Below are 57,671 nucleotides of genomic sequence, written 5' to 3' on the forward strand. Positions count from 1 at the left end.
CCGAGACCGAACCGCGAACCACGGCCGTACCGGACTCCAGCGCTCCGGCCGAGACGGGACCGCGAACCCCGGCCGAGAGGACCGCAGCGCCCGGTTGAGGCGGGGCCGATGCCCAGGGCGAGGCAGGACCTGGGCGTCTGAACACACATCCGCGTCGGTCCCACCACGCGCCCTCGGAGCCCTTCCCGGCCCAGCCGCGCAGCGTCTAGTGGGCCGCCGACTCCCAGTCCGGCCCCGCGCCCACCGAGACGCCCAGCGGGACGCGGAGCTGGACGGCGTTCGCCATCTGGCGGCGGACCAGTTCCTCGGCGGCGGCCCGCTCTCCGGGGGCGATCTCCAGCACGATTTCGTCGTGGACCTGGAGGAGCATGCGGGAGGCGAGGCCGGCTTCCCTCAGGGCATCGTCCACCTTGAGCATGGCGATCTTGACGATGTCGGCCGCCGTGCCCTGGATCGGGGCGTTGAGGGCCATCCGCTCGGCGGCCTCGCGGCGCTGGCGGTTGTCGCTGTTGAGGTCGGGGAGGTAGCGGCGGCGCCCGAAGAGCGTCGCCGTGTATCCCGTGGCCCGGGCCTCGTCGACCGCCCGGCGAAGGTAGTCCCGTACGCCGCCGAACCGCTCGAAGTACGCGTCCATCAGGGCGCGGGCCTCGGCCGCCTCGATGTTCAGCTGCTGGGAGAGGCCGAAGGCGGACAGTCCGTAGGCCAGGCCGTACGACATGGCCTTGATCTTGCGGCGCATCTCGGCGTCGACCGCGGTCGGCTCGACCGCGAAGACCTGGGAGGCGGCCGTGGTGTGCAGGTCCTCGCCCGAGGTGAACGCCTCGATCAGGCCGGCGTCCTCGGAGAGGTGCGCCATCACACGCAGCTCGATCTGGCTGTAGTCGGCCGTCATCAGCGACTCGAATCCGTCGCCGACGACGAAGCCGCGGCGGATCGCGCGGCCCTCGTCGGTGCGGACCGGGATGTTCTGCAGGTTCGGGTCGGTCGAGGACAGACGGCCGGTGGCGGCGACGGTCTGGTTGAACGTGGTGTGGATCCGGCCGTCCGCGGCGATGCTCTTGATCAGACCCTCGACGGTCACGCGGAGCTTGGCCTGCTCGCGGTGGCGGAGCATGATCACCGGAAGCTCGTTGTCCGTCTGGCCGGCGAGCCAGGCGAGGGCGTCGGCGTCCGTGGTGTAGCCGGTCTTGGTCCGCTTGGTCTTGGGCAGGGCCAGCTCGCCGAACAGGACCTCCTGGAGCTGCTTGGGCGAGCCCAGGTTGAACTCGTGCCCGGCTGCCGCGTGGGCCTCCTTGACCGCCTGCTGGACGGCGCCGGCGAACATCTGCTCCATGGCCTCCAGGTGGGGCCGGTCGGCCGCGATGCCGTGCCGCTCCATGCGGGCGAGCAGCGCGGAGGTGGGCAGCTCCATGTCGCGCAGCAGGTCGGCGGCGCCGACGTCCTCCAGGCGGCTCTCGAAGGCCTGGCCCAGGTCGAGAACGGTCCGGGCCTGGATCATCAGGGCCTCGGCCTCGGCGGCGTCGTCCGCGCCGAAGGCGAGCTGCCCGTCGGCGGCGGCGGCGGGGGTCAGCTCGCGGTGCAGGTACTCCAGGGACAGCGCGTCCAGGTCGAAGGAGCGGCGGCCCGGCTTGACCAGGTAGGCGGCGAGCGCGGTGTCCATGCGCACGCCCTCGACGCTCCAGCCGTGCTCGGCGAAGACCCGCATGGCGCTCTTGGCGTTGTGGAAGACCTTGGGCCGGCCGGCGTCTGCGAGCCAGGCCGCGAAGGCCCTCTCGTCGGCCTCGTCCAGCTGGGAGGGGTCGAACCAGGCGGCGGGGCCGCCGGCCGCGGCGAGGGCGACCTCGGCGACCGAGCCGGTACCGAGGGCCCAGGTGTCGACCGTGGCGACGGCGAGGGGCTGCGTGCCGTGCTCGGTGAGCCAGGCGGGCAGCTCGCCGGTGCCGAGCACCGTGCCGTCCAGCCGCACGCCCTCGGTGCTGATCGGGGTGGTCTCGGCCTCCTCGGCGCCGGGGTCGACGGCGAAGAGCCGCTCGCGCAGCGACGGGTTGCGGATCTCCAGGGTGTCCAGGATCATCGCGACGGCCTTGCGGTCGTAGGCCGTGCGCTCCAGGTCGGTGACGCCCTTGGGGAGTTCCACCCGGCGCTCCAGCTCGGTGAGCCGGCGGTTGAGCTTGACGGATTCCAGGTGGTCGCGGAGGTTCTGCCCGGCCTTGCCCTTGACCTCGTCGACACGCTCGACGAGGTCGGCGAAGGAGCCGAACTGGTTGATCCACTTCGCGGCGGTCTTCTCGCCGACGCCGGGAATCCCGGGGAGGTTGTCGGAGGGGTCGCCGCGCAGGGCCGCGAAGTCGGGGTACTGCGCGGGCGTCAACCCGTACTTCTCGAACACCTTCTCCGGGGTGAAGCGGGTCAGCTCGGAGACGCCCTTGGTCGGATACAGCACGGTGGTGTGCTCGCTGACCAGCTGGAACGAATCCCGGTCGCCGGTGACGATCAGCACCTCGAAGCCCTCGGCCTCGGCCTGGGTGGCGAGTGTGGCGATGACGTCGTCCGCCTCGAACCCGTCGACCGCGAAGCGGACGGCGCCCATCGCGTCCAGGAGCTCGCCGATCAGCTCGACCTGGCCCTTGAACTCGTCCGGTGTCTTGGAGCGGTTCGCCTTGTACTCCGTGAACTCCTGGGAGCGCCAGGTCTTGCGGGAGACGTCGAAGGCGACCGCGAAGTGCGTGGGCGCCTCGTCGCGCAGCGTGTTGGCCAGCATCGACGCGAAGCCGTAGATCGCGTTGGTCGGCTGGCCCGTCGCGGTGGTGAAGTTCTCCGCGGGCAGCGCGAAGAACGCACGGTAGGCCAGCGAGTGCCCGTCCATGAGCATCAGTCGCGGCCGGCTGCCGCCGGAGGTCTGGTCGGTCGTCTTCGATGCTGTCTCTGCCACGCCCCCGATCCTGCCACGCCCCACTGACACTCGGCCCCGGCCCCGCGGGTGCCGGGATCGGGCGCGCCCGGCCGGGGACACCGGGCACCGCCTTTCCGCCCGGGCCTCCCCCGCCCGGCGTCACCGCCCCGTGCGAGGATCGGAGACGTACCTCACAGCGCAGTCGAAGAGGAGCGTGTGATGGCGTCGAAGCCTCCGAAGAGTGATCCGGTTCAGGACGCGCCGCAGGTCACCGGGCCGAAGCACGCGGCCGCGGGGCTCCCGGCGATCGGGCACACGCTGCGGGTCGCCCAGCGGCAGATGGGTGTGAAGCGCACCGCGCTGACGCTGCTGAGCGTGAACCAGAAGGACGGCTTCGACTGCCCGGGCTGCGCCTGGCCGGAGCCGGAGCACCGGCACAGGGCGGAGTTCTGCGAGAACGGCGCGAAGGCGGTGGCCGAGGAAGCCACCCTGCGCCGGGTCACGCCCGAGTTCTTCGCCGCGCACCCGGTCGCCGACCTGGCCGGCCGCAGCGGCTACTGGCTGGGGCAGCAGGGGCGGCTGACCCACCCCGTGTACCTCCCGGAGGGGGGCACGCACTACGAGCCGGTCACCTGGGAGCGCGCCTTCGACATCATCGGCGAGGAGATCGCCGCGCTCGGCTCCCCGGACGAGGCGGTCTTCTACACCTCCGGCCGCACCAGCAACGAGGCCGCGTTCCTCTTCCAGCTGTTCGCCCGCGAGTTCGGCACGAACAACCTGCCCGACTGCTCGAACATGTGCCACGAGTCGTCCGGCTCGGCCCTGTCGGAGACGATCGGCATCGGCAAGGGCAGCGTCCTGCTGGAGGACCTCCACAAGGCCGACCTGATCATCGTCGCCGGGCAGAACCCGGGGACGAACCACCCGCGCATGCTGTCCGCGCTGGAGAACGCCAAGGACAACGGCGCGAAGATCATCAGCGTCAACCCGCTGCCCGAGGCGGGCCTGGAGCGCTTCAAGAATCCGCAGACCCCGCAGGGCATGGTCAGGGGCGCCGCGCTCACCGACCTGTTCCTGCAGATCCGTCTCGGCGGCGACCAGGCCCTGTTCCGCCTCCTGAACAAGCTGATCCTCCAGACGGACGGCGCGGTCGCCGAGGCGTTCGTGCGGGAGCACACGCACGGCTTCGAGGAGTTCGCCGAGGCCGCCCGCGCCGCCGACTGGGACGAGACGCTCACGGCGACCGGTCTGGCCCGCGAGGACATCGAGAAGGCCCTCCGCATGGTCCTCGCCTCCCGGCGCACCATCGTGTGCTGGGCGATGGGCCTCACGCAGCACAAACACTCCGTCCCCACGATCAGGGAAGTCGTCAACTTCCTTCTGCTGCGCGGCAACATCGGCCGCCCGGGCGCCGGCGTGTGCCCGGTGCGCGGGCATTCGAACGTGCAGGGCGACCGCACGATGGGCATCTTCGAACGCCCCGCCCCGGCGTTCCTGGACGCCCTGGAGCGGGAGTTCGGCTTCGCGCCGCCCCGCGAGCACGGCTACGACGTCGTACGGGCCATCCGCGCGCTGCGCGACGGCGAGGCGAAGGTCTTCTTCGCCATGGGCGGCAACTTCGTCTCGGCGTCGCCCGACACGGAGGTCACCGAGGCGGCCATGCGGCGGGCGAGACTGACCGTGCACGTGTCGACGAAGCTGAACCGCTCGCACGCGGTCACGGGCGCGCGGGCCCTGATCCTGCCGACGCTGGGCCGCACCGAGCGCGATCTGCAGGGCGGCGGTGAGCAGTTCGTGACGGTCGAGGACTCGATGGGCATGGTGCACGCCTCCCGGGGGCGGCTGGAGCCGGCGAGCCCGCACCTGCTGTCGGAACCGGCCATCGTCAGCCGCCTGGCCCGCCGCGTGCTGGGTGAGAACAGCCGTACGCCGTGGGAGGAGTTCGAGAAGGACTACGCGACGATCCGGGATCGTATCGCGCGCGTGATCCCGGGCTTCGAGGACTTCAACGCGCGGGTGGCACGCCCCGGCGGCTTCGCGCTCCCCCACGCCCCGCGCGACGAGCGCCGCTTCCCCACGGCCACCGGCAAGGCCAACTTCACCGCCGCACCCGTGGAGTACCCACGAGTGCCCGAGGGCCGTCTGCTGCTGCAGACGCTGCGCTCGCACGACCAGTACAACACCACGATCTACGGCCTCGACGACCGTTACCGGGGCATCCGCAACGGCCGCCGGGTGGTGCTGGTCAACCCCGAGGACGCGCGGGCCCTGAAGCTGGCCGACGGCGTCTACGTCGACCTGGTCGGCGAGTGGCGGGACGGGGTGGAGCGCCGGGCGCCCGGTTTCCGCGTCGTGCACTACCCGACGGCCCGGGGCTGCGCCGCCGCCTATTACCCGGAGACCAACGTGCTGGTGCCGCTGGATGCCACGGCGGACACCAGTAACACCCCGGCCAGCAAGTCCGTGGTGGTGCGTCTGGAACAATCGGCGACCGACTGAGCGTTCGCTCAGTGACACAGGCAACCGAGTGACGAGGACGAACGGAGCCGGGCCCGATGGGTGAGCAGCAGCATGTGAAGTTCCCGCAAGAGGTCATCGACGAGTACGCCGCGCTCGGCGTGGACCTCCTGGCCCTGTTCTCCGCGGGCCACCTGGGGAACCGGATGGGTGTCCAGATCTCCGAGGCGTCGGCGGACCGGGTCGTCGGGACGATGCCGGTGGAGGGCAACACCCAGCCCTACGGACTGCTGCACGGAGGGGCCTCCGCGGTGCTGGCCGAGACGCTCGGCTCCATCGGATCGATGCTCCACGGCGGCAGCTCCAAGATCGCCGTCGGTGTCGACCTGAACTGCACCCATCACCGCGGGGTGCGCTCCGGGCTCGTCACCGGTGTGGCCACGCCCGTGCACCGGGGGCGGTCGACCGCCACCTACGACATCGTCATCACAGACGAAAGCGACAAAAGGGTGTGCACGGCCCGGCTGACCTGCCTCCTGCGCGACGTGAAACCGGCCGACGAGGAGCTCATCCGCGCCGCGAACTGAGCCCCGCGATCCGGCCGACGTAGGGAAAACCCTGGAGGGACGGGCGCGCTCTTGTCGCGGCCCCCTCCGGGCGCTTCACTGGCGCTCCCCCCCCACAGGAGAAGACCCGTCCCACCCCCAGAAGGGTTTCTCTTGACCTCCGTACGCGCCTTCGCCGTCACCACCGCGGCCTGTGCCACCGTGCTCGCCACCGCGCTGCCGTCCTCCGCCATCAACTCCTACAACGCCGCGCCCGCTCCCGAACGCACCGAGGTGGGCGCGCTCGTGGCCACCTGGGACGACGACGGCGACCCCGCGACCCCTGACCGGGCCGACTGGGTCTGCTCCGGCACCATGATCGACGCGGACACCTTCCTGACCGCCGCCCACTGCACCTCGGACTGGCCCGAGAACGTGCGGTTCTACGTCTCCCTCGACCAGGACGTGCAGTCCGGGCTCGACGCGGCGGCGAAGAAGTACCCGGGCGACCCGGCCGCGCAGGCAGCCGCCGTCGCCGTGCGGGGCACCGCCCACTCGCACCCCGGCTACCCGGGGCCCGCCACCGACACCCACGACATCGCGGTGATCCAGCTGCCCGCCGCCGGGGTCAAGGCCCGCTGGAGCTTCACTCCGGCGACCCTGCCCACCGCGAACCAGCTCGGCAAGCTCGGCCCGCAGGGCCTGAACGCCACCGACTGGCTCGTCGCCGGGTACGGCACACAGGAGGCCGTCAACGGCCCCGGCGGCCAGACCCACCCCGGCGGCGGTGTCCGGATGAAGGCGCCCGTCACCTTCAACGCCCTCAACGACTCCTGGGCCCGGCTCGCGATGACAGCGCCCCAGGGCAACGGGGGCGCCTGCTACGGCGACTCCGGCGGCCCCAACTTCGCCGTGCTCGGCGGCAAGAGGGTCCTCGCCGCCACCACCATCACCGGCGACACCCCCTGCTACGCGACCAACGTGACGTACCGCCTGGACACGCCCGGCGCCCGCGCCTTCCTCTCGCCGTTCGTGAAACTGCCGTAACCCCCGGCGGCCTCACCCGCCCGACCCCCGCCGGCGGCCAGCGGTCGCACGGAAGGCCGACAGCCCCGCCGCACGCACCGGGCGGCGGGGCACCGTCCGACCTGCGGCCCGGGTCCCCGCGACCGCCGACTCGGCCCACGAGCGACGAAGTCGCCATGTCACCGGCACCGTCCGCACCGCGCCCGAGCTGCCGATCCGCGAACCGCGGAACCGGCCGCCCCGTCACCCGCCCGTCGCCCTCACTCCCCAACTCCCCGAAGGGCCGGCCTCGTTCGGTCCACCGTGACGGCCGTCGTGCACGCCGCCGCCTGCCGGCGATACGGCCCACCACCCTCCGGGCCACCGGCGCCCTCCACGACCGGGAGCCCCACCGCCACTCCCCGGGTCACCGGCGCCTCCACGACCGCGGTCCCGCCATCACCCTCCGGATCACCGGCACCCCCACCGCCGGGCTCACCGCCCGCGCCGGCCGGCACCCCCCCCCCGGCCGACACCGCGGAAATCTCCGTTTCCCCGCGCCCGAAACCGCCCCCGGCCGCCGGGCGCCCCTTTTCTCGGCATAACGCTCCGTAACACACGAGCAATACAACGCCACGGTTTCCTCTTCGCCCGCGCCCGCGCCCGGGACCTTTTCGATCTCTTTCGGGCCACGCGCGACCCGACCAGCGCATGATCTCGGCCATGGCCAACCGGAAGTGCGGGTTCTCAGAATGCGGACCTCGGCGAAAATCGGCCAAACCCGCCGAGAGGGCCCCGGTCCGGTACCCGACATCCACGGCGTCATAACAAGAAAGTCACAAGCCAGCCCACGCCGCTGTCCCCGCCCTGACCCCGGGCTTAGAGTCACGGCCAGTCACCGCTCCATCGGGAGTTCGGTACCAGCGCGGCACTCACCCCCCGACCAGGGCGGGGCCTGCCTGTGAAAGGACTGATTGTGCGACAGCGTTCCTTGGTGATTCTTACCTCCGTTCTCACGACCGGAGCTCTGACTCTCACCGCCTGCGGTTCCCGAGACGACAGCGGTGACAAGGGCGGAGACAACGGGAGCGGTACCACGCTGACCATCGGCGTCGACGCCCCGCTCTCCGGTGAGAACTCGACCACCGGCCTCGGCATCCAGTACGGCGCCCAGATAGCCGTCGACGACGCCAACAAGAACAACTGGGTCCCGGGCGTGAAGTTCAAGCTCAGGCCGCTGGACGACAAGGCGCAGCCCGCCACCGGCCAGTCCAACGCCACCGCCCTGACCGGCGACAAAACGGTCGTCGGCGCCGTCGGCCCGCTGAACTCCGGCGTCGCCCAGACGATGCAGCAGGTGTTCGCCTCGGCCAACATGGTCCAGATCTCCCCCGCGAACACCGCCCCCGAGCTCACCCAGGGCAAGAACTGGCAGACGGACAAGAAGCGTCCCTTCAAGACGTACTTCCGTACCGCCACCACCGACGAACTCCAGGGCAGCTTCGCCGCCGGCTACGCGTACAACGGCCTCAAGAAGAAGAAGGCCTTCGTCGTCGACGACAAGCAGACCTACGGCGCCGGCCTCGCGAAGATCTTCAACGAGCAGTACAAGAAGCTCGGCGGCAAGGTCGTCGGCACCGACCACGTCAACACCGGCGACAAGGACTTCGGCTCCCTCGTCACCAAGATCAAGAACTCCGGTGCCGACCTGCTCTACTACGGCGGCCAGTACGACGAGTCCGCGCTGATCACCAAGCAGCTCAAGGACGCCGGCGTCAAGATCCCGCTGTTCGGCGGCGACGGCATGTTCGCCTCCACCTACATCGAGGCCGCCGGCAAGTCCTCCGAAGGCGACCTCGCCACCGCCATCGGCGTCCCCGCCGACACCCTGCCCGCCGCCAAGACGTTCATCCAGACGTACAAGGACAAGGGTTACAAGGGCGACTACGGCGCGTACGGCGCCTACGCCTACGACGCCACCACCGCCATCATCAAGGCCGTCAAGGCCGCGGCCGACGCCAACGGCGGCAAGGTTCCCACCGACATCAACGACCTGCGCTCCAAGGTCGTCGACGGTGTCCAGAAGTCCGACTTCGAAGGCCTCACCGGCAAGATCTCCTTCGACGAGTACGGCGACACCACCAACAAGCAGCTGACGGTCTACCAGGTCGAGAAGGGTGCCTGGAAGGACGTGGAGACCGGCACCGCCGACCTGCAGTAGCCCGGCCCGCCACAACGCCCCACGGGCCGCGCGGAAGGGGACCCCGACCGCGCGGCCCGTTTCCACACCCCCACACAGCACACGACCACGCACACATCCAGTGCACACGACCACCAGCGACATGGAGGCCATGCGGTGAACACCCTGCCGCAGCAGCTGGCCAACGGGCTGCTTCTCGGCTCGATGTACGGGCTGATCGCCATCGGCTACACGATGGTGTACGGCATCGTCCAGCTCATCAACTTCGCGCACGGCGAGATCTTCATGACCGGCGCCTTCGGCGCCCTCACGGTCTACTTCTACATCCTGCCCAACGGCACCTCGATGGCCATCGCCGTACCCCTCATGCTCCTCGGCGGAGCACTCGTGGCCATCCTCATCGCCGTCGGAGCGGAACGGTTCGCCTACCGACCACTGCGCGGAGCACCACGCCTGGCACCGCTCATCACGGCCATCGGCCTCTCCCTGGCCCTCCAGGAGGTCGTGCGCAACTTCTACCCCGGCGCCGACCGCGCCCGCGCCTTCCCGGGCCTCGACGCCACCCACGAAATCGGCTCCGTCACCATCAAGGACGCCGACATCTTCCTCATCCTCGCCGCCATCGGCTGCATGGCCGCCCTCGCCTTCTTCGTGCGCCGCAGCCGCACCGGCCGCGCCATGCAGGCCACCGCGCAGGACCCCGACACCGCACAGCTCATGGGCATCGACACCAACCGCATCATCGTCATCGCCTTCGCCATCGGCGGCTTCTTCGCCGCCGTCGCCGCCGTCGCCTACGGACTCAAGTACGGCAACGTCGACTACCGCATGGGCTTCCTCATGGGCCTCAAGGCCTTCACCGCGGCCGTCCTCGGCGGCATCGGCAACATCTACGGCGCCATGCTCGGCGGCGTCGTCCTCGGCATCGCCGAAACCCTCGCCTCCGCCTACATCGACGAGATCCCCGGCATGCAGCAGCTCGGCGGCCAGAGCTGGGCGAACGTCTGGGCCTTCTGCCTCCTCATCCTCGTGCTCCTCTTCAGGCCACAGGGCCTGCTCGGCGAGCGCGTCGCGGACAGGGCGTGATCACATGACCGAGACGACCCAGAAGACCCCAGCGCCGGACGCCGCCCCCACCCCGACGCCCGCCCCGCGCGGTCTCATACCCCTGCCCGTCGCGGCCGCCCGCGCCCTGCTGCTCGCCGGCGGCATCGCCACCGCCGCCTCCACGTTCCTCGCCTGGACCTGGACCGCCCAGTTCCCCGGCGACCTCACCTACAACGGCTACCCCGGCGGCCTGCAGTGGCTGACCTTCACCGCCGGCGTCCTCACCGCACTGTTCGCCCTCGCCGGCTACGGCGTCCGCGGCCTCGGCTGGCTCCTGCCCGCCCGCAACAACGCGCCGCTCGTCCTCACCGCCCTCGGCGGCTTCAGCGTCACCTGGTTCACCGTCATCGCCATCAGCGTCGAACTCGGCGGAGTCGTCAACCTCGAACCCGGCGGCTGGATCGCGGCCATCGCCTCCCTCCTGCCCGTCCTCGGCGCCTTCGCCCTCCCGCAGGAGCGGCCCGACACCGACGGCACCAAGGCAGCCCTCAAGGCCTACGTCGCCAAACCCGACCGCATCGCCGCCCCCCAGGCCATCGCGCCCTGGATCCAGCGAGCCGTCATCACCGTGGCCACCATCATCGGCCTCGGCATCTTCACCTACGGCATCGACACCGAGTACGGCCAGCTCTTCATCGGCTACCTCTTCGTCGTCACCTTCGCGATGTGGGCCGTCCACACCGCCGGCCTCCTCGACCGCTTCTCGGCACTGGTCGCCGCCAACCGCAGCTTCACCCTCGCCATGGGCTTCGCCGCGGCCATCGCCTTCCCCTTCACCCAGACCGACGACCACTACGCCAACATCGGCGTCAACATCCTGATCTTCGGGACGGTCGCCCTCGGCCTCAACATCGTCGTCGGCCTCGCCGGACTCCTCGACCTCGGATACGTCGCCTTCCTCGGCGTCGGCGCCTACACCGCCGCCCTCGTCTCCGGCTCCGAGTTCTCCACCATCTCCGGCTTCCACCTGCCCTTCTGGGCCTCCGCCCTGGCCGGCGCCGCCGCCTCCCTCGTCTTCGGCGTCCTCATCGGCGCCCCGACCCTGCGGCTGCGCGGCGACTACCTCGCCATCGTCACCCTCGGCTTCGGCGAGATCTTCCGCATCGCCGTCAACAACATGGACGGCGACTCCGGACCCGACGTCACCAACGGCCCCAACGGCATCTCCAACATCCCCGACCTGAACCTCCTCGGCTTCAACTTCGGCCAGGCCCACGACATCGGCGGATTCACCCTCGGCCGCTTCGCCAACTACTACCTGCTGATGGTCCTCATCATGGCCATCGTCGTCCTCGTCTACACCCGCGCCGCCGACTCCCGCATCGGCCGCTCCTGGATCGCCATCCGCGAGGACGAGACCGCCGCCACCGCCATGGGCATCAACGGCTTCCGCGTCAAACTCGTCGCCTTCGCCCTCGGCGCCGCCCTCGCCGGCCTCGCCGGCACCGTCAGCGCCCACGTCACCTACAGCGTCGTCCCCACCCCCTACCAGTTCGCCGGCTCCACCCCGCCCAACTCCGCGTTCCTCCTGGCCGCGGTCGTCCTCGGCGGCATGGGCACGGTCGCCGGACCGCTCCTCGGCGCGGCCCTGCTCTACCTGCTCCCCGAGAAGCTCGTCTTCCTCCAGGACAAGTCGCTCCTCGCCTTCGGCATCGCACTCGTCCTGCTGATGCGCTTCCGCCCCGAAGGCATCATCGCCAACCGCCGGCGCCAGCTCGAATTCCACGAGACCGGCCAACTCGACGTACCCAAACAGACCACGCTGACCGACGAACCGGCCGTCACCAAGGCGGGGGCGTAACCACCATGACGACACCTGTACTCGAAGCCCGCGGCGTCACGATGCGCTTCGGCGGCCTCACCGCCGTCCGCTCCGTCGACTTCACGGTCAACGCCGGCGAGATCGTCGGCCTCATCGGCCCCAACGGCGCCGGCAAGACCACCTTCTTCAACTGCCTGACCGGCCTCTACGTCCCCACCGAGGGCACCGTCTCCTACAAGGGCACCGTGCTCCCGCCCAAGCCCCACCTGGTCACCCAGGCCGGCATCGCCCGGACCTTCCAGAACATCCGCCTGTTCGCCAACATGACGGTCCTGGAAAACGTCCTCGTCGGACGCCACACCCGCACCAAGGAAGGCCTCTGGTCCGCCCTCCTGCGCGGCCCCGGCTTCAAGAAGGCCGAACGCGCCAGCGAGGAACGCGCCATGGAGCTCCTGGAGTTCATCGGCCTCGCCCACAAGCGCGACCACCTCGCCCGCAACCTCCCCTACGGCGAACAGCGCAAACTCGAGATCGCCCGCGCCATGGCCTCCGAGCCCGGCCTGCTGCTGCTCGACGAGCCCACCGCCGGCATGAACCCCCAGGAGACGCGCGCCACCGAGGAACTCGTCTTCGCCATCCGCGACAAGGGCATCGCCGTCCTCCTCATCGAGCACGACATGCGCTTCGTCTTCAACCTCTCCGACCGCGTCGCCGTCCTCGTCCAGGGCGAGAAGCTCGTCGAAGGCACCGCCGACGTCGTCCAGGCCGACGAACGCGTCGTCGCCGCCTACCTCGGCGAACCCTTCGAAGGCGACCCCGGCCAGGCCGAAGCCGCCGAGGTCGAGGCCGCCGAAGCCGCCGCCGACGCGACCAGCACCACCAGCAGCACCAAGGGAGAAGCCAAGTGACCGCACTCCTCGAGGTCGAGGACCTCCGGGTCTCCTACGGCAAGATCGAAGCCGTCAAAGGCATCTCCTTCAGCGTCGACGCCGGCCAGGTCGTCACCCTCATCGGCACCAACGGCGCCGGCAAGACGACCACCCTGCGCACCCTGTCGGGCCTGCTCAAGCCGACATCCGGGAAGATCCTCTTCGACGGCAAGCCCCTCAACGGCGTCCCCGCCCACAAGATCGTCGCCCTCGGCCTCGCCCACTCCCCCGAAGGCCGACACATCTTCCCCCGCCTCACCATCGCGGAGAACCTCCAGCTCGGAGCATTCCTCCGCAAGGACAAAGAAGGCATCGAGAAGGACATCCAGCGCGCCTACGACCTCTTCCCCATCCTCGGGGAACGCCGCAAACAGGCCGCAGGAACCCTCTCCGGCGGCGAACAGCAGATGCTCGCCATGGGCCGCGCCCTCATGTCCCGGCCCAAGCTCCTCATGCTCGACGAGCCCTCCATGGGACTCTCCCCGATCATGATGCAGAAGATCATGGCGACGATCTCGGAGCTGAAGTCCCAGGGCACGACGATCCTCCTCGTCGAACAGAACGCCCAAGCCGCGCTCTCCCTCGCCGACCAGGGCCACGTCATGGAGGTCGGCAACGTCGTCCTCTCCGGAACCGGGCAGGACCTGCTGCACGACGAGTCGGTACGCAAGGCCTACCTGGGCGAGGACTGAGATCCCCACCCACCCGCGGAGAGGCCCGCTCCCCTTCCGGAAACGAAGGGAAGCGGGCCTCTCACGTCGAGCTCTCAGCCCTTGCCGGCCTTCTTCTCGTCGGCGTCCTGGATGACCGCCTCCGCCACCTGCTGCATCGACATCCGACGGTCCATCGACGTCTTCTGGATCCACCGGAAAGCAGCCGGCTCCGACAGCCCGTACTCGGTCTGCAGAATCGACTTCGCCCGGTCCACCAGCTTGCGCGTCTCCAGCCGGAGCGTGAGGTCGGCGACCTCCTTCTCCAACTCCTTCAACTCCGTGAACCGAGAAACGGCCATCTCGATCGCCGGCACGACGTCGGTCTTGCTGAACGGCTTCACCAGGTAGGCCATCGCACCCGCGTCCCGGGCCCGCTCGACGAGGTCACGCTGCGAGAACGCCGTCAGCATCAGCACCGGCGCGATGCTCTCCTCCGCGATCTTCTCCGCCGCCGAGATACCGTCCAGCTTCGGCATCTTCACGTCCAGGATCACCAGATCCGGCCGGTGCTCACGAGCCAGCTCCACCGCCTGCTCACCGTCACCCGCCTCACCGACGACGGTGTACCCCTCCTCCTCCAGCATCTCTTTGAGATCGAGCCGGATCAGCGCCTCGTCCTCGGCGATGACGACCCGCGTCGTCATCGGAGGCACGTGCGACTTGTCGTCTTCAGGCACGTCAACAGGCTGGGGCGACTCGGGGGCACTCACGTGGGCTCCTTGGTAGGGGCAGGCCGGTACTGCTCCCAAGAGCGTACCTAGCTGCGGTATGGTGGGGGCACGGCGGGTGGCTGCCCGCCTTTGTTTTGCAGGAAGCCCCGGTAGTCCAGCGGAAGAGACACGGTGCTCAAACCACCGACAGCGTGGGTTCGAATCCCACCCGGGGCACTTTTTCCTTTGATTCCAAGGTCACCCTGATGCGGATGTCCACGTTCTCGTGAACCTCCGCTTTTTGCTGCGCAGCGCCACGGTGCATCACGCAGAGTGGCCACATGGAACAGCACAGCCCTTCGATTCGGGCAAGCGCCGTGGCTCTGATGCGCCAAGGCGTTCCTAATCGCGTAGTAGCGGAACAGTTGAACGTCCCACGCGGGACCGTCGGCTGGTGGCGCAGCGAAGACCGCAAAACGCGTGGTGAGATGTACGAGCCCCCCACGGACTGCCCCCAGTGCACTGGCCGCGACTTTGACCGCGTCGCCTATGCCTACCTACTCGGGCTATACCTCGGAGACGGGCACATCGTCTCAAAGCGCAAGCAGCACCACTTGTCCATCTTCTGCAACAAGACGCAGACCGGTCTTGTCGCCGCAGCAGAAGAGGCTGTGCGCAAAGTGATGCCTTTGCCCAACGTCAGTCAGCGGCTGAAGCCCGGCTGCGTCGAGGTGAAGTCGTACACGCAGCACTGGACATGCATGTTCCCCCAGCATGGCCCCGGCAAGAAGCACGAGCGGCGCATTGTCCTCGAACCCTGGCAGCAAAGCATCGTGGACGCCCACCCCTGGGAATTCATCCGCGGGCTCATCCACTCCGACGGGTGCCGGATCACGAACTGGACGACCCGCATGGTGGCCGGTGAGCGGAAGCGCTATGAATATCCCCGGTACTTCTTCACCAACGTCTCCGACGACATCCGACGGCTCTGCACCGACACTCTGGACACGCTCGGTGTCGAGTGGACGCACTGTACCCGCAACGGCAACCCGTTCAACATCTCCATCGCCCGCAAAGCCTCAGTCGCCCTCATGGACGCCCACGTCGGCCCCAAGTACTGACGTGGCTACTCCGCGATGTGGTGGACCCGGACCATGTTCGTCGAACCCGAGACCCCCGGCGGGGAGCCTGCCGTGATGATGACCGTGTCGCCCGGACGGCAACGGCCGTATCGGAGCAGCAGCTCGTCGACCTGGTCGACCATCGCGTCCGTGGAGTCGACGCAGGGGCCGAGGAATGTCTCCACGCCCCAGGTCAGGGCGAGCTGGGAGCGGGTGGCCTGGTCGGGCGTGAAGGCGAGGAGGGGGATCGGGGAGCGGTAGCGGGAGAGGCGGCGGGCGGTGTCGCCGGACTGGGTGAAGGCGACCAGGAACTTCGCGCCGAGGAAGTCGCCGATTTCCGCCGCGGCTCGGGCGACCGCGCCGCCTTGGGTGCGGGGCTTGTTGCGTTCCGTCAGGGGCGGGAGGCCTTTGGCGAGGATGTCCTCCTCCGCCGCTTCGACGATGCGGGCCATCGTGCGGACGGTGTCGATGGAGTGTTTGCCGACGCTGGTCTCGCCGGACAGCATGACGGCGTCGGTGCCGTCGATGACGGCGTTGGCGACGTCGGAGGCCTCCGCGCGCGTCGGGCGGGCGTTGTCGATCATCGAGTCGAGCATCTGGGTGGCGACGATGACCGGCTTGGCGTTGCGTTTGGCGAGTTTGATGGCGCGCTTTTGGACGATCGGGACTTGTTCCAGGGGCATTTCGACGCCGAGGTCTCCGCGGGCGACCATGATTCCGTCGAAGGCGGCGACGATGTCGTCGATCGCCTCGACGGCCTGGGGTTTCTCGACCTTGGCGATGACGGGCAGCCGGCGTCCCTCCTCGTCCATGATGCGGTGGACGTCGTGGATGTCGCGGCCGGAGCGGACGAAGGAGAGGGCGATGACGTCGAAGCCGGTGTGCAGGGCCCAGCGGAGGTCGTCCTCGTCCTTTTTGGAGAGGGCGGGGACGGAGACGGCGGCGCCGGGGAGGTTGAGGCCCTTGTGGTCGGAGATCACGCCGCCTTCGAGGACGGTGGTGTGGACGCGGGGGCCGTCGACGCCGGTGACTTCGAGGCAGACCTTGCCGTCGTCGATGAGGATGCGTTCGCCGGTGGTGACGTCGTCGGCGAGGCCGGCGTAGGTGGTGCCGCAGGTGTGGCCGTCGCCTTCGACGCCTTCTTCGACGGTGAGGGTGAAGGTGTCGCCGCGTTCGAGGAGTACGGGTCCTTCGGTGAAGCGGCCGAGTCTGATCTTCGGGCCTTGAAGGTCGGCGAGGAGGCCGACACTGCGGCCGGTCTCGTCGGCGGCTTTGCGCACCCGGTGGTAGCGCTCCTCGTGTTCGGCGTGGCCGCCGTGGCTGAGGTTGAAACGGGCTACGTCCATTCCGGCGTCGACCAGGCCTTTGATCTGGTCGTACGAGTCGGTGGCGGGTCCAAGGGTGCAGACGATTTTTGCTCGGCGCATGAAACGAGCCTATGAGTTACCGACTGGTAGAGAATTGGTCGAGCGTGACTGTCCAACAGACTTTGCGTGAAGCGTTATTGACAAGTGTTGAATTGTGCGGTGGGGCGCTCCGATGAGCACCCCGGTGAAATTCGGTCGCGCTTTCGGATAATCACCCGGCGGGGATTACAGCTGCGGCGGCACCATGGTGAAGCGGGCGTTGATCTGGGCGTGGACGCGTTGGCGCTGGGGTTCGAGGTCGAGGGGGGCGGGGGTGTCCTCGGCCGCTCCGGCGAAGGCGGCGGAGCGCATGCGGCCGGGGGCCTGGGGGTAGTCCGGTGGGGCGCTTTCGGCGCCGATGTCGGCCAGTTCGACCAGGGCGGCAAGGGTGGTGCCGAGGGCTTCGGCGTACTCGCGTGCGCGCTGGACGGCTTCTCGTACGGCCTTCTTGCGGGCTTCCCGGTGGGCGGGTGAGTCGGGGCGCAGGGCCCACCAGGGGCCGTCGACGCGGGTGAGGTCGAGGTCGGCGAGGCGGGTGGTGAGTTCGCCGAGGGCGGTGAAGTCGGTGAGTTCGGCGGTGACGCGGACGCTGCCGTGGTAGGTGCGGACGCGTTCGCCGCGGCCGTGTTTGGTGAGTTCGGGTGTGATGGAGAAGGCGCCGGTCTCCAGGCGTTCCACGGCGTCGCCGTAGGTCTTGACGAGGTCGAGGACGCCGGCGTTGCGGCGGGTGAGGTCGTCGAGGGCGGAGCGGCGGTCGCGGCCGCGGGCGGCGACGGTGATGCCGATGCGGGCGATCTCCGGGTCGACCTCGAGGCGGGCTTCGCCGCGGACGGCGATGCGGGGCGCCTCGGGCGTTCCGTAGGGGACGGCGGGCTGGGAGGCGTCTGGGGTGGCCGCGGTCATACGCCCCACTCTGTCATGTCTGGGCTGGTTGGCGACCTGGGTCGGGGGTTTCGAGTCATCAGATCGCAACCTGCCGGGTCTGTTGCGGCCGGTCGTGGGCGGGTCAGAATCTACGCGCGTTATCTACGCGCGTCGTTCCACAGATTCCGCGAGGAGCCAGACATGCCGTTGAACCGCCGGAAGTTCCTGGAGAAGTCCGCCGTGACCGGGGCGGGGGTGGCGCTGGCGACCGGTGCGGTCGGAGCGCCGGGTGCGCAGGCGGTCGAGGCGAAGCGCGGCACCAAGCGGTACGCGTTCACCGTGCTGGGGACGACGGACCTGCACGGCAACGTCTTCAACTGGGACTACTTCACGGACAAGGAGTTCGACGACAGGGACCACAACGACGTCGGTCTCGCGAAGGTCTCCACTCTGGTCAACCGGGTGCGTGAGGAGAAGGGCCGCCGCAATACGCTGCTGATCGACGCGGGCGACACCATCCAGGGCACCCAGCTGTCGTACTACTACGCCAAGGTCGACCCGATCACGGCCGAGGGCGGCCCGGTGCACCCGATGGCGCAGGCGATGAACGCCATGGACTATGACGCGGCGGCGCTCGGCAACCACGAGTTCAACTACGGCATCCCGGTGCTGCGGAAGTTCGAGCAGCAGTGCCGATTCCCGCTGCTGGGCGCCAACGCGCTGGACGCGAAGACGCTGCGGCCGGCGTTCGCGCCGTACAGCATGCACCGGCTGCGCACCCCGCACGGGCGGGACGTGAAGGTGGCCGTGCTGGGTCTGACCAACCCGGGCATCGCGATCTGGGACAAGGCGAACGTGCAGGGGAAGATGACGTTCCCGGGTCTGGAGGAGCAGGCGGCGAAGTGGGTGCCGAAGCTGCGGTCGATGGGCGCGGACGTCGTCATCGTGTCGGCGCACAGCGGTTCGTCGGGGACGTCCTCCTACGGTGACCAGCTGCCGTACATCGAGAACGCGGCCGCTCTGGTGGCCGAGCAGGTGCCGGGGATCGACGCGATCCTGGTCGGGCACGCGCACACGGAGATCCCCGAGTACTTCGTCGCGAACAAGAAGACGGGCAAGCGGGTCGTGCTGTCGGAGCCGCTGAAGTGGGGGCAGCGGCTGACGCTGTTCGACTTCGAGCTGGTGTGGGAGAAGGGCTGCTGGAGGGTCGAGAAGGTGGGCGCGAAGGTCCTCAACTCCAACACGGTGGAGGAGGACCCGAAGATCACGAAGCTGCTCCTGGACGAGCACGAGAAGGTCGTGGCGTACGTCAACCAGGTCATCGGCACCAACGCGGCGGAGATGACGTCGGCCGAGGCGCCGTACAAGGACGTGCCGATCATCGACCTGATCAATCACATCCAGGCCGACACGGTGAGGCAGGCGCTGGCGGGCACGGAGCACGCCGCGCTGCCCGTGCTGTCGCAGGCGGCGTGCTTCTCGCGCAGTGCGCGGATCCCGGCGGGGCGGGTGACCATCCGGGACGTGGCCGGTCTGTACGTCTTCGAGAACACGCTGGAGGCGCGTTTGATGACGGGTGCGCAGATGAAGGCGTATCTGGAGTTCTCGGCGAACTACTTCGCGCAGACGGCGCCGGACGCGGCGGTGGACCCGGCGAAGCTGACCAACGCGAACGGCACGCCGGACTACAACTACGACGTGGTGAGCGGCCTGTCGTACGAGATCGACATCGCGAAGCCGGCCGGGTCGCGGGTGACGAACGTGCGCTTCGAGGGGCAGCCGCTCGCCGACGACGCGAGGTTCGTGTTCGCGGTGAACAACTACCGGGCCAACGGCGGCGGGAACTTCCCGCATGTCGCCGCCGCCCCGGTGCTGTGGTCGAACTCGGAGGAGATCCGCAACACCATGATCGCCTGGGTGAAGGCGAAGGGGTCGATCGACCCGGCCGAGTTCGCCGCGGTGGACTGGAAGCTCACGCGCGAGGGCACGCCCGTGTTCTGAGCCGCGTTCCCGCTCACCTTCGGTCGTCGACCAGCGGCGTCAGTGCCGGTGCCTCGCGGGGCGGCGGGACGTGCCTGCGCTGGGTGAGGCCGAAGGTGGTGAAGGCGGTGCGGGCGGGGAGTGCGTAGGCCTCCCCGCCCGTCAGGGAGTTGAGGATGATCGCGCTGCGCCAGGCGGCGAGGCCGAGGTCGGGGGCGCCGACACCGTGGGTGTGGGTCTCGGCGTTCTGGACGTACACCGTGCCGGTGACGGACGGGTCGAGGACGAGCCGGTACTCCTCGTCGACGCGCGGCCGTTCCCGGTTGTCGCGGCGCATGTAGGGGTCGAGGCCGGCGAGGATCCGGTCGAGGGGGCGTTCGCGGTAGCCGGTGGCGAGGACGACGGCGTCGGTGGTGAGGCGGGAGCGGCTGTCCTGCCGGCCGTGTTCCAGGTGCAGTTCCACCTGGGTCGTGGCGACGCGGCCGGCGGTGCGGACGCGGACGCCGGGGGTGAGGACGGCGTCGGGCCAGCCGCCGTGCAGGCTGCGGCGGTAGAGCTCGTCGTGGATGGCGGCGACGGTGGCGGCGTCGATGCCCCTGTGGAGCTGCCACTGGCCGTCGACGAGCCGGTCGCGGGCGGACTCGGGCAGGGCGTGGAAGTAGCGGGTGTGGTCGGGGGTGAAGTGTTCCAGGCCGAGCTTGGAGTACTCCATGGGGGCGAAGGCCTCGGAGCGGCCCAGCCAGTGCAGCTTCTCCTGTCCGGCCGGCCTGCTCCGCAGCAGGTCGAGGAAGATCTCGGCGCCGGACTGTCCGATGCCCACGATCGTGACGTGCCCCGCGGCGAGGAGGGCGGCGCGGTGGGTGAGGTAGTCGGCGGCGTGCACGACGGGCACGCCGGGGGCCTCGACGAGGGGTTTGAGGGGATCGGGGACGTAGGGCTCGGTGCCGATGCCGAGGACGACGTCGTGGGTGTAGGTCCGGCCGAGGGCCTCGGCTTCTCCGTCGGCGTCGAGCTGGGTGAAGTCGACCTCGAAGAGGTCGCGTTCGGGGTTCCAGCGGACGGCGTCGACCTGGTGGCCGAAGTGGAGCCCCGGGAGGTTCTCGCAGACCCAGCGGCAGTAGGCGTCGTACTCGGCGCGCTGGATGTGGAAGCGCTCGGCGAAGTAGAAGGGGAAGAGCCGCTCGCGGGACCGGAGGTAGTTGAGGAAGGTCCAGGGGCTGGTGGGGTCGGCGAGGGACACCAGGTCGGCGAGGAACGGCACCTGGATGGTGGCGCCCTCGATGAGCAGGCCGGGGTGCCAGGCGAAGGCGGGGCGCTGCTCGTAGAAGACGGTGTCGAGGCCGCCGAGGGGGTGGGCGAGCGCGGCGAGGGAGAGGTTGGCGGGTCCGACTCCGATGCCGACGAGGTCGCGGGGGGTGTCGGGGCCGGGGGTCGGCGCGGGGTTCATCGGGGGGTTCATCGGGGGGTGTGTCCTTCCACGAGTGTCGCTCGGCTCGCTGCCGCGAGGTGCAGCAGGGCGGCCAGGTCGTCGGGCCCGGTGGCGGGGTTGAGGAGAGTGGCCTTGAGCCAGAGCCGGCCGTCGAGGCGGGCCCGGCCGAGGACGGCGCGGCCGGCGGTGAGCAGTGAGCGGCGTACGGCGGCCACGGTGGCGTCGGTGGCGTCCGCGGGCCGGAACAGCACCGTGCTGATGACGGGCGGGGCGTGCAGTTCGAAGCCGGGGTGTTCGGCGACGAGTGCGGCGAAGTCGCGGGCGCGGGCGCAGACCTGGTCGATGAGTGCGCCGAGTCCTTGGCGCCCCAGGGTCTTGAGGGTGACGGCGAGTTTGAGGACGTCGGGGCGGCGGGTGGTGCGCAGGGACCGGCCGAGCAGGTCGGGCAGCCCGGCCTCGGTGTCGTCGGCGGCGTTGAGGTAGTCGGCGCGCTGTCCCAGGGCGGCGAGGTCGCGGGCGTCCCGGACGGCGAGGAGGCCCGCGGCGACCGGCTGCCAGCCGAGTTTGTGCAGGTCGAGGGTGACGGTGTCGGCGGCGTCGAGTCCGGTGAGCCGTGGGCGGTGCCGGTCGCTGAAGAGGAGGCCTCCGCCGTAGGCGGCGTCCACGTGCAGTCGGGCGCCGTGATCGGCGCAGCGGGCGGCGATCTCGGGCAGCGGGTCGATGTATCCGGCGTCGGTGGTGCCGGCGGTGGCGGCGACGAGCACGGGGCCGGGCTGTGCGGTGAGGGCGTCGTCGAGTGCAGAGGGGTCGAACGTCCCGCGCGGGGTGGGTACGACGACGGGGTCGGGCAGCCCGAGCAGCCAGGCGGCGCGGGGCAGGGAGTGGTGGGCGTTGGCTCCGCACACGAGCCGGACGGTTCCGCCGTGGGCTTCTCGGGCGAGGAGCAGGGCGAGCTGGTTGGATTCGGTGCCGCCGGTGGTGATGAGGGAGTCGGGAGCGGTGGGCTGCCCGGTTCCGTGGATCTGCCGGGACAGCGCCTGTGCGACCAGATGCTCCAGTGCCGATGCCCCGGGCGCCTGGTCCCAGGAGTCCAGGGACGGGTTGAGGGCGGAGGCGGCGAGGTCGGCGGCCGCGGCGACGGCGAGTGGGGGGCAGTGCAGGTGGGCGGCGCACCGGGGGTGGGCGGGATCGGCGGCGGTCTCGGTGAAGGCGTGGACCAGGGTGCGCAGGGCGTGCGGGTCGCCCTGGTCGGGGAGGATGTCGCCGGCCGCCTGCCGGATCCGGGCGGTGACCGACTGCGGGCCGCCCGCCGGGAGCGGCCCGCCCCGCGCCCGGGCACCGGTGTCCAGCGCTCGGAGGACGGTGTCGAGCATCGGCCGCAGGGCGCGGGGGCCTTCTGGTCCTGAGGCGAGGGGCGGGTGGCTCATGGGGCTGTCCTCCGGGGCGCGGGGCGGCGCGCCCGATGGGACCAACGACCCAACCCGGGTGGAGGTACCTCCGTGACGGAAAACCGGTCGGGTCGGGTGCCCCTCGGGGGCTCAGTCCTTGAAGTCGGTGGTGATCGCCTCGGGTCCGGTGAGGCGGTGGGCGGCGCCCTCGTGGCCGTCGTCGAGGAGGGCGTGTTCGGCGACGGCGGCGATGTCGTCCTCGTGGACGGGCGCGGAGCGTGCCCCGGCGAAGAAGCGGCGGACGGTGCGCCGCTGCGGAGCTGCGGGCCCGCTGGAAGGCGTTGGCGGCGAACGCGCCGGGGCCGCGGGAAGGCCCGCGCCGGGCTTCTGCCGCGGACGGGCCGTTCGGCGGTGCCGAGGCGTGGGGCGAGGGCGCGGCCGACGTTTCCGGTGACACCGGTCACTGCGATCAGGGAGGGCGCCTCGGGCGGGGTCGTCTGTCGTGACCCGAGGCCGGGAAGGGCGGCCGGCCCACCGCATCAGCGGACAGGCGGCCCGCCCACGGCATCAGCGAAAAGACGGCCGACCCACCGCATCAGCGAAAAGGCGGCCCGCCCGCCACATCAGCGAAAAGACGGCCGACCCACCGCATCAGCGAAAAGGCGGCCCGCCCACGGCATGGGTGAAAGGGCGGCCGACCCACCGCATCAGCGGAAAGGCGGCCGGCCCACCGTATCGGTGGAAGGGGCCGGCCGCCCCGTGAGTGCCCTACGGCGCCGGTCCTAGTTCTCCCGGCCGCCCTGGACCCGCAACGCCCGGGCCAGGTCGTCGAGTTGGTCGACGAGCTTGCGGCGCAGGGCGGGGATCGGGTCGGCGTCGCGCAGGCATTCCCGGCCGAGGCGGAGGGTGTCGGCGTCGACGGCGTGCGCGGGGAAGGCCCAGCGGCCGGCCGCGTCGGCGATGGCGGGGCCGCGGCGGTCGGCGACGGCGACCGCGTCGGCGTAGTAGCGCTCGACGTAGGCGTGTACCAGGTCGGCCTGTTCGGGCTGCCAGAAGCCCCGGGCGGTGGCGGTGAAGAGGTAGTTGGACAGGTCGTCCGAGTCGAACATCGCCTGCCAGGCGCGGGCCTTGGCCTCCGGGTCGGGCAGGGCGGCCCGGCAGCGGGCGGCGCCCTCCTGGCCGGTGGCGCTCGGGTCGCGTTCCAGTTCCGCGGCGATGGCGGCCTCGTCGGTCGCGCCGAGGACGGCGAGCCGGGCGAGGACGCGCCAGCGCAGTTCGGGGTCGAGTTCTGGGCCGCCGGGGACGGTGCCGTCGGCGAGCCAGGCGGCGATGGTGTCGGGGTGGGCGGCCACGTCGATGCGGTGGCGTACGGCGATCAGGCGCAGGCCGGGGTTGTCGCCGTCCTCGGTGCGGCGGATGAGGTCGCGGCACAGTTCGGAGAGGGTGGCGAGTGCGGCGGGCCGCTCCTCGGGGGTGAGGTAGCGGTCGGTGACGTACGTGGCGGCGAAGGCGAGCACGCCCTGGACGATGGCGAGGTCCGTCTCCAGCGGGAGGTGGGTCCTGGCGGTCTCCAGGTAGGCGCCGGGGGCGAGTTCGCCGTCGCGGACGGCGTCGCGCAGGGCGTTCCAGACGACCGCGCGGGTGAGCGGTTCGGGCAGGCCGGACAGGTCCTTGCGGACGGTCTCGAAGGACTCGGGGTCGAAGCGGACCTTGGCGTAGGTGAGGTCGCCGTCGTTGAGGAGGAGCAGCGCGGGGCGCTTGCCGATGGGGTGGGCGTCGGTCTGCGGGAGGTCCAGGTGGAGGCGTTCGCGCAGGACGAGTTGCCCGCCGTCGTCGCCGAGGTCCCGGTCGTAGAGGCCGGCGGCGATGCGGTGCGGGCGGCTGCCGGCGCGGTCGACGGTGAGGGCGCAGGTGCCGTGCTCGCCTGGGGCGATGTGCGGGGTGAGGGTGTCGACGCCGGTGGTGCGCAGCCAGGCGTCGGCCCAGGCGTGGACGTCGCGGTCGGTGGCGCCGGCGAGGTTGTCGATGAAGTCGGCGAGGGTGGCGTTGGCGAACCTGTGCCGGGCGAAGTGGGTGTTGATGCCGGCGAGGAAGTCCTTCTCGCCGAGCCAGGTGACCAGTTGCCGCAGTGCGCTGGCGCCCTTGGCGTAGGAGATGCCGTCGAAGTTGAGCAGCGCGGAGGCGGTGTCGTCGACGGCCTCGGGGGCGACGGGGTGGGTGGAGGGGCGCTGGTCGGCGTCGTAGCCCCAGGACTTGCGGGTGACGCCGAAGTCGGTCCAGGTGTCGCTGAAGCGGGTGGCTTCGGTGAGGGTCTGGTAGCCCATGTACTCGGCGAAGGACTCGTTCAGCCAGATGTCGTCCCACCACTTGAGGGTGACGAGGTCGCCGAACCACATGTGGGCCATCTCGTGGGCGATGACCATGGCGCGGGTCTGGCGTTCGGTGTCGGTGACGGCGGAGCGGTAGACGAACTCGTCGCGGAAGGTGACCAGGCCGGGGTTCTCCATGGCGCCGGCGTTGAACTCGGGGACGAAGGCCTGGTCGTAGGAGTCGAACGGGTAGGGCTCGTCGAACTTCTCGTGGTAGCGGTCGAAGCAGGCGCGTGTGACGTCGAGGAGTTCGTCGCAGTCGGCGTCCAGGTGGGGGGCGAGGGAGCGGCGGCAGTGCAGTCCGAAGGGCAGGCCGCGGTGCTCGGTGCGCACGGAGTGCCAGGGGCCGGCGGCGACGGCGACGAGGTAGGTGGAGATGAGCGGTGTAGGGGCCGCCTTCCATACGCCGTCGGTGTGTTCGGTGATGCCGTTGGCCAGGACGGTCCAGTCCTGCGGGGCTTTCACCGACAGCTCGAAGACGGCCTTCAGGTCGGGCTGGTCGAAGGCGGCGAAGACCCGCTGGACGTCGTCCATGAACAGCTGGGTGTAGACGTAGGTCTCGCCGTCGGTGGGGTCGGTGAAGCGGTGCATGCCCTCGCCGGTGCGGGAGTAGCGCATCCGCGCGTCCACGCGCAGTTCGTGCTCGCCGGCGGTGAGGTTCGGCAGGGCGAGCCGGTTGCCGTCCAGGGCTTCGGGGTCCAGGGGGTGTCCGTCGAGGGTGACGGAGCGCAGCTCGGCGGGCTTGAGCTCGACGAAGGTGTCCCCGTCCACGCGGGCAGCGAACCTGATCAGGGTGCGGGAGCCGAAGGTCTCGTCGCCGCCGGTCAGGTCGAGTTCGATCGTGTAGCGGTGGACGTCGAGGAGCTCGGCTCGGGTCTGCGCTTCGTCGCGCGTCAGTACGGACATGCGAGACATGCTGCCTGATGGCGTCGGCATGGCACAGAGGCGGATCGGTACGTGCCCAATGTCCGGTCTAGGTGCGGTCCTTTTCGAGCTCGCCGGCGTGCGCCCCCATGGGCCGTTGGGTCGGCACACGCGCGTCGGGATGGGGCAGGGCGGGGCGTGGGGGGTGTGCGGGGGTCTCGGTGTGCTCCCGCGCGCGGGCGCGCAGGCGGTGCACTTCGTGTTCCAGGGCGAGGTGGCGCCGGTGGGTGTCGAAGAGGTAGCGGACCTTGGTGCGCAGGGCCCAGGGGTCCACGGGCTTCAGGACGAGGTCGGCGACGCCGAGCCGGAAGGCGGTGGTGTTCAGTTCGTGGTCGGCGCCGAAGCCGGTGAGCAGGATCACGGGGATGTGCTGGGTCTGCTCGACGCGTCGCATGTAGCGCACGACCTCCAGCCCGCTGACGCCGGGCATGCGCACGTCGAGCAGGAGCAGGCCGACGTGGCCGCGAAGCACCTGTTTGAGTGCCTCGTCGCCGCTGGTGGCCCGGTCGAGCCGATAGCCCAGCGGGGCCAGAGCGCTCTCCAGCGCGTACAGCGTGTCCTCGTGGTCGTCGACGATGAGGATCCTGGTATCCGACGGCATGGCCCGACGCCCCTCCCTCGTGGAGGACCAGAGTAGTCCGGGACACTGACGCGTAGTGCTCATCGGTTGACATGCTGTGCACAGCGCAGCATGCACCCGGCGGGCCGCCGTGTCACTCCCCCGGGGCGCGCGGGAGTCAGCTGCCGCCGGTGGTGGTGCCGTTGAGCGCCTGGTCCGCGATGCGCTCGTGGTGGCGGATGACCTCGCCGACGATGAAGTTCAGGAACTTCTCGGCGAAGGCCGGGTCCAGCTTGGCGTTCTCGGCGAGGGCGCGCAGCCGGGCGATCTGGCGGGCCTCGCGAGCCGGGTCGGCGGGCGGCAGCTGGTGCTCCGCCTTGAGGTGGCCGACCTGCTGGGTGCACTTGAAGCGCTCGGCGAGCATGTGGACGACGGCCGCGTCGATGTTGTCGATGCTGTCGCGCAGCCGGGTGAGCTCTTCACGGACGGCGGGGTCGACGTCGCGGGAACCGGTGTCGCTGGTGGTCATGGTGCGTCAGCCTAAGGGGATCAGGCCGGGTGGCCGCCGGCCGTCTCATTCTTCGGCGGTGAAAGACGCTGGTGGAAGGGGACGTCCTCGTGGCCGCCGGGGACGGCCTGGATGCGGGCCGGTTCCCGGAAACCGGGCTTCGGGGTGGACGCCGGGTGCCTGGAAGCCGTCCGTGGAGACGATCATCGTACAGTGGAACCGGGTTCCGGCGGCCTCTTGGGGGTGAGGCGTGGCGAACGACGGGCCGGTCGAGCACGGCTACCCGCATCTGGAGACGGTGCGGGCCGCCGTCACGGCGCTGTACAGGCGGTTGTCGTACGACACCGTGCGGACGTTCGCGACCAGTGTGGTCCCCGCCGACGTGGCGTTCTGCGACACCGACGACCTGTACCTGGGAGCGCAGCGGGTGGCGCGGGAGCTGGTGCGGCACTACCGGCTGCCGGACGCCCGGCTGATCGTGAGCTTCCGGGAGATGCGGCACGCGGCGAACGTCGAGCTCGCGGCCGGGCCGGAGTACTTCGTGGAGCTGAACGACCGGTTCCGTACGCATCGGCGGGACATCGGGGCGGCCTTGGCGCACGAGGTGATGCACGTGTATCTGCACCGGCTGGACCTGTCGTTCCCGGGCGTGCGGGACAACGAGATCCTCACGGACACGGCGACGACGTACCTGGGGGCGGGGTGGCTGCTGCTGGACGCGTACCGGGAGGACGGGGCGTCGTCGCAGAAGCTGGGGTATCTCACGCCGGAGGAGTTCGGGTACGTGCTGGCCAAGCGGGCGCTGGCCTTCGGGGAGGACCCGTCGGTGTGGTTCACCAGCGCGCAGGCGTACACGGCGTACGAGAAGGGGATGGAGCTGGCCCGCCGTGACGGGCGGGAGCCGCCGTTGACGGCGGCGGGGTGGGCGGGGCGGCGCCGGTACGCCCGGGACCGGCGGCAGGCCCCGGAGGGTCCGCCGCCGCCGGGGGTGCGGTACGCGTTCTCGCCCGACGGGGGCGGGCGGTTGCGGGTGTCGTTTCCCTGCCCGACGTGTCATCAGCGGATCAGGGTGCCGGTGCGGGGGCGGATCCGGGCGCGGTGCGCGTTGTGCCGGAGCGTCCTGGAGTGCGACACGTGAACGTCCTGGGGCCTGTCGTTCGGATCAGGTCGCAGGGGAGCACCTCGTCGTCCACGACGACCCGGCGAACGATCCGGCGAACGACCCGGCCGGCGGCATCATCGGCGGTGGTCTCCGGTGCCGGTGAGCGGGGCCCGGTGGGTGGGGGCGCGGGGCGGTGAGGGAGTCGACGCGGAGCGTCGGTGACCGACGACGGCGCCGCGGATGCGCGGGCCGGGCCCCGCGTCCGCGGCCCGATGCGAACGACAGGTGTCAGGTGCCGTACACCGGCCCGGGTTCGGACGCCTCCGCCAGGAGTTTCCGGGTCTGCTCCCCCGCCTCGGCCGGGCTCCAACGCCCGCCCTTGTCCGCGCTCGGTCCCGCCCTCCATCCGTCCATGACCGTGATCCGGCCGCCCTCCGTCTCGAAGACCCGGCCCGTCACGCCGGTGCTCGCCGCCGAGCCCAGCCAGACGACGAGGGGGGAGACGTTCTCGGGGGCCATCGCGTCGAAGCCCGAGCCGGGGGCGGTCATGGTGTCGGCGAAGGCGCGTTCCGTCATCCGCGTGCGGGCGGCGGGGGCGATGGCGTTGACCTGGACGCCGTAGCGGTGCAGTTCGGCCGCCGCGACCAGGGTCAGGGCGATGATGCCGGCCTTGGCGGCGCTGTAGTTGCCCTGTCCGACCGAGCCCAGCAGTCCGGCTCCGCTGCTGGTGTTGACGATCCGGGCCTCGGGCCGGCGGCCCGCCTTGGCCTCGCGGCGCCAGTGCGCGGCCGCGTGCCGCAGGGGCAGGAAGTGGCCTTTGAGGTGGACGCGTACGACGGCGTCGAAGTCGTCCTCGTCGAGGTTGACCAGCATCCGGTCGCGCAGGAAGCCCGCGTTGTTGACGAGGGTGTCGAGCCTGCCGTACGTCTGCAGGGCCGTGCGGACCAGCGAGGCGGCGCCCTCGGTCGTGGCGATGTCGCCGCCGTGCGCCACCGCCTCGCCGCCCGCCGCGCGGATCTCCTGCACGACCCGGGCGGCGGGACCGTCGGGTCCGGGGGTGCCGTCGAGGCCCACTCCGAGGTCGTTGACGACCAGTCGTGCCCCCTCGGCCGCGAACGCGAGGGCGTGGGCCCGGCCGAGCCCGCGCCCCGCGCCCGTGACGACGACGACCCGGCCCGCGCAGATTCCGCTCATGTCAGCTCTCCTTGTCCGCGGTGGGCGGGGGGCCGCTCCCCCGCCCGGCGCCGGCCGCGTCCAGGAACGCCGGCCGTTCCCCGCCCCCGTGCACCTGCAGGCTCGCTCCGCTGATGTACGCGGCGGCGTCGGACGCCAGGAACACCGCCGCGCGGCCCACGTCGGACGGTTCGGCGAGACGGCCCAGCGGGACCGTGCGGGCGACGGCGGCGATGCCGTCCCGGTCGCCGTAGTGGAGGTGGGACCGTTCGGTGCGGACCATGCCCACGACGAGGGTGTTGACCCGGATGTCGGGCGCCCATTCCACGGCCATGGAGCGGGCGAGGTGCTCCAGGCCCGCCTTGGCGGCGCCGTAGGCGGCGGTGCCCGGCGAGGGGCGTCCGCCGCTGACACTGCCGATCATGACGATCGAGCCTTGGGAGTGCCGCAACCGGTCGTACGCGGCGAGGGACACGGTCAGCGGCGCGAGCAGGTTGAGCTGCACCACGCGCGCGTGCCGTTCCGGTCCGGCCTCGGTGAGCGGCCGGTGGGGTGCGCCACCCGCGTTGTTGACGAGCACGTCCAGCCGGGGGAGGCGGGCGAACAGGCGCCCGGCGGCGTCGGTGTCCCGGACGTCCAGCGGTACGAACTCGGTACCGGGGAGCGGGACGTCCGGTGGCCGGCGGGCGCAGACCACGACCTCGGCGCCCGCCCGTACGAAGGCACGCGCGATGCCGGCGCCGACGCCCCGGGTCCCGCCGGTGACGACGGCGACCTTCCCGTCCAGCTCCATGCGCTGCTACCTTTCGACCTAACAAACGTTTGGTGGAAAGGTAGCTGATGCGGCCATGGGTGTCTCCACCTCGTGCGGGGAAAAGGGCATCGCCGTCGTCACGGTCGACTTCCCGCCGGTGAACGCCGTGCCGGTGGCGGGCTGGTTCGCCCTGGCCGACGCGGTGCGCGCGGCCGGACGCGACCCGGAGGTCCGGTGCGTGGTGCTGGCCGCCGAGGGGCGCGGGTTCAACGCGGGTGTGGACATCAAGGAGCTGCGGGCGGACGACCGGGAGCACAGCGCGCTGCTCGGTGTGAACAGCGGCTGCGCACAGGCGTTCGCGGCGGTCTACGAGTGCGAGGTGCCGGTCGTGGCGGCGGTGCAGGGCTTCTGCCTGGGCGGCGGCGTCGGCCTGGTGGGGAACGCGGACGCGATCGTGGCGAGCGAGGACGCGGTGTTCGGACTGCCCGAGCTGGACCGCGGCGCCCTCGGCGCGGCCACACATCTGGCCCGGCTGGTCCCCCAGCACCTGATGCGGGCGCTGTACTACACGGCGCGTACGGCGAGCGCGGCCGACCTGCACGCACACGGGTCGGTCTGGCGGGTGGTACCGCGCGGCGCACTGCGCTCCGCCGCCCTGGAACTGGCGCGCGAGATCGCCGCGAAGGACGGCCGGCTGCTCCGCCTGGCCAAGGCCGCGCTCAACGGCATCGATCCCGTGGACGTGCGCCGCAGCTACCGCTTCGAGCAGGGCTTCACCTTCGAGGCGGGCCTCAGCGGGGTGGGCGCGCGGGTGCGCGACCGGTTCGGGCAGGAGGGAGCGCGATGAGGGACAAGACGATGTCGGCGGACGAGGCCGTGTCCCGGCTGTCCAGCGGCATGACCCTCGGCATCGGCGGCTGGGGCTCGCGCCGCAAGCCGATGGCCCTGGTGAGAGCGCTGCTCAGGTCGCGGATCACCGACCTCACCCTCGTGTCGTACGGCGGCCCGGACGTGGGCATGCTGGCCGCGGCCGGGCGGATCCGGCGGCTGGTGACGGCGTTCGTCACCCTCGACTCGATCCCCCTGGAGCCGCACTACCGGGCGGCTCGTGAACGGGGTGCCTTCGCCCTGACGGAGATCGACGAGGCGATGTTCCTGTGGGGCCTGCGGGCGGCGGCGAACCGGCTGCCGTTCCTGCCGGTGCGGGCCGGGTTCGGCTCGGACGTGATGCGGGTCAACCCGGGGCTGCGGACGGTCACATCGCCGTACGAGGACGGGGAGACGTTCGTCGCCGTGCCCGCCCTGCGGCTGGACGCGGCCCTGGTGCACGTCAACCGCGCGGACCGCTCGGGCAACGGGCAGTACCTGGGCCCGGACCCGTACTTCGACGACCTGTTCTGCGCGGCCGCCGACACGGCGTACGTGAGCTGCGAGCGCATCGTCGGCACGGCCGAGCTGACGAAGGAGGGCCCGCCGCAGACCCTGCTGATCAAGCGGCACACGGTCACCGGTGTCGTCGAGTCCCCGAACGGGGCGCACTTCACCTCCTGCGCGCCCGACTACGGCCGCGACGAGGCCTTCCAGAAGCGGTACGCGGCCACGTCCTGGCCCGCTTTCGAGGCCGGGTACCTCGGTGGGGACGAGCAGGCGTACCAGGCGGCCGTGCGGGAGGGCACATGACCGGGCCCACCCGCGCCGAGTACTGCGTGATCGCCTGCGCCGAGGCCTGGCGGGACGCGGGCGAGGTGCTGGCGAGCCCCATGGGGCTGATCCCCTCGATCGGCGCGCGGCTGGCCCGGCTCACCTTCGCACCGGACCTGCTGCTGACCGACGGCGAGGCGCTGCTCGTCCGCCCGGACGGGACACCGGAGGGCTGGCTGCCCTACCGCGAGCATCTGGCCTGGGTCACCGCGGGGCGGCGGCACGTGATGATGGGCGCGAGTCAGATCGATCGGTTCGGCAACCAGAACATCGCCTGCATCGGCGACTGGGAGCGGCCGGAGCGGCAGTTGCTCGGGGTACGCGGCGCACCGGTCAACACCCTGAACAATCCGACCAGTTACTGGATCCCGAGGCACTCCCGGCGGGTCTTCGTCGAGCGGGTCGACATGGTCTGCGGGGTCGGCTACGACCGGGCGGCCGGCGCACGGTACCACCGGATCCCGCGGGTCGTCTCGGACCTGGGCGTCTTCGACTTCGCCACCCCCGACCGCTCGATGCGGCTGGCCTCGCTGCACCCGGGCGTCACGATGGAGCGGGTCGAGGAGGCGACGGGCTTCGAACTGACCGTGCCGGACGAGATCCCGGTGACCCGGGAGCCGACCGGTGAGGAGCTCCGCCTGATCCGCGAGGTCGTCGACCCGACCGGGACCCGAACCGGGGAGGTCGCCGCATGAGAGGGACGGCCCCCACCCCGCCGACCGATGCCTCTGAGACCGCCGACCCGATCAAGACCCGAACCGGGAAGGCCACCACATGAGAGGGACGGCCCCCACCCCGCCGACCGATGCCCACGAGGCCGCCGACCCGACCGGGGCCCGGACCGGGAAGGCCACCACATGAGAGAGACGGCCCCCACCCCGCCGACCGATGCCCCCGAGACCGCCGACCCGACCAAGACCCGAACCGGGAAGGCCACCACATGAGAGAGACGGCCCCCACTCCGCCGACCGATGCCTCTGAGACCGCCGACCCGACCGGGGCCCGGACCGGAGAGGTCGCCGCATGAAGGGGACGGCGCTCACCCGGCTGACCGGTGTCCGCCATCCGGTCGTGCAGACCGGGATGGGCTGGGTGGCGGGACCCCGTCTGGTCTCCGCCACGGCGAACGCGGGCGCTCTCGGCATCCTGGCCTCCGCCACGATGACGCCCGGCCGGCTGCGGGAGGCCGTGCGGGAGGTGAAGGCCCGCACCGACGCGCCGTTCGGGGTGAACCTGCGGGCCGACGCGGCCGACGCGGGCGACCGCGTCCGGATCCTGATCGAGGAGGGCGTCCGGGTCGCCTCCTTCGCCCTGGCCCCCTCCCGGGAGCTGATCGGCGGGCTCAAGGAGGCCGGTGTGGTCGTCATGCCGACCGTGGGGGCGCGGCGGCATGCCGAGAAGGTCGCGGCGTGGGGCGCGGACGCGGTGCTCGTGCAGGGGGCGGAGGGCGGCGGGCACACCGGGGAGGTGGCCACGACCGTGCTGCTGCCGCAGGTGGTGGACGCGGTGCGGATACCCGTCGTCGCGGCGGGCGGCTTCTTCGACGGGCGTGGGCTGGCCGCGGCCCTGGCCTACGGGGCGGCGGGCGTGGCGATGGGCACCCGGTTCCTGCTGACCTCGGACTCGACCGTGCCGGACGCGGTGAAGGCGAGGTATCTCGCGGCGGCCGTGAAGGACGTGACGGTGACCCGGGCGGTCGACGGGCTCCCGCACCGCATGCTGCGTACGGAGCTGGTGGCCGCCCTGGAGGAATCGGGCCGGGCCGTGGCGCTCGCACGGGCCCTGCGCGCGGCGGCCGGATTCCGCGGGCTGTCCGGGCTGACCTGGCGGCAGCTGGTCCGGGACGGGCTGGCCCTCAGACGCGGCAAGGACCTGTCCTGGAGCCAGGTGCTGCTCGCCGCGAATACGCCGATGCTGCTGAAGTCGGCGATGGTGGACGGCCGCACGGACCTGGGCGTGATGGCGTCCGGGCAGGTCGCCGGGGTGATCGGCGACCTGCCCTCGTGTGCGGAGCTGGTGGAGCGGATCATGCGGGAGGCCGACGAGACGCTGGCGCGGCTCACAGCCGTTCGATGATCGTCACATTGGCCTGGCCGCCGCCCTCGCACATGGTCTGCAGGCCGAACCGGCCGCCGGTGCGCTCCAGTTCGTGCAGCAGGGTCGTCATGAGTTTGACGCCGGTCGCGCCGAGGGGGTGCCCCAGGGCGATCGCGCCGCCGTTGACGTTGACCCGGTCCGGGTCGGCGCCGGTCTCCTTCAGCCAGGCCAGAACGACCGGGGCGAAGGCCTCGTTGATCTCGACGAGGTTTATGTCGTCGATGGTCAGGCCGGTCTTCTTCAGGGCGTGGGCGGTGGCGGGGATGGGGGCGGTGAGCATCCGGATCGGGTCCTCGCCGCGTACGGAGAGGTGGTGCACGCGTGCGCGAGGGGTGAGCCCGTGGTCGCGCACGGCCTGTTCGGAGGCCAGCAGCATCGCCGCCGCCCCGTCGGAGACCTGGGAGGAGCAGGCGGCGGTGACGGTTCCGCCGTCGAGGACCGGCTTGAGGCCGGCCATCTTCTCCAGGGAGGTGTCCCGGCGCGGCCCCTCGTCGGCGGTGACCTCCGCGTACGGGACGGTCTCGCGGACGAAGCGGCCCTCGTCGATCGCCCGCACGGCCCGCTGATGGGAGCGCAGGGCGAACTCCTCCTGGTCCTGCCGGCTGATCCCCCACTTGGCGGCGATCATCTCGGCGCCCACGAACTGGTTGACGGGCTTGTCCCCGTACCGTGCCCGCCAGCCGGTGCTGCCCGCGAACGGCCCCTGGGTGAGTCCGAGCGGTTCGGCGGCCTGCCGGGTGGCGAAGGCGATGGGGATCATCGACATGTTCTGCACCCCGCCGGCGACCACCAGGTCCTGGGTACCGGACAGCACGGCCTGCGCTGCGAAGTGCACGGCCTGCTGCGAGGAGCCGCACTGCCGGTCGACGGTCACGCCCGGCACCTCCTCGGGCAGCCCGGCCGCCAGCCAGCAGGTCCGCGCGATGTCCCCGGCCTGCGGGCCCACCGCGTCCAGACAGCCGAGGACGACGTCCTCCACGGCGGCCGGGTCGGCGCCCGAGCGGCTCATCAGCTCCCCCAGGACGTGCGCGCCGAGGTCGGCGGGGTGGACCGCGCTCAGCCCTCCCCCGCGCCGCCCGACGGGTGTGCGCACCGCTTCGACGATGTAGGCCTCGGCCATGACGACTCCTCCGCGGGTAGGGGCTGTGCGCGTACGGCGATCCCGTCCAGCACCATCGACAGGTACTGCCGGGCGATCTCGTCCGGGCTGTGCTGTCCGCCCGGCCGGTACCAGGACGCGGCGACCCACACGGTGTCGCGCACGAACCGGTAGGTGAGCCGGACGTCGAGGTCGTCGCGGAAGGCCCGCTCGGCGACGCCGCGCTCCAGGGTGGACAGCCATGCCTTTTCGAACCTGCGCTGCGACTCGGCGAGGAACGCGAACCGCTCCTGCGCCACGAGCTGCCTGCTCTCCTTCTGGTAGATCGCGACGGCCGCCCGATGCCGGTCGATCTCCCGGAACGACTCGGTGACCAGAGCCTGAAGCGTCTCGCGCGGGCCCAGCCCGGCGGCCAGGACGGTGTCGTAGCCGTCCCACAGCTCGTCGAGGAAGGTGCGCAGGATCTCCTCCAGCATCGACTCCTTGGAGTCGAAGTGGTAGTAGAGGCTGCCGGCCAGCATCCCCGCGTGGTCCGCGATCTTGCGGACGGTGGTGGCGTTGTAGCCCTGCTCGGCGAAGACCTCGGCGGCGGTGCCGAGGAGTTCGGCGCGGCGGTCGCGAGCCGCGGCGCCCAGGGCGGGCTCGGTGGCGGTCACCTGGGAATTCTTCTTCGAAGGAGGCACGGGTCCATTGTCGTCCTAGGGATGCCTGCTGCTGACGGAGACCACTTCTCCGGTCATGTACGAGGAGTAGCCGGAGGCCAGGAAGACGATCACGTTGGCCACCTCCCAGGGTTCGGCCCAGCGGCCGTAGGCCTCGCGGGCGGTCAGCTCGGCGAGCAGCTCGGGTGTGGTCACCTTCACCAGGTGGGGGTGCATGGCGAGGCTGGGCGCCACGGCGTTGACCCGCACCCCGTGCCCGGCCGCCTCGATGGCCGCACACCGGGTCAGCGCCATCACGCCCGCTTTGGCGGCGGCGTAGTGGGCCTGTCCGGCCTGGGCGCGCCAGCCGACGACGGAGGCGTTGTTGACGATCACGCCGCCGCCGGTGCCCTTCATGTGCCGCAGCGCGGCCCGCACGCACCGGAACGTGCCGGTGAGCGTCACGTCCAGGACGCGGGACCACTGCTCGTCGGTCATGTCGAGAAGGTCCGCCGTGCCGCCGAGACCGGCGTTGTTGACCACGACGTCGAGGCGGCCGTGCTCCGCCGCGGCCGTCTCGAAAAGGACGCGCACCTGCGTCTCGTCGGTGACGTCGCAGGGCACGGCGGTGATCGACGCCGCACCGAACTCGGCCGCCAGCCTCGCCCGGTGTTCCGTGAGCCGCCGTGGGTGCGCGTCGCTGATCAGCACGCGCGCGCCTTCTTCGAGGAAGCGCCGCGCGGTCGCTGCGCCGATCCCCGCGCCGGCCGCCGCCGTGACGACGGCGGTCCGCCCCTTCAGCAGGCCGTGACCCGGCACGTACGACGGACTCTCGACGTCTGTCATGAGCTCACGCTAACCTACCAAACACTTGTTAGGGAAGGAGGGAGCGGTCGTGGACCTGGTGTTCTCCCCGGCGGACGAGCGGTTCCGCGCCGAGGCGCGGGAGTGGCTGCACACGCACGTGCCGCGCGATCCGCTGCCCTCCCTGGAGACCGAGGAGGGCTTCGCCGCGCACCGCGCCTGGGAGGCGGAGCTGGCCGCGGAGCGCTGGTCGGTCGTCAACTGGCCCTCGCGCTACGGCGGGCGGGACGCGGGGCTGGTGCGGTGGCTGCTCTTCGAGGAGGAGTACTGGGCGGCGGGCGCCCCGGGCCGCGTCGGCCAGAACGGCATCCAGTTGCTCGCCCCGACCCTCCTCGACCACGGCACCGAGGAGCAGCGGGCCCGGGTCCTGCCCCCGATGGCCTGCGGCGAGGTGGTCTGGGCGCAGGCCTGGTCGGAACCCGAGGCCGGTTCGGACCTGGCGTCCCTGCGGGCGAGGGCCGTGCGCACGGACGGCGGATGGCTGCTGACCGGCCAGAAGACCTGGTCCTCGCGGGCCGCGTTCGCCGACCGCGCCTTCGGGCTGTTCCGCAGCGACCCGGAGACCGCCAAGCCCCACCAGGGCCTGACGTATCTGATGTTCGGCCTGCGCGCGCCCGGTGTCACGGTCCGCCCGATCGGCCGCCTCGACGGCAAGCCCGCCTTCGCGGAGCTGTTCCTCGACGAGGTCTTCGTGCCCGACGAGGACGTGATCGGCGCTCCGGGCCAGGGCTGGCGCATCGCGATGTCGACGGCCGGCAACGAACGCGGGCTGTTGCTCCGCTCCCCCGGTCGCTTCCTGGCCGCCGCGCACCGGCTGGAGGAGCTGTGGCGCGAGCGGGGCTGCCCGGTGTCCATGCGGAGCCGGGTGGCCGACGCCCTGACCGGTGCCCGCGCCTACCAGTTGTTCACGTACGCGGCCGCCTCCCGCTTCCTGGAGGGCGAGGCCGTCGGCCCCGAGTCGAGCCTGAACAAGGTCTTCTGGTCCGAACTGGACCTCGCGCTGCACGAGACGGCCCTCGACCTGCTCGGCCCAGAGGGCGAGGCAGCGGACACCGACTGGGCGGAACGGTACCTCTTCGCCCTCGCCGGGCCCCTGTACGCGGGCACGAACGAGATCCAGCGCGACATCATCGCCGAGCGCCTGCTCGGCCTGCCGAAGGGACGCCGCTGATGCCGGGCGCTTCGCCGGAGGGGCGGCTGTGATGCGCTTCCTCCTCGATCCCGAGCAACGTGCCTTCGCGGCGTCGCTGGACGCCCTGCTGACGGCGGCGGACACACCGGCGGTGATCCGGGACTGGAGCCGGGGCGACCACGCGAGCGGGCGGGCGCTGTGGTCCCGTGCGGCTCGGGCGGGCGTGTTCGCGCTGGCGGTGCCGGAGGCGTACGAGGGCCTGGGACCGCGCCCCGTCGAACTGGCCGTGGCGTTCGTCGAACTGGGCCGCCACGCGGTACCCGGCCCGCTGGTCGAGACGGTCACGGCGGCGGTGCTCCTCACCGGGGCCGGCCCGGGTGCCGCCGAGCGGCTGCTGCCGGCCCTCGCGTCCGGGGAGACGATGGCGACGGTGGCCCTCGAGGGCGCGTACGCCCTGGACGGCGACGCGGCGGCCCTCCGGCTCGCCTGCGCCCCCGACGGCATCCGCCTCTCCCCCGGCCACGGTCCCGTCCGCCCCTCCCTCGACCCGGCGCGCCGCCTCACCCCCCTCGCCCCCGGCGGGGAGCTCCTCGGCCCGCCCGTGGAGCAGGCCCTCACCTGGGCCCGCCTCGCCACCGCCGCCCAAGCCCTCGGCGTGGGCCTCGCACTCCTCGACAGAACCGTCGGTTACGTCAAGCAGCGCACCCAGTTCGGTGTGCCCGTCGGCTCGTTCCAGGCGGTCAGGCACCGGCTGGCCGACGCGAAGACGGCCCTGGAGTTCGCGCGTCCCCTGCTGTTCGGCGCCGCGCTGAGCATGCGTCCGGCCGAGGTCGCCGCCGCCAAGGCGGCCGCGTGCGAGGCGGCGTACGCCACGGCCCGCACCGCCCTGCACCTGCACGGGGCGATCGGCTACACCGCGGAGTACGGCCTGGGGCTGTGGCTGACCAAGGCCCGGGCCCTGCGCACGGCCTGGGGCGACCCCGAGACGTGCCGGGCCCTGGTCGTCAGTGCCGGTGATCGCCGCTGGTGATCTCCCGGTACTCCTCCACCGTCGGTTTCTCGATGCGCGCGCCGGGCCCGAACATGGCCTTGGCGAGCCGGGCGCGCAGCCGCTCGGACCGCTTGACCCTGCGGCGGACGCCCCTCGCGTCGTTCTCACGTCCGGCCTCGAAGGGCGGGTGCTGCTCGTGCTGGGTGAGCGTGAACAGGTCGGCCTGGGTGAGGGGTTCGTGGACCTCGATGTACTCGCCGGTCGGGAGCCGTTTGACGGTGCCGGTCTCCCGCCCGTGCAGCACCTTGGCGCGGTCGCGGCGCTGCAGGCCCATGCAGATCTTCTTCGTGACGATGAAGGCGGCCACCGGCAGCACGAAGACGCCGATCCGCACGAACCAGGTGATCGCGTTGATGGACAGATGCAGATGGGTGGCGACGATGTCGTTGCCGCCGCCGATCAGCAGCACCACGTACAGGGTCAGCCAGGCCACGCCGAGACCGGTGCGCACGGGCGCGTTGCGCGGCCGGTCCAGGATGTGGTGCTCCCGTTTGTCGCCGGTGATCCACGCCTCGATGAAGGGGTAGACGCCGAGGGCGAGCAGGATCAGCGGGAAGAGCGCGAACGGGATGAACACGCCGAGGACGAGGGTGTGCCCCCAGAGGTTGATCTCCCACCCCGGCATCACCCGGATGAGGCCTTCGGAGAAGCCGAGGTACCAGTCGGGCTGGGCGCCGGTGGTGACCAGGTCGGGCCGGTAGGGGCCGAAGGCCCACACGGGGTTGATCTGGGCGATCGCGCCCATCACCGTCAGCACGCCGAAGACGAGGAAGAAGAAGCCGCCGGCCTTGGCCATGTAGACCGGCAGGAAGGGCATTCCGACGACCGACCGCTCCCGGCGGCCGGGGCCCGGGAACTGGGTGTGCTTGTGGTAGAAGACCAGGATCAGATGGGCGGTCACCAGGCCCAGCATGATCCCGGGCAGCAGCAGGATGTGGACGGGGTACAGCCTGGAGATGATGTCCTCGCCCGGGAACTCCCCGCCGAACAGGAAGAACGACAGGTACGTCCCGACGATCGGGACGGACAGGATCGCGCCCTGGGCGAAGCGGAGGCCGGTGCCGGACAGCAGGTCGTCGGGGAGGGAGTAGCCGGTCAGGCCCGTGATGATGCCGAGCATCAGCAGGGTCCAGCCGAAGAGCCAGTTCAGCTCGCGCGGCTTGCGGAAGGCGCCTGTGAAGAACACCCGCATCATGTGCACCAGCATGCCGGCGATGAAGACCAGCGCCGCCCAGTGGTGGATCTGCCGGATCAGCAGCCCGCCGCGCACATCGAAGCTGATGTCCAGCGTGGACTCGAACGCCCTGCTCATGAGGACGCCGTTGAGCTCGGTGTAGGAGCCGTTGTAGACGACCTCCTGCATGCTCGGCTCGAAGAACAGGGTGAGGTAGACGCCGGTGAGGATCAGCACGACGAAGCTGTAGAGGGTGACCTCGCCCAGCATGAAGGACCAGTGGTCCGGGAAGACCTTGCGCATGTTGGTCCTGGCCAGGGCGAACAGCCCGAGCCGCCCGTCCGCCCAGTCGGCGAGCTTCTCGCCCCTGCCTGCGGGAGATCCCCTGCGGGCGGAGTCCGTCCCGTACACCCGTCGCGCGCCGTCGTCGCCCATGCGTCGTCGCCTCCCCGTCGGATCCTTCCCAGCGTGGCACGGCGTCACCGGCGTGCAAACGGGGCGTGGGGGCGGCTGGGCCAAGGGGACGAGCGGCCCGGCTCAGCGGCTGCCGGAGTCCCTCACGATCCCCCGTGCCCGCGCGGCCACCAGCCACTTCGGGAACTCGCCCACCAGCCGGTCGTACAGCTCGGTGTCCGGGACCCTCCGCGGATCCGCCCCCGCGTGGAAGAACCCGGCGTTGTCGACGATCCGCTTGCCGGGCACGGCCAGCTCGTCCAGCTTGCGCAGGAAGTCGAACTGCTTGCTGCCCGGGTCGCCGAAGCCGATGAACTGCCAGAACAGCGGCAGCTTGGCCGCCTTGCAGAGGTACCGCTCCGCGGCGAGCTTGTTGATGGGCCCGCCGTCGGTCTGGAACACCACGAGGGCGGGCTCGGCCGACCCGCTGTCCAGGTAGTGGTCGATGACGGCGTCCATCGCCAGGTGGTAGCTGGTCTTCCCCATGTGCCCGAGCCCGGCGACGATCCGCTCGATCCTGCCCCGGTGATCGGCGAGGGCGATGTCGGTGACGGCGTCGACGTCGGTGGAGAAGAACACGACCGGCACGCTGCCGTCGTCGTCCAGATGCGCCGACAGCCCGAGCACCCGCTCGGCCAGCGCCTGCACACTGCCGTCCTTGTAGTACGGCCTCATCGAGCCCGAGTAGTCGACCACGAGGTAGACCGCGGCCCGCAGTCCGTCGAGGCCGTGCTTCGCGAGGGACACCCCGGCGCTCTTGTAGAGGTTCACCAGTGCGGGAGCGGTCTCCTGGACCTTGCTGAGGCTGATCGCGACCATGGCCCGCATCCTCTCACTCCTCGACGACCACTCCGTCGCTCAGTTCCAGCCCCCGGTCGGCCCGGCCGAGGAGTCGGGGGCCGTGGGTGGCGACGAGGGCCGTGACGCCCTCGCGTGCGCCCCGTGTTCCTGCTCGCCGACGAGCCGACCGGCGGGGCGGACTCGGCGACCGCACCGGCTGAGGACATGCGACAGCGCCTGCCCGGTCGTCCGGTCGGGGACTGATGGGCAGGCGCTGTCAGTGTTCCGCACGCCGTTGTGCGGGACGTCTTTTTGTGCGGTGCGGTGTGACGTGGTGCGGTCAGACCATCAGCGCGCGGTCCGTGGGGCGGATCGGCGCCGGCAGCTCGCTCGCACCCGTGAGGGCACGGTCCACGCCGCGTGCCGCCGAGCGGCCCTCCGCGATCGCCCAGACGATGAGCGACTGGCCGCGTCCGGCGTCACCGGCGACGAAGACGCCCGGCACGTTGGTCTGGAAGTCGGCGTCGCGGGCGATGTTGCCGCGCTCGTCGAGCTCCAGGCCGAACTGCTCGACCAGGCCGTTCTCACGGTCGGTGCCGGTGAAGCCCATGGCGAGGGTGACCAGCTGGGCGGGGATCTTGCGCTCGGTGCCCGGCTTCTGGGTCAGCTTGCCGTCGATGAACTCCACCTCGGTGAGGTGCAGCCACTGGACGTTGCCGTCCTCGTCGCCCTCGAAGTGGGTCGTGGAGACCGAGTAGACGCGCTCGCCGCCCTCTTCGTGGGCCGAGGTGACCTTGTACAGCATGGGGAAGGTCGGCCACGGCTGGTTGGTCGGGTGCCGCTCGTCGCTCGGGCGGGGCATGATCTCCAGCTGCGTGACGGAGGCCGCGCCCTGGCGGTGGGCCGTGCCCACGCAGTCCGCGCCGGTGTCGCCGCCGCCGATGACCACGACGTGCTTGCCCTCGGCCGTGATGGGGGGCGCCACGAAGTCGCCCTCCTGCACCTTGTTGGCCAGCGGCAGGTACTCCATGGCCTGGTAGACGCCCTTGAGCTCACGGCCCGGCACCGGCAGGTCGCGGGCCGTGGTGGCGCCGACGGCCAGGACGACCGCGTCGTAGCGCTTCTTCAGGTCCGTGGCCTTGAGGTCGCGGCCGATCTCGATGCCCGTGCGGAAGCGGGTGCCCTCCGCGCGCATCTGCTCGATGCGGCGGTTGATGTGCCGCTTCTCCATCTTGAACTCGGGGATGCCGTAGCGGAGGAGGCCTCCGATGCGGTCCGCGCGCTCGTAGACGGCGACGGTGTGGCCGGCGCGGGTGAGCTGCTGGGCGGCGGCGAGACCGGCCGGGCCCGAGCCGATGACCGCGACGGTCTTGCCGGACAGGCGCTCCGGGATCTGCGGGGCGACGTCCCCGGTCTCCCACGCCTTGTCGATGATCGAGACCTCGACGTTCTTGATGGTGACCGGCGGCTGGTTGATGCCGAGCACGCACGCCGACTCGCACGGAGCGGGGCACAGACGGCCCGTGAACTCCGGGAAGTTGTTGGTGGCGTGCAGACGCTCCTGCGCGGCCGCCCAGTCCTCGCGGTAGGCGTAGTCGTTCCACTCGGGGATGAGGTTCCCGAGCGGACAGCCGTTGTGGCAGAACGGGATGCCGCAGTCCATGCAGCGGCTGGCCTGCTTGCTGATGATCGGCAGCAGGGAGCCGGGGACGTAGACCTCGTTCCAGTCCTTGACGCGCTCGTCGACGGGGCGGGACTTGGCGAGCTCGCGCCCGTGGTTCAGGAAGCCCTTCGGGTCAGCCATTGATCGCCGCCTCCATCATCTTCTCGTGGGTCTCGGTCTCGGAGAGACCGGCTCGCTCGGCGGCGTCCTTGGCGGCGAGCACTGCCTTGTACGTGCTGGGGATGATCTTGCTGAAGCGCTCGACGGCGGTGTCCCACTCGGCCAGGAGCTTCTCGGCGACGGTGGAGCCCGTCTCCTCCTGGTGGCGGCGGACCACGTCGTGCAGCCACTGCTTGTCGGTGTCGTCCAGCGCCTCGACGGCGTCCAGGTTGCCGACGTTGACGTTGTCGCTGTCCAGGTCGATCACGTACGCGACGCCGCCGGACATGCCGGCCGCGAAGTTGCGGCCCGTCTCACCGAGCACCACCGCCTGGCCGCCGGTCATGTACTCGCAGCCGTGGTCGCCCACGCCCTCGGAGACGACCGTCGCGCCGGAGTTGCGGACGCAGAAGCGCTCGCCGACCTTGCCGCGCAGGAACATCTCGCCGCCGGTGGCGCCGTAGCCGATGGTGTTGCCGGCGATGACGCTGTACTCCGCGAGGTGGTCGGCCGCGCGGTCGGGGCGGACCACGATCCGGCCGCCGGACAGGCCCTTGCCGACGTAGTCGTTGGCGTCGCCCTCCAGGCGCAGCGTGACACCGCGCGGCACGAAGGCGCCGAAGGACTGGCCCGCGGAGCCGGTGAAGGTGATGTCGATGGTGTCGTCGGGCAGGCCCGCGCCACCGAACTTCTTCGTCACCTCGTGGCCGAGCATGGTGCCGACCGTGCGGTTGATGTTGCGGATCTGCACCTGGGCGCGGACCGGCTGCGCCTCGGTGGCGCCGGACGCGGCCAGGGCGTCGGCGGCCAGCTTGATGAGCTGGTTGTCGAGCGCCTTCTCCAGGCCGTGGTCCTGCGCGGTGATCTGGTGGCGCACCGCGCCCTCGGGCAGCTCGGGCACGTGGAACAGCGGCGCCAGGTCCAGGCCCTGTGCCTTCCAGTGGTCGACGGCGCGCGTGACGTCCAGCGTCTCGGCGTGGCCGACGGCCTCCTCGATGGAACGGAAGCCCAGCTCGGCGAGGATCTCGCGGACCTCCTGGGCGATGTACTGGAAGAAGTTCACGACGTACTCGGCCTTGCCGGCGTACCGCTCGCGCAGGACCGGGTTCTGCGTGGCGATGCCGACCGGGCAGGTGTCCAGGTGGCAGACGCGCATCATGACGCAGCCGGAGACGACGAGCGGCGCGGTCGCGAAACCGAACTCCTCGGCGCCGAGCAGCGCGGCGATGACCACGTCGCGGCCGGTCTTCAGCTGGCCGTCGGTCTGCACGACGATACGGTCGCGCAGGCCGTTGAGCAGCAGCGTCTGCTGGGTCTCGGCGAGGCCGAGCTCCCACGGACCGCCGGCGTGCTTGAGCGAGGTGAGCGGCGAGGCACCGGTGCCGCCGTCGTGGCCGGAGATGAGCACGACGTCCGCGTGCGCCTTGGAGACACCCGCGGCGACGGTGCCGACACCGACCTCGGAGACCAGCTTGACGTGAATCCGCGCCTGCGGGTTCGCGTTCTTCAGGTCGTGGATCAGCTGGGCCAGGTCCTCGATGGAGTAGATGTCGTGGTGCGGGGGCGGCGAGATGAGGCCGACGCCCGGCGTCGAGTGACGGGTCTTGGCGACCCACGGGTAGACCTTGTGGCCGGGCAGCTGGCCGCCCTCGCCGGGCTTGGCGCCCTGGGCCATCTTGATCTGGATGTCGTCGGAGTTGACCAGGTACTCGGACGTCACGCCGAAGCGGCCGGAGGCGACCTGCTTGATGGACGACCGGCGGGCCGGGTCGTACAGGCGCTCCGGGTCCTCGCCGCCCTCACCGGTGTTGGACTTGCCGCCCAGCTGGTTCATGGCGATGGCGAGGGTCTCGTGCGCCTCCTGGGAGATGGAGCCGTACGACATGGCGCCCGTCGAGAACCGCTTGACGATCTCGGAGACCGGCTCGACCTCGTCGATGGAGATCGGCTGCCGGTCCGACTTGAAGCCGAACAGGCCGCGGAGCGTCATCAGCCGCTCGGACTGCTCGTTCACGCGCTCGGTGTACTTCTTGAAGATGTCGTACTTGCCGGAGCGCGTGGAGTGCTGGAGGCGGAAGACCGTCTCCGGGTCGAACAGGTGCGGCTCGCCCTCACGGCGCCACTGGTACTCGCCGCCTATGTCCAGCGCGCGGTGCGCCGGGGCGATGCCGGAGGCCGGGTAGGCCTTGGCGTGGCGGGCGGCGACCTCCTTGGCGACGACGTCGATGCCGACGCCGCCGATCTTGGTGGCCGTGCCGTTGAAGTACTTCGCGACGAAGGCCTCGTCGAGACCGACGGCCTCGAAGACCTGGGCGCCGCGGTAGGAGGCGACGGTCGAGATGCCCATCTTGGACATGACCTTCAGCACGCCCTTACCGAGGGCGTAGATGAGGTTGCGGATGGCCTGCTCGGGCTCGATGCCGGGCAGGAAGGTGCCGGCGCGGACCAGGTCCTCGACGGACTCCATCGCCAGGTACGGGTTGACGGCGGCGGCGCCGTAGCCGATGAGCAGGGCGACGTGGTGGACCTCGCGGACGTCACCGGCCTCGACCAGCAGGCCCACCTGTGTGCGCTGCTTGGTGCGGATGAGGTGGTGGTGGACGGCCGCGGTGAGCAGCAGCGACGGGATCGGCGCGTGCTCGGCGTCCGAGTGGCGGTCCGACAGGACGATCAGGCGGGCGCCGTTGTCGATGGCGGCGTCGGCCTCGGCGCAGATCTCCTCGATGCGCGCGGCCAGCGCGTCACCGCCGCCGTGCACCCGGTACAGGCCGGACAGGGTCGCGGCCTTGAAGCCGGGCATGTCGCCGTCGGCGTTGATGTGGATGAGCTTGGCCAGCTCGTCGTTGTCGATCACCGGGAAGGGCAGCAGAACGCTGCGGCAGGACGCGGCCGACGGCTCCAGCAGGTTGCCCTGGGGGCCCAGCGAGGAGCGCAGGGAGGTGACCAGCTCCTCGCGGATGGCGTCCAGCGGGGGGTTGGTGACCTGCGCGAACAGCTGCGTGAAGTAGTCGAAGAGCAGACGCGGGCGGTCCGACAGCGCGGCGATCGGCGAGTCGGTGCCCATCGAGCCGATCGGCTCGGCGCCGGCCTTGGCCATCGGTGCGAGGATGACGCGCAGCTCCTCCTCGGTGTAGCCGAAGGTCTGCTGGCGGCGGGTGACCGAGGCGTGCGTGTGCACGATGTGCTCGCGCTCGGGCAGGTCGGACAGCTCGATCTCGCCGGCCTCGACCCACTCCGCGTAGGGGTTCTCGGCGGCGAGCTCTGCCTTGATCTCGTCGTCCTCGATGATGCGGTGCTCGGCGGTGTCCACCAGGAACATGCGGCCGGGCTGGAGGCGGCCCTTGCGGACGACCTTGGCCGGGTCGATGTCGAGCACGCCGACCTCGGAGCCGAGGACGACGAGGCCGTCGTCGGTGACCCAGTAGCGGCCGGGGCGCAGGCCGTTGCGGTCGAGGACCGCGCCGACCTGGGTGCCGTCGGTGAAGGTGACGCAGGCCGGGCCGTCCCAGGGCTCCATCATCGTGGAGTGGAACTGGTAGAAGGCGCGCCGGGCCGGGTCCATGGAGTCGTGGTTCTCCCACGCCTCCGGGATCATCATCAGCACGGAGTGCGGCAGGGAACGGCCGCCCAGGTGCAGGAGTTCGAGGACCTCGTCGAAGGAGGCGGAGTCGGAGGCGTCCGGCGTGCAGACCGGGAAGATCCGCTCGATGGCCTTGTCGTCGGAGCCGAACAGGTCCGAGACGAGCTGCGACTCGCGGGCGACCATCCAGTTGCGGTTGCCCTTGACGGTGTTGATCTCACCGTTGTGCGCGACGAAGCGGTACGGGTGGGCCAGCGGCCACGACGGGAAGGTGTTCGTGGAGAACCGGGAGTGCACGAGCGCGATCGCGGAGGCGAAGCGGCGGTCGGACAGGTCCGGGAAGAAGGGCTCCAGCTGGCCGGTGGTCAGCATGCCCTTGTAGACGATGGTCCGCGCCGACAGCGACGGGAAGTACACGCCGGCCTCGCGCTCGGCCCGCTTGCGCAGCACGAAGGCCCGGCGGTCGAGGTCGATGCCCGTGGCGGGCGAGGCGGCGGCGTCACTGACGAAGATCTGGCGGAAGACCGGCATGGTCGACCGGGCGGTGACACCCAGCAGCTGGGGGGCGACCGGCACCTCGCGCCAGCCGAGGACGGTGAGGTTCTCGTCGGAGGCGATCGACTCGATCCGCGAGACGGCGTCGGCGGTGGAGTCCTCCGGCAGGAAGGCGATACCGACGGCGTAGGCCCCGGCCTCGGGCAGTTCGAATCCGGCCACGTCACGGAAGAAGGCGTCCGGGACCTGCGACAGGATGCCGGCGCCGTCGCCGGAGTCGGGCTCCGAGCCGGTGGCGCCGCGGTGTTCGAGGTTGCGCAGGACGGTCAGGGCCTGCTCGACCAGGGTGTGGGACGCCTCGCCGGTAAGAGTGGCGACGAAGCCGACGCCGCAGGCGTCGTGCTCGTTGCGGGGGTCGTACATACCCTGCGCAGCAGGGCGAGCATCCATGAAGGACCAGTTCTGGCCATTCGCGGAATGCTGGGACGGCTGGCGCGGCGTACGCATCGGCTCTCCCGTCGTCGTCATCTGGCATATGTGCATGTGCCGAGGGACGACGTTGGCCCTCGCGTGATCGCAAAATTTCGTGCAGGTTACATGATGGAGCGGTTCTCGGGAACCGGGATAATCCGTTCCAGCATGCGGACACTGCGGGTTCGCGGCGGGGGTACCGCACCAGCAGCGGAAGCATGGAGGGACCGCACGGAACGACCGGGTCAGATCGGTTTCCGTCGGCCCGGGGAGCGGGACAGGCGTCTTCGCCCGCCCGCTGGGGCGCGCGGCGGGCGTCGTTGCCCGCAGCGCTTGGGGCTCATGCCCGGTGGCCACACATCCGAAACCCACGAGTAACGGCCACCTATGCGGCCCCTCGCATGGATCCGAGCCGCGCTATCCTACGGCCGTTCCGAACAAGGTGCCCAGGGCGTACGTCACACCGGCCGCCGCCCCTCCCAGGAGCAGTTGCCGCAGCCCGCTGTACCACCAGGTGCGCGCCGTCACCTTGGCCACCACCGCGCCGCACAGGAAGAGCCCGAGCAGCGCCAGCAGCACGGCCGGCCACATGCTGCTCGCCCCCAGCAGATACGGCAGTACGGGAATCAGCGCGCCCAGCGCGAAGGAGCCGAAGCTCGACACCGCGGCCACGGTGGGCGAGGGCAGATCGCCGGGGTCGATGCCCAGTTCCTCGCGGGCGTGGATCTCCAGGGCCTGCTCGGGGTCCTCCGACAGCTGCCGGGCCACCTCACGGGCCAGTCGCGGCTCGACGCCCCTCGACTCGTAGAGCGCCGCGAGCTCGGCCTCCTCGTCCTGGGGGTGCTTGCGCAGCTGGCGCCGCTCCACGTCCAGCTCGGCCTCGACGAGCTCGCGCTGCGAGGCGACGGAGGTGTACTCGCCGGCGGCCATCGAGAAGGCACCGGCGGCCAGGCCCGCGAGTCCGCTGAGGACGATGGTGTGCTGACCGACCGCCCCGCCGGCGACGCCCGTCATCAGCGCGAGGTTGGAGACGAGGCCGTCCATCGCCCCGAACACCGCGGGACGCAGCCAGCCGCCGTTCACATCCCGGTGGGTGTGGTTGTCCCGGTGCGCCTCGTGCAGCGCCGCCTCGGTGTCGATGATGGCCATGGAAGATCCCCACTCCCCGTTCTTTGGACAGATTCCAGAGTTCTACAACCCCCAAACTACGCTTCGAATTTCCCCCTCGCCAGCAAGGAAAGGCTGCGCTAACCTGCGGTTTTACCATTGAGCGCTCACTTGATCATTGCTGCGCGCAGATGTCGACCGGGTGATGCTGAGGCGCATGAGGCTCGGCCCGGTCACCTGAGGGGGACACATGCCCTATGGCACCGATCGCCTGCATCCCCTCCGTCCCGGCGCCCGGGGACGCCGCCGGACTCCGCGCGCGGGCGCGCGGAGCGCTGCTGGGCCTGGCCGTCGGTGACGCGCTCGGGGCCCCGGCCGAGAACATGAAGCCCTCCGAGATCCGGGCCCGGTGGGGCCGGATCACCGGGTACGTCGCCGAGAACCCGGCGGGCACCGACGACACCGAGTACGCGATCTTCTCCGGCCTCCTCCTGGCCCGGCACGGCTCCGCGCTCACCCCGGCCCACGTGGAGGCGGCCTGGCACGAGTGGATCGCCGATCGCGACGAGGGCCCCTTCCGGGGCGCCGGCTTCAGCGAACGCGGCACCCTGGAGAACCTGCGCCGGGGCCTGGCCGCCCCGATCTCCGCCCAGCACCGGCATGCCTGGAGCGACGGTCTGGCCATGCGGGCGGCCCCCTTCGGGGTGTTCGCCGCGGGCCGCCCGGCGGAGGCGGCCCGGCTGGTCGCGATCGACGGCTCGGTGAGCCATGACGGCGAGGGCATCTACGGCGGCCAGGCGGTGGCGGCGGGAGTCGCGGCGGCGATGGCCGGCGCCCCCTCGACCGCGGTGGTGGCCGCGGCCCTCGCGGTCGTCCCCGACGACTCCTGGACGGCCCGCAGCCTGCGCCGCGCGGTGACGGTCGCCCACCGCGGCGAACGCGCGGTCCGCTCCGCGGTCGTCATCGGCGGCTACCCCTGGACCGATCTGGCCCCCGAGGCGGTCGCCCTGGCCTTCGGCGCCTACGCGGCGGCGGACGGCGACTTCGAGCAGTCGGTCCTGACCGCGGTGAACATGGGCCGCGACGCCGACACCACGGCGGCGGTGGCGGGGGCCCTGGCGGGTGCGACACAGGGCGTGTCGGCGATCCCGCGGGCCTGGGCGACCCCCATCGGCCCGGTCCACGGAAGGTGCCTCCCGGCGATGGCGGGCTACCACGTCCTGGACGTGGCGGACCTGCTGACGCCTGCGGAGGTTCCCTCATGACGACGTACGAAGCGCCGGCCGCCGACGGTGAGGCCGCCCCACGGGAGACCAGGACCCTTCGGGTGACCGTCACGAGCGGTGCGCGGGCGGCGGACAAGAGCGCCGGAGGCGAGACCGAGGCCGAGAAGAGCGCCGAAAGCGGAAACCAAGCCGGGAAGAGGACCGAAGGCCTCCTGCTCGGACTGGCCGCCGGGGACGCCGCGGGCTGGCCCGCCGCCCGCCACAGAGCCGCCCGCATGCCCGACTGGACCCGCCGCCTCACCCGCGAACTGGACACCTTCGCCGAACAGAACGCCACCACCACCCTCCCCGTCCCCATCGCCCTGAACCAGCCTCCGGAGCCCCTCCGCCTCGGCCCCTCCGACGACGCGGAATGGGCGGCCTTCGCCGCGGAAGCACTCCTGCGCGCCGGCGACGACACCGTCCTGAACGACCTCAGCCGCGAACGCCGCACCCGCGCCGCGATCGACCTCACCTGGAACGCGCTCGCGAGCGAGGTCGCCGCGGCAGCGGACCGTGCCCCCGAGATCGAGTCGGCCGTCCTCCCCCTGCGCGCCCGCATCTCCGTCCGCGCCGGCCTGGGCAACCTCGCCACCGGCCTGCGCCCGCCCGCCACCGGCCACGACAACCCGCACTACTTCGACGACGCCGCCTGCGTACGCGCCTGTGTCCTGGCCGTGGCCCACCCCGGCGACCCCCGCTCCGCCGCCGACCTCGCCGAGTTCGACGCCCGCTACACCCAGGACGGCGACGGCGTCCACGGCGCCCGCGCCATGGCGGCGGCACTCGCCCTCGCCCTGGGCGGCGCGGACATCGACGCCTGTGTCACGGCGGCCCTGGCCGAACTCCCCGAGGAGACGGAGATCGGCCGCAACGCCCGGCACGCCCTCGAACTCGCCGCCGCCGCGGACGGCGCCTTCGCTCTGGTCCCGCCCTTGGAGCACCAGATCGTCGACCACGTCTACAGCTACGGCATCGCCGCCGCCGAAACCGTCCCGGTCGCCCTCGCCCTGGCCACCGCCGCCCGCGGCCGCATCGCGGAGGCGCTCCCCGCGGCGGTCTGCCTGTCCCGCGTCGCGGACTCCGCCCCGGCCCTCGCGGGCGCCCTCACCGGCGCCCTGGGCGGCGGCGCGTCGATCCCCGCCTCCTGGCGGGACACCTGCCGCACCCTCTCCGGCTGCGTCCTCCCCCGCCTGACCGGCACGGACCTCGTGGAACTCGCCGAACTCCTGGAAGCCGTGCAACCGGCCCGCCCGGGTGGATGATGCGGCCATGCAGCCCAAACCACACCAAAACGCCACTCTGGACGAGCGGATCACCGGAGCACTGGTCGGAGCAGCGGTCGGCGACGCGCTCGGCGGTCCCGTCGAGGGCTACTCACCCGAGCAGATCCTCGAACGCCACGGCGGTCGCGTCCACGGCATCGTCGGCCCCTGGCACGGCGACGACTGGCGCACGGCCCGCCCCCTCGCCCCGTACCACAAGGGCGACGGCCACGTCACCGACGACACCTTGATGACCCACGCCCTGGTCCGGGTCTACGCCCGGGTCCGCGACCACCTCGACGCCTATGCGATCGCCGACCACCTGGTCCCGGACCTGATGACCGAGCCGCGCTGGATCCCGGAACTGGAGACGCGGGCCCTGCCCCTGCAGCGGATCTTCCTGGCGGAGAAGTGGCTGGTGACACGGATCCACTACGGCCATGCCGACCCGCGAGAGGCCGGCACCGGCAACATCGTCAACTGCGGCGCGGCGATGTACACGGCCCCGGTCGGCCTGGTCAACGCGGCCGACCCGAGGGCGGCGTACGCCGAGGCCCTGGACATCGCCGGCGCACACCAGTCGTCGTACGGCCGTGAGGCGGCGGGCGTCCTGGCCGCCGCGGTGGCGGCGGCGTGCACCCCCGGCGCGACCCCGGACTCGGTGGTCGCGGCCTGCCTCTCCCTGGCGAAGGACGGCACCCGGACCGCGATCGAGCGGGTCTGCGAGGAGGCGTCCCGCCACCCGGACTTCGAGTCGGCACTGCGCCCGCTGCGCGAGGCCGTGGCCCCCTACGACACGGTGGGCCCGGACTACCGCGCCCCCTCGCTCGGCGCCCGCCGACCGTCCCGCCTCCATTCCATCGAGGAACTCCCGGTCGCGCTGGGCCTGTTGCTCGTGGCGCGCGGCGACTACCGCCACACGGTCCTCGGCGCGGTGAACTACGGCCGCGACTGCGACTCCATCGCCACGATGGCCGGCGCCCTGGCAGGCGCCCTGGGCTCACCGGTCCCGGAGGGCTGGGCCAAGACGGTCGCGGAGGCGAGCCGTCTGGACCTGTGGGAACCGGCGGCCACCCTCACCGCCGTGACGCGCGAGATCTTCACCCGCGACGTGGCCCGCCGCCGCGCCCACGAGCAGGCCTTCGCGTCCCTCGGAGGCCGGGAATGCTCCGACTGACCTGGGTCCAGCCGGAGGACCTGATCGGCCACGAACTCCGCCAGGCGGCCCAGGACGGACGCGAGCCGAAGCACGTCGCAGCACGCTGGCGAGCGGCAGGCGGCCCGCAGGCTCCGGCCGCAGCGGGCGCGTCCCCCACCCCGGCCTCCCGCTCCCTGCGCCGGCTGGCGAAGGACCTCCTGGACGAACTGGCCGACCTGCCCAGTGTGTTGGCCGACGACGAACCGACCGACCTGGCGAGGATCAAGGCCGCCTGCCCCGACTGGCCCGGACCCGCGGGCCCCGGGGCCACGACCCCGCAGCACCTCGAAGCCGCCTGGCTCGGCCGCGCCACCGGCTGCCTGCTGGGCAAACCCGTCGAGAAGCTCCCCCTCGACGCCATCCGCCGACTCGCCCGAGCCTCCGGAAACTGGCCCCTCGCCGGCTACTTCACCGCCCGGGGCGTCCCCGAGGAACTCCTGAGACGCCACCCCTGGAACCGCCGCTCGGCGCACACCTCCCTCGCCGAGAACATCGACGGCATGCCCGAGGACGACGACCTCAACTACCCCCTGCTCAACCTCGTCCTCCTCCAACGCCGCGGCAGGGCCTTCACCTCCACGGACGTGGCCCGGACCTGGCTCGACGAACTCCCCGCCGGCCGCACCTTCACCGCCGAGCGCATCGCCTACCGCAACCTGCTCTGCGGCCTCGAACCCCCGCACACCGCCCGCCACCGCAACCCGTTCCGGGAGTGGATCGGCGCCCTGATCCGCGCCGACGTGCACGGCTGGACCAACCCCGGCGACCCGGCCGCGGCCGCCGAACAGGCCCACCGGGACGCCACCTTGACCCACACCGCCAACGGCGTCTACGCGGCCATGTTCGCGGCGGCCGGCATCGCCGCCGCGGCGGCCGGCGCACACGACGTCCACACCTGCCTGCGGACCGGCCTCACCGTCGTCCCACCCCGCTCGCGCCTGGCCCGGGCCGTTCGCGAGGCCGTCCGGCTGGCGCACGAGCACGAAGACTTCGACACGGTCGTCGACGCACTCCACACCCGCCACGCCGACACCCACCACTGGGTGCACGCCGTCCCCAACACCGCCCTGATCGCCGCCGCCCTCACCCACGCGAACGGCGAGTTCGCCGGCTCCGTCTGCCGTGCCGTGAGCGGCGGCTGGGACACCGACTCCAACGGCGCGACGGCCGGCGGCATCGCCGGACTGCTGGCAGGGCACCCCGGGGCGCTCCCCGACCGCTGGACGGCGCCCCTGAAGAACCGGCTGTCGACATCCGTCGGCGACTTCAACGGCATCGGCTTCGACACCCTCGCCCACCTGACGCACCAGGAGACCCTCCGCCCATGACCGCGCCCACGACCACACCCCTCAGCGGCCTGCGCGTCCTCGACCTGGCCACCCTCTTCGCCGGCCCGATGGCCGCCACCCTGCTCGGCGACTTCGGCGCCGAGGTCGTCAAGATCGAGCACCCGAGGAAGCCGGACCCCTCCCGTGGCCACGGCCCGTCGAAGGACGGCGTGGGCCTGTGGTGGAAGATGCTCGGCCGCAACAAGCGCACCATGACGCTCGACCTGTCCAAGCCCGGCGGCCGCACCACGCTCCTGCGTCTGGCCGAGACCGCCGACGTGGTCATCGAGAACTTCCGCCCCGGCACCCTGGAGAAGTGGGCCCTGGGCTGGCCTGAGCTGTCGGCCGTCAACCCCCGTCTGGTCCTGGCCCGCGTCACCGGTTTCGGCCAGTTCGGCCCCTCCGCGCACCGCCCCGGCTTCGGCACCCTCGCCGAGGCGATGAGCGGCTTCGCCGCGATCACCGGCGAACCGGACGCGCCCCCGACCCTCCCGCCCTTCGGCCTGGCCGACTCCATCGCGGGTCTGACGACGGCGTACGCCGTGATGACGGCGCTCGCCGCCCGCGAGCGCACCGGCGAGGGCCAGGTCGTCGACCTGGCCCTGATCGAACCGATCCTGGCCGCGCTGGGCCCCCAGCCTCTCTGGTACGACCAGCTCGGCCACATCCAGCCCCGCACCGGCAACCGCTCCCCCAACAACGCCCCGCGCGGCGTCTACCGGACGGCGGACGGCACCTGGGTCGCCGTCTCCACCTCGGCCCAGTCGGTCGCAGAACGCGTGATGCGCCTGGTCGGCCGCCCGGAACTGATCGACGAGCCCTGGTTCGCCTCGGGCGCCGACCGCGCCCGGCACGCCGATGTCCTCGACGCCGCGGTCGGCGACTGGATCGCCGCGCGCACCCGCACCGACGTCATGGCCGCCTTCGAGAAGGCGGAGGCGGCGGTGGCCCCGATCCAGGACGTCCAGGACGTGATGGCGGACCCTCAGTACCAGGCCCTGGACACCATCACCACCGTCGACGACCCCGAACTCGGCCCGCTGCGCATGCAGAACGTCCTCTTCCGGCTCTCCGCCACGCCCGGCGCGATCCGCTGGGCCGGCCGCCCGCACGGCGCGGACACCGACGAGGTCCTCACCGAACTGGGTCTGACACCGGACGACCTGACGGCGCTGCGCGCGGAGGGCGCCCTGTGACGGCGTTCCCGCTCACCTGGCTGTACGCCCCGGGCGACCGTCCCGCCGTGGTGGCGAAGGCCCTCACCTGCGGCGCCGACGTCGTCGTCATCGACCTGGAGGACGCCGTCGCCCCCGACCGCAAGGCCTACGCCCGCGCCGCGACCGCCGACCTCCTCGGCAACCCGCCGGCCGTCCCGGTCCACGTCCGCGTCAACGCCCTGGACAGCCCCTGGGGAGAGCAGGACCTGGCGGCACTGGCCCCGGCAGCCGGGCTCTCCGGCCTTCGCCTCCCCAAGATCACCTCACCGGCCGACATCACCCGCGCCGCGCGCCGAGCCGCTCGCGCCGACCTGTACGCCCTGCTGGAGACGGCCCTCGCCGTGGAACACGCGTACGCCATCGCCGGCGCCCACCCGAACCTGCGCGGCATCGCGCTCGGCGAGGCCGACCTGCGGGCCGACCTCGGCGTACGCGACGACACCGGCCTCGACTGGCCCCGCTCCCGGGTGGTCGTGGCAGCCCGGGCCGCGGGGCTGCCCCCACCACCCCAGTCCGTCCACCCGGACACCCGCGACCTGGACGAGCTGGCCGCCTCCTGCGCCCACGGCCGGGCCCTGGGCTTCCTCGGCCGCGCCGCGATCCACCCCCGGCAGCTCCCGGTGATCGAACGCGCCTATCTGCCCACCGAGGCGGAGATCGAGCGGGCGGAGACCGTGCTGAAGGCGGCCGCCGGGGAGCGGGGCGCACAGGCCCTCCCGGACGGCCGCTTCATCGACGCGGCGGTGGTGACGGCGGCCCGGCGCACCCTGTCCCTGGCCGAACGCCGCTGACACGCCGAGAGCGCCCGGGAACCTTCCCGGGCGCTCTCGCACCGTCACACAGGACAGGCCGTCAGGTCTTCTTCCCCGACCCGGCCTCGTTCCGGTCCGCGTCCGCCTCGGCCTCGTCCGCGATCCGGTCGTCCTTGCCGGCGGCCGCCTCGTCCGTGCCCGTCTCATCGGAGGTCCCGCCGCCGTCGGCGTCATCGCCGGAAGCCGAAGCGCCGGGCTCCACGACGTCCTCCCGCCCGGGCCGCTTCTTCGACGACATCACGAGGTACGTCACCGCGAGCAGGAACACCAGGATCGCGGTCCACACGTTCAGCCGGAGGCCCAGGATGTGGTGGGCGTCGTCGACCCGCATGTACTCGATCCACGCCCGGCCGGTGCAGTACGCGGCGACGTACAGCGCGAACGCCCGGCCGTGTCCGAGGCGGAAGCGGCGGTCCGCCCAGATGACCAGGAACGCCACGCCGACGCACCACAGCGACTCGTACAGGAACGTCGGGTGGTACGTGCCCGGCACCCGGCCGTCCGAGGAGGAGGTGATCTCCAGGGCCCAGGGCAGGTCGGTGGGCTTGCCGTACAGCTCCTGGTTGAACCAGTTCCCCCAGCGGCCGATCGCCTGGGCGAAGGCGATGCCGGGTGCGATGGCGTCGGCGTACGCGGGCAGCGGGATGCCGCGGCGGCGGCAGCCGATCCACGCGCCCACCGCGCCGAGTGCGATGGCGCCCCAGATGCCGAGGCCGCCCTCCCAGATCTTGAAGGCGTCCACCCAGTCACGGCCCTCGCTGAAGTACAGCTCGTAGTCCGTGATCACGTGGTAGAGGCGGCCGCCGACCAGACCGAAGGGCACGGCCCAGACGGCGATGTCGGCCACCGTGCCGGCCCGCCCGCCTCGGGCGATCCAGCGTTTGTTGCCGAGCCAGACGGCAACGAAGACGCCGATGATGATGCAGAACGCGTAGCCGCGCAGCGGAACGGGGCCGAGGTACAGCACCCCGCGCGACGGGCTGGGAATGAAGGCAAGTTCCATGGCAAGGTCGACGCTACCGTGCCGCACCGGGGGTGCGGTGGGCAGCCCGGCTACGGGTCCATAACGGGGGCGTGAGAACAGCCCTTACCCCTGGTTCGCCTCCTGCACCATCTGCTTCAGCTTGGCCGGGGTCATCGTCTGGTCCTGGTAGATGTTCTTGCCGTCGAACAGCACGGTCGGCGTGCCCGAGAAGTCGCCCTTGTCGAAGGCCTGGTCGGACTTGGCGACCCAGCCGTTGTGCGTGCCCTTCTCGACGCAGGCGCGGAAGGCGGGGGTGTCCAGGCCGTCGACCTTGCCGGCCAGCTCGATCAGCCTGGCGTTGTCCGCGTAGGCGTCGTCGACCTCGGGGGGCTGGTGGTCGAAGAGCACGTCGTGGTACGCGGGGAACTTCCCGGCGTCCTGGGCGCAGGCCGCGGCGTTGGCCGCGTTGCGGGAGCCGGTGCCGCCCATGTTGCCGTCGATGAGGGTGACCAGGTGGTACTCGGTCCTCAGCTGTCCCGCGTTCGTCAGCTCGTGGATCACCGGACGGTACGCCGTCTCGAAGGACTTGCAGGCCGGGCAGCGGAAGTCCTCCCACACCGTGAGCGTGGACTTGGCGCTGTCCTTGCCCACCGGGATGGCCAGGCCGTCCTTGCCCTGGGCTCCCGAGGGCGCCACGACCGGGCCCGAGGCCGCGCTGTCGTCCTTGCCGGCGTTGGCCGCGACGACGCCGATGACCGCCGCGAGTCCCAGGACGGCGACGACGGCCCCGCCCACGATCAGCGCGCGCCGGCGCTTGTCCGCGGCCTTCTGCTTCTCGCGCTCGACCGCCAGCTTCTCCCGGGCGGTGCGCTTTCCCTCACGGTTCTTCTCGCTCACACCCCGGAAACGAACCGGGGAGGCGCACCGCGCCTCCCCGGCCCCAGGTCCACCCGTACGAGGGACCTGTATGACTTGCGGGTTCCTCACACCCGTCCGCGCACGCCCTTCGCGAGGTCGCCCGCGAGTGCGCGCACGGCCGCGACACCGGCCGCGTCGTCCGGTGCGTCCAGCATCGCCTTGACGAAGGCGGAGCCGACGATCACGCCGTCGGCGAAGCCCGCGACCTCGGCGGCCTGGGCGGGCGTGGAGACGCCGAGCCCGACGCAGACCGGCAGCTCCGTTCCCGTGGCCCGGGTGCGTTCCACCAGGTTCCGGGCCTGCGAGCTGACGGTGGCGCGGGTGCCGGTGACGCCCATGAGGGAGGCGGCGTAGACGAATCCGCTGCCGGCCGCGGTGATCCGCGCGAGCCGTTCGTCC

At 71.5% G+C, this 57,671-nt stretch carries 44 protein-coding genes, 1 tRNA gene and 1 pseudogene (1 of these 46 cut by a window edge); 24 read left to right on the top strand and 22 right to left on the bottom strand.

What is annotated here, in order from left to right; all coding sequences use genetic code 11:
* Nucleotides 1-205: 205 nt before the first annotated feature.
* Nucleotides 206-2,932, bottom strand: coding sequence for a DNA polymerase I (gene polA, locus ABTX62_RS15950; protein ID WP_352116726.1), 2,727 nt, complete (start codon nt 2,930-2,932; stop codon nt 206-208).
* Nucleotides 2,933-3,112: 180 nt separating this feature from the next.
* On the opposite strand from polA, the gene ABTX62_RS15955 reads away from it, so the two are divergent.
* The 8 genes from ABTX62_RS15955 (at nt 3,113) to ABTX62_RS15990 (ending at nt 13,590) form a co-directional block, all read left to right on the top strand.
* Entirely contained in the window at nt 3,113-5,392 is a 2,280-nt protein-coding gene (locus tag ABTX62_RS15955; RefSeq protein WP_352116727.1) for an FdhF/YdeP family oxidoreductase, read from the top strand.
* 56 nt (nt 5,393-5,448) lie between these two features.
* Entirely contained in the window at nt 5,449-5,937 is a 489-nt protein-coding gene (locus tag ABTX62_RS15960) for a PaaI family thioesterase (RefSeq protein WP_352116728.1), read from the top strand.
* A gap of 132 nt (nt 5,938-6,069) precedes the next feature.
* Entirely contained in the window at nt 6,070-6,942 is an 873-nt protein-coding gene (locus ABTX62_RS15965; protein ID WP_352116729.1) for a trypsin-like serine protease, read from the top strand.
* Nucleotides 6,943-7,891: 949 nt separating this feature from the next.
* A complete protein-coding gene (locus ABTX62_RS15970) occupies nt 7,892-9,121 on the top strand; it encodes a branched-chain amino acid ABC transporter substrate-binding protein (protein ID WP_352116778.1) in 1,230 nt (409 codons plus the stop codon).
* Between the two features lie 135 nt (nt 9,122-9,256).
* On the top strand, nt 9,257-10,186 hold the full coding sequence (locus tag ABTX62_RS15975) for a branched-chain amino acid ABC transporter permease (RefSeq protein ID WP_283969751.1): 930 nt from the start codon (nt 9,257-9,259) through the stop codon (nt 10,184-10,186).
* 4 nt (nt 10,187-10,190) lie between these two features.
* A complete protein-coding gene (locus ABTX62_RS15980) occupies nt 10,191-12,008 on the top strand; it encodes a branched-chain amino acid ABC transporter permease (protein ID WP_352116730.1) in 1,818 nt (605 codons plus the stop codon).
* A gap of 5 nt (nt 12,009-12,013) precedes the next feature.
* Complete coding sequence (locus ABTX62_RS15985) at nt 12,014-12,877, top strand: ABC transporter ATP-binding protein (protein ID WP_283969749.1); 864 nt, start codon at nt 12,014-12,016, stop codon at nt 12,875-12,877.
* Nucleotides 12,874-13,590 (top strand): ABC transporter ATP-binding protein, encoded by a 717-nt coding sequence (locus ABTX62_RS15990; protein WP_243381018.1) that lies wholly within the window; start codon nt 12,874-12,876, stop codon nt 13,588-13,590. Before ABTX62_RS15985 ends, ABTX62_RS15990 begins: the two co-directional genes overlap by 4 nt.
* A 74-nt stretch (nt 13,591-13,664) precedes the next feature.
* Here the strand turns inward: ABTX62_RS15990 and ABTX62_RS15995 are convergent, their stop codons facing one another.
* Complete coding sequence (locus ABTX62_RS15995) at nt 13,665-14,321, bottom strand: ANTAR domain-containing response regulator (protein ID WP_352116731.1); 657 nt, start codon at nt 14,319-14,321, stop codon at nt 13,665-13,667.
* Between the two features lie 104 nt (nt 14,322-14,425).
* On the opposite strand from ABTX62_RS15995, the gene ABTX62_RS16000 reads away from it, so the two are divergent.
* Both ABTX62_RS16000 and ABTX62_RS16005 read left to right on the top strand, forming a co-directional pair.
* Nucleotides 14,426-14,498 (top strand) — tRNA-Leu (locus ABTX62_RS16000).
* A gap of 104 nt (nt 14,499-14,602) precedes the next feature.
* Nucleotides 14,603-15,382: a helix-turn-helix domain-containing protein gene (locus ABTX62_RS16005; RefSeq protein ID WP_352116732.1), complete on the top strand. Its 780-nt coding sequence runs from the start codon at nt 14,603-14,605 to the stop codon at nt 15,380-15,382.
* A 5-nt stretch (nt 15,383-15,387) separates the two neighbouring features.
* Here the strand turns inward: ABTX62_RS16005 and pyk are convergent, their stop codons facing one another.
* Entirely contained in the window at nt 15,388-16,809 is a 1,422-nt protein-coding gene (pyk, locus tag ABTX62_RS16010) for a pyruvate kinase (RefSeq protein WP_352116733.1), read from the bottom strand.
* Nucleotides 16,810-16,974: 165 nt separating this feature from the next.
* Nucleotides 16,975-17,691 carry an SIMPL domain-containing protein gene (locus ABTX62_RS16015; protein WP_352116734.1) on the bottom strand — a complete coding sequence of 239 codons (717 nt, stop codon included), beginning with the start codon at nt 17,689-17,691 and terminating at the stop codon, nt 16,975-16,977.
* Between the two features lie 162 nt (nt 17,692-17,853).
* Between ABTX62_RS16015 and ABTX62_RS16020 the strand changes: the two genes are divergently transcribed.
* The gene (locus ABTX62_RS16020; protein WP_352116735.1) at nt 17,854-19,653 is read left to right on the top strand and encodes a bifunctional metallophosphatase/5'-nucleotidase; all 1,800 of its coding nucleotides are present in this window, start codon (nt 17,854-17,856) and stop codon (nt 19,651-19,653) included.
* A 13-nt stretch (nt 19,654-19,666) separates the two neighbouring features.
* On the opposite strand, the gene ABTX62_RS16025 is transcribed toward ABTX62_RS16020, so the two are convergent.
* The 5 genes from ABTX62_RS16025 to ABTX62_RS16045 form a co-directional block, all read right to left on the bottom strand.
* Nucleotides 19,667-21,079: a lysine N(6)-hydroxylase/L-ornithine N(5)-oxygenase family protein gene (locus ABTX62_RS16025; protein WP_502997961.1), complete on the bottom strand. Its 1,413-nt coding sequence runs from the start codon at nt 21,077-21,079 to the stop codon at nt 19,667-19,669.
* An 8-nt stretch (nt 21,080-21,087) separates the two neighbouring features.
* Entirely contained in the window at nt 21,088-22,488 is a 1,401-nt protein-coding gene (locus tag ABTX62_RS16030; protein WP_352116737.1) for a pyridoxal phosphate-dependent decarboxylase family protein, read from the bottom strand.
* 743 nt (nt 22,489-23,231) lie between these two features.
* Nucleotides 23,232-25,724, bottom strand: a complete 2,493-nt coding sequence (pepN, locus tag ABTX62_RS16035; RefSeq protein ID WP_352116738.1) for an aminopeptidase N — start codon at nt 25,722-25,724, stop codon at nt 23,232-23,234.
* A 67-nt stretch (nt 25,725-25,791) separates the two neighbouring features.
* Entirely contained in the window at nt 25,792-26,343 is a 552-nt protein-coding gene (locus ABTX62_RS16040; RefSeq protein ID WP_352116739.1) for a response regulator, read from the bottom strand.
* A gap of 136 nt (nt 26,344-26,479) precedes the next feature.
* Nucleotides 26,480-26,830, bottom strand: coding sequence for a chorismate mutase (locus tag ABTX62_RS16045; protein ID WP_352116740.1), 351 nt, complete (start codon nt 26,828-26,830; stop codon nt 26,480-26,482).
* Between the two features lie 229 nt (nt 26,831-27,059).
* Here ABTX62_RS16045 and ABTX62_RS16050 point away from each other — a divergent pair, with 229 nt between their 5' ends.
* A complete protein-coding gene (locus ABTX62_RS16050; protein WP_352116741.1) occupies nt 27,060-27,947 on the top strand; it encodes a hypothetical protein in 888 nt (295 codons plus the stop codon).
* 252 nt (nt 27,948-28,199) lie between these two features.
* Here the strand turns inward: ABTX62_RS16050 and ABTX62_RS16055 are convergent, their stop codons facing one another.
* A complete protein-coding gene (locus tag ABTX62_RS16055; protein WP_352116742.1) occupies nt 28,200-29,105 on the bottom strand; it encodes an SDR family oxidoreductase in 906 nt (301 codons plus the stop codon).
* A gap of 1 nt (nt 29,106) precedes the next feature.
* The gene (locus ABTX62_RS16060) at nt 29,107-29,877 is read right to left on the bottom strand and encodes an SDR family oxidoreductase (protein WP_352116743.1); all 771 of its coding nucleotides are present in this window, start codon (nt 29,875-29,877) and stop codon (nt 29,107-29,109) included.
* A gap of 55 nt (nt 29,878-29,932) precedes the next feature.
* Between ABTX62_RS16060 and ABTX62_RS16065 the strand changes: the two genes are divergently transcribed.
* From ABTX62_RS16065 to ABTX62_RS16080, 4 genes are all read left to right on the top strand, one after another.
* Nucleotides 29,933-30,685 carry an enoyl-CoA hydratase family protein gene (locus ABTX62_RS16065; RefSeq protein WP_352116744.1) on the top strand — a complete coding sequence of 251 codons (753 nt, stop codon included), beginning with the start codon at nt 29,933-29,935 and terminating at the stop codon, nt 30,683-30,685.
* Nucleotides 30,682-31,518, top strand: coding sequence for a CoA transferase subunit A (locus tag ABTX62_RS16070; RefSeq protein ID WP_352116745.1), 837 nt, complete (start codon nt 30,682-30,684; stop codon nt 31,516-31,518). The genes ABTX62_RS16065 and ABTX62_RS16070 overlap by 4 nt, the downstream gene beginning before the upstream one ends.
* Nucleotides 31,515-32,234, top strand: a complete 720-nt coding sequence (locus ABTX62_RS16075) for a CoA-transferase subunit beta (protein ID WP_352116746.1) — start codon at nt 31,515-31,517, stop codon at nt 32,232-32,234. Before ABTX62_RS16070 ends, ABTX62_RS16075 begins: the two co-directional genes overlap by 4 nt.
* Nucleotides 32,235-32,562: 328 nt before the next feature.
* Nucleotides 32,563-33,615, top strand: coding sequence for an NAD(P)H-dependent flavin oxidoreductase (locus tag ABTX62_RS16080; RefSeq protein ID WP_352116747.1), 1,053 nt, complete (start codon nt 32,563-32,565; stop codon nt 33,613-33,615).
* Here ABTX62_RS16080 and ABTX62_RS16085 read toward each other — a convergent pair.
* The 3 genes and pseudogenes from ABTX62_RS16085 to ABTX62_RS16095 all read right to left on the bottom strand — a co-directional run bounded on the left by ABTX62_RS16085 (nt 33,599) and on the right by ABTX62_RS16095 (nt 36,222).
* The gene (locus tag ABTX62_RS16085; RefSeq protein WP_352116748.1) at nt 33,599-34,756 is read right to left on the bottom strand and encodes an acetyl-CoA C-acetyltransferase; all 1,158 of its coding nucleotides are present in this window, start codon (nt 34,754-34,756) and stop codon (nt 33,599-33,601) included. The two genes, ABTX62_RS16080 and ABTX62_RS16085, sit on opposite strands and share 17 nt — an antisense overlap.
* Nucleotides 34,757-34,785: 29 nt before the next feature.
* A pseudogene (locus ABTX62_RS16090) lies at nt 34,786-35,391 on the bottom strand (TetR/AcrR family transcriptional regulator); the annotation flags it as partial.
* Between the two features lie 42 nt (nt 35,392-35,433).
* Complete coding sequence (locus ABTX62_RS16095) at nt 35,434-36,222, bottom strand: SDR family oxidoreductase (RefSeq protein WP_283969728.1); 789 nt, start codon at nt 36,220-36,222, stop codon at nt 35,434-35,436.
* Nucleotides 36,223-36,271: 49 nt separating this feature from the next.
* Between ABTX62_RS16095 and ABTX62_RS16100 the strand changes: the two genes are divergently transcribed.
* A complete protein-coding gene (locus ABTX62_RS16100) occupies nt 36,272-37,411 on the top strand; it encodes an acyl-CoA dehydrogenase family protein (RefSeq protein WP_352116749.1) in 1,140 nt (379 codons plus the stop codon).
* Nucleotides 37,412-37,442: 31 nt separating this feature from the next.
* The gene (locus ABTX62_RS16105; RefSeq protein ID WP_352116750.1) at nt 37,443-38,402 is read left to right on the top strand and encodes an acyl-CoA dehydrogenase family protein; all 960 of its coding nucleotides are present in this window, start codon (nt 37,443-37,445) and stop codon (nt 38,400-38,402) included.
* Here ABTX62_RS16105 and qcrB read toward each other — a convergent pair.
* From qcrB to ABTX62_RS16135, 5 genes are all read right to left on the bottom strand, one after another.
* Nucleotides 38,377-40,032 (bottom strand): cytochrome bc1 complex cytochrome b subunit, encoded by a 1,656-nt coding sequence (qcrB, locus tag ABTX62_RS16110; protein WP_352116751.1) that lies wholly within the window; start codon nt 40,030-40,032, stop codon nt 38,377-38,379. The genes ABTX62_RS16105 and qcrB overlap by 26 nt on opposite strands.
* Before the next feature lie 102 nt (nt 40,033-40,134).
* Complete coding sequence (locus ABTX62_RS16115; protein ID WP_352116752.1) at nt 40,135-40,869, bottom strand: vWA domain-containing protein; 735 nt, start codon at nt 40,867-40,869, stop codon at nt 40,135-40,137.
* A 301-nt stretch (nt 40,870-41,170) separates the two neighbouring features.
* Entirely contained in the window at nt 41,171-42,634 is a 1,464-nt protein-coding gene (locus ABTX62_RS16125; protein ID WP_352116753.1) for a glutamate synthase subunit beta, read from the bottom strand.
* A complete protein-coding gene (gltB, locus tag ABTX62_RS16130; RefSeq protein WP_352116779.1) occupies nt 42,627-47,234 on the bottom strand; it encodes a glutamate synthase large subunit in 4,608 nt (1,535 codons plus the stop codon). Before gltB ends, ABTX62_RS16125 begins: the two co-directional genes overlap by 8 nt.
* A gap of 381 nt (nt 47,235-47,615) precedes the next feature.
* Nucleotides 47,616-48,347: a VIT1/CCC1 transporter family protein gene (locus tag ABTX62_RS16135; RefSeq protein ID WP_352116754.1), complete on the bottom strand. Its 732-nt coding sequence runs from the start codon at nt 48,345-48,347 to the stop codon at nt 47,616-47,618.
* Between the two features lie 215 nt (nt 48,348-48,562).
* Between ABTX62_RS16135 and ABTX62_RS16140 the strand changes: the two genes are divergently transcribed.
* From ABTX62_RS16140 to ABTX62_RS16165, 6 genes are read left to right on the top strand one after another with little or no spacing between them, the layout of a single operon-like run.
* Complete coding sequence (locus tag ABTX62_RS16140) at nt 48,563-49,570, top strand: ADP-ribosylglycohydrolase family protein (RefSeq protein WP_352116755.1); 1,008 nt, start codon at nt 48,563-48,565, stop codon at nt 49,568-49,570.
* Nucleotides 49,567-50,835, top strand: coding sequence for an ADP-ribosylglycohydrolase family protein (locus ABTX62_RS16145; protein WP_352116756.1), 1,269 nt, complete (start codon nt 49,567-49,569; stop codon nt 50,833-50,835). Before ABTX62_RS16140 ends, ABTX62_RS16145 begins: the two co-directional genes overlap by 4 nt.
* 7 nt (nt 50,836-50,842) lie before the next feature.
* Nucleotides 50,843-52,012, top strand: a complete 1,170-nt coding sequence (locus ABTX62_RS16150; protein ID WP_352116757.1) for an ADP-ribosylglycohydrolase family protein — start codon at nt 50,843-50,845, stop codon at nt 52,010-52,012.
* The gene (locus tag ABTX62_RS16155) at nt 52,000-53,361 is read left to right on the top strand and encodes an ADP-ribosylglycohydrolase family protein (protein ID WP_352116758.1); all 1,362 of its coding nucleotides are present in this window, start codon (nt 52,000-52,002) and stop codon (nt 53,359-53,361) included. Before ABTX62_RS16150 ends, ABTX62_RS16155 begins: the two co-directional genes overlap by 13 nt.
* Nucleotides 53,358-54,557, top strand: a complete 1,200-nt coding sequence (locus ABTX62_RS16160; RefSeq protein WP_352116759.1) for a CaiB/BaiF CoA transferase family protein — start codon at nt 53,358-53,360, stop codon at nt 54,555-54,557. The genes ABTX62_RS16155 and ABTX62_RS16160 overlap by 4 nt, the downstream gene beginning before the upstream one ends.
* Nucleotides 54,554-55,369 (top strand): HpcH/HpaI aldolase/citrate lyase family protein, encoded by an 816-nt coding sequence (locus tag ABTX62_RS16165; RefSeq protein ID WP_352116760.1) that lies wholly within the window; start codon nt 54,554-54,556, stop codon nt 55,367-55,369. Before ABTX62_RS16160 ends, ABTX62_RS16165 begins: the two co-directional genes overlap by 4 nt.
* A 61-nt stretch (nt 55,370-55,430) precedes the next feature.
* Here the strand turns inward: ABTX62_RS16165 and lgt are convergent, their stop codons facing one another.
* The 3 genes from lgt to trpA form a co-directional block, all read right to left on the bottom strand.
* The gene (gene lgt, locus ABTX62_RS16170) at nt 55,431-56,393 is read right to left on the bottom strand and encodes a prolipoprotein diacylglyceryl transferase (protein ID WP_352116761.1); all 963 of its coding nucleotides are present in this window, start codon (nt 56,391-56,393) and stop codon (nt 55,431-55,433) included.
* 84 nt (nt 56,394-56,477) lie between these two features.
* A complete protein-coding gene (locus ABTX62_RS16175; protein WP_352116762.1) occupies nt 56,478-57,251 on the bottom strand; it encodes a DsbA family protein in 774 nt (257 codons plus the stop codon).
* An 86-nt stretch (nt 57,252-57,337) separates the two neighbouring features.
* Nucleotides 57,338-57,671 carry the 3' portion of a tryptophan synthase subunit alpha gene (gene trpA / locus ABTX62_RS16180; protein WP_352116763.1) on the bottom strand. It continues 485 nt past the right edge of the window, so only the last 334 of its 819 coding nucleotides appear in the window; its start codon lies off the right edge, out of view; it ends in the stop codon at nt 57,338-57,340.

Origin of the sequence: Streptomyces sp. NPDC096046, from assembly GCF_040303285.1 — a bacterium.
In the GTDB taxonomy this organism is placed as follows: Bacteria; Actinomycetota; Actinomycetes; order Streptomycetales; family Streptomycetaceae; genus Streptomyces.

Bases quoted from the DNA above. Each gene is read 5' to 3' on its own strand.
- ABTX62_RS15955 (WP_352116727.1), top strand. From the start codon at position 3,113: ATGGCGTCGAAGCCTCCGAAGAGTGATCCGGTTCAGGACGCGCCGCAG.
- ABTX62_RS15960 (WP_352116728.1), top strand. From the start codon at position 5,449: ATGGGTGAGCAGCAGCATGTGAAGTTCCCGCAAGAGGTCATCGACGAG.
- ABTX62_RS15980 (WP_352116730.1), top strand. From the start codon at position 10,191: ATGACCGAGACGACCCAGAAGACCCCAGCGCCGGACGCCGCCCCCACC.
- ABTX62_RS15985 (WP_283969749.1), top strand. From the start codon at position 12,014: ATGACGACACCTGTACTCGAAGCCCGCGGCGTCACGATGCGCTTCGGC.
- ABTX62_RS16005 (WP_352116732.1), top strand. From the start codon at position 14,603: ATGGAACAGCACAGCCCTTCGATTCGGGCAAGCGCCGTGGCTCTGATG.
- pyk (WP_352116733.1), bottom strand. From the start codon at position 16,809: ATGCGCCGAGCAAAAATCGTCTGCACCCTTGGACCCGCCACCGACTCG.
- ABTX62_RS16015 (WP_352116734.1), bottom strand. From the start codon at position 17,691: ATGACCGCGGCCACCCCAGACGCCTCCCAGCCCGCCGTCCCCTACGGA.
- ABTX62_RS16020 (WP_352116735.1), top strand. From the start codon at position 17,854: ATGCCGTTGAACCGCCGGAAGTTCCTGGAGAAGTCCGCCGTGACCGGG.
- ABTX62_RS16025 (WP_502997961.1), bottom strand. From the start codon at position 21,079: ATGAACCCCGCGCCGACCCCCGGCCCCGACACCCCCCGCGACCTCGTC.
- ABTX62_RS16030 (WP_352116737.1), bottom strand. From the start codon at position 22,488: ATGAGCCACCCGCCCCTCGCCTCAGGACCAGAAGGCCCCCGCGCCCTG.
- pepN (WP_352116738.1), bottom strand. From the start codon at position 25,724: ATGTCCGTACTGACGCGCGACGAAGCGCAGACCCGAGCCGAGCTCCTC.
- ABTX62_RS16040 (WP_352116739.1), bottom strand. From the start codon at position 26,343: ATGCCGTCGGATACCAGGATCCTCATCGTCGACGACCACGAGGACACG.
- ABTX62_RS16045 (WP_352116740.1), bottom strand. From the start codon at position 26,830: ATGACCACCAGCGACACCGGTTCCCGCGACGTCGACCCCGCCGTCCGT.
- ABTX62_RS16055 (WP_352116742.1), bottom strand. From the start codon at position 29,105: ATGAGCGGAATCTGCGCGGGCCGGGTCGTCGTCGTCACGGGCGCGGGG.
- ABTX62_RS16060 (WP_352116743.1), bottom strand. From the start codon at position 29,877: ATGGAGCTGGACGGGAAGGTCGCCGTCGTCACCGGCGGGACCCGGGGC.
- ABTX62_RS16065 (WP_352116744.1), top strand. From the start codon at position 29,933: ATGGGTGTCTCCACCTCGTGCGGGGAAAAGGGCATCGCCGTCGTCACG.
- ABTX62_RS16070 (WP_352116745.1), top strand. From the start codon at position 30,682: ATGAGGGACAAGACGATGTCGGCGGACGAGGCCGTGTCCCGGCTGTCC.
- ABTX62_RS16075 (WP_352116746.1), top strand. From the start codon at position 31,515: ATGACCGGGCCCACCCGCGCCGAGTACTGCGTGATCGCCTGCGCCGAG.
- ABTX62_RS16080 (WP_352116747.1), top strand. From the start codon at position 32,563: ATGAAGGGGACGGCGCTCACCCGGCTGACCGGTGTCCGCCATCCGGTC.
- ABTX62_RS16085 (WP_352116748.1), bottom strand. From the start codon at position 34,756: ATGGCCGAGGCCTACATCGTCGAAGCGGTGCGCACACCCGTCGGGCGG.
- ABTX62_RS16095 (WP_283969728.1), bottom strand. From the start codon at position 36,222: ATGACAGACGTCGAGAGTCCGTCGTACGTGCCGGGTCACGGCCTGCTG.
- ABTX62_RS16105 (WP_352116750.1), top strand. From the start codon at position 37,443: ATGCGCTTCCTCCTCGATCCCGAGCAACGTGCCTTCGCGGCGTCGCTG.
- qcrB (WP_352116751.1), bottom strand. From the start codon at position 40,032: ATGGGCGACGACGGCGCGCGACGGGTGTACGGGACGGACTCCGCCCGC.
- ABTX62_RS16115 (WP_352116752.1), bottom strand. From the start codon at position 40,869: ATGGTCGCGATCAGCCTCAGCAAGGTCCAGGAGACCGCTCCCGCACTG.
- ABTX62_RS16125 (WP_352116753.1), bottom strand. From the start codon at position 42,634: ATGGCTGACCCGAAGGGCTTCCTGAACCACGGGCGCGAGCTCGCCAAG.
- gltB (WP_352116779.1), bottom strand. From the start codon at position 47,234: ATGCGTACGCCGCGCCAGCCGTCCCAGCATTCCGCGAATGGCCAGAAC.
- ABTX62_RS16135 (WP_352116754.1), bottom strand. From the start codon at position 48,347: ATGGCCATCATCGACACCGAGGCGGCGCTGCACGAGGCGCACCGGGAC.
- ABTX62_RS16140 (WP_352116755.1), top strand. From the start codon at position 48,563: ATGGCACCGATCGCCTGCATCCCCTCCGTCCCGGCGCCCGGGGACGCC.
- ABTX62_RS16145 (WP_352116756.1), top strand. From the start codon at position 49,567: ATGACGACGTACGAAGCGCCGGCCGCCGACGGTGAGGCCGCCCCACGG.
- ABTX62_RS16150 (WP_352116757.1), top strand. From the start codon at position 50,843: ATGCAGCCCAAACCACACCAAAACGCCACTCTGGACGAGCGGATCACC.
- ABTX62_RS16155 (WP_352116758.1), top strand. From the start codon at position 52,000: ATGCTCCGACTGACCTGGGTCCAGCCGGAGGACCTGATCGGCCACGAA.
- ABTX62_RS16160 (WP_352116759.1), top strand. From the start codon at position 53,358: ATGACCGCGCCCACGACCACACCCCTCAGCGGCCTGCGCGTCCTCGAC.
- lgt (WP_352116761.1), bottom strand. From the start codon at position 56,393: ATGGAACTTGCCTTCATTCCCAGCCCGTCGCGCGGGGTGCTGTACCTC.